Raw genomic sequence first — 57671 nt, forward strand, 5'->3', positions numbered from 1 at the left:
ACATGTTTTTGAGGTTGTAGATGAAACTGACGAAGTCAGTAACCATACATACGGGAAGACGACGTTGACGAAGTTTGAAGAGATTTTCGAAGAGTATAAAGAGTTTCGTCTGTTGACAAAAGTGATTCTCTTTAGTAGAATAGAAGATGCGATGAGTCGATAGGTAGTCTTCGGACTACTATTGAGCATAAGGAGGTCATAACGCAGGAGCGGACCTTGATGAGTTGTGTGAACCTGCTCATCACATGAAGATGCCTCTTAGTCCCTAGTCTAGCGACTGGGGATTTTTATTTTCCAAAAAATGATGAAAAAGCTTTGCAATTCATGGAAAAAGTAGTATAATACATCTATTATAGAAATTTTTAGAAAATTCCGAAAGAGGTTATTTATGGGATATACAGTTGCTGTAGTCGGCGCGACAGGTGCTGTCGGTGCTCAGATGATAAAAATGTTGGAAGAATCAACACTTCCAATCGATAAAATTCGTTTACTTGCTTCTGCACGTTCAGCAGGCAAGACTTTGAAATTTAAAGATCAAGATATTACAATTGAAGAAACGACTGAAACTGCTTTTGAGGGAGTTGATATTGCTCTCTTTTCAGCAGGTGGTTCTACATCAGCTAAGTATGCACCATACGCAGTGAAAGCTGGAGCGGTAGTAGTTGATAATACATCTTACTTCCGTCAAAATCCAGACGTTCCTTTGGTTGTTCCAGAGGTCAATGCTCACGCACTTGATGCCCACAACGGGATTATTGCTTGCCCTAACTGTTCAACAATCCAAATGATGGTGGCGCTTGAACCTGTCCGTCAAAAATGGGGCTTGGATCGTATCATCGTTTCAACTTACCAAGCAGTTTCAGGTGCTGGTATGGGAGCGATTCTTGAAACACAACGTGAACTTCGTGAAGTGTTGAATGATGGTGTGAAACCACGTGATTTGCATGCGGAAATCTTACCTTCAGGCGGTGACAAGAAACATTATCCTATCGCCTTTAACGCTCTTCCACAAATCGATGTCTTCACTGACAATGATTACACTTATGAAGAGATGAAGATGACTAAGGAAACTAAGAAAATTATGGAAGATGATAGCATTGCAGTATCTGCAACATGTGTGCGTATTCCAGTCTTGTCAGCTCACTCTGAGTCTGTTTACATCGAAACAAAAGAAGTGGCTCCAATCGAAGAAGTCAAAGCAGCTATCGCAGTTTTCCCAGGTGCTGTTCTTGAAGATGATGTAGCTCATCAAATCTATCCGCAAGCTATCAATGCAGTGGGTTCACGTGATACCTTTGTTGGTCGTATCCGTAAAGACTTGGATGCAGAAAAAGGAATTCACATGTGGGTTGTTTCAGATAACCTTCTCAAAGGTGCTGCTTGGAACTCCGTTCAGATTGCTGAAACTTTGCACGAACGTGGTTTGGTTCGTCCAACAGCTGAATTGAAATTTGAATTAAAATAGTCATATCGTTTAGGAGTTCAGATGAACTCCTTCTTTGAAATAGAGAGGTGTTTTCATGTCTTACCAAGATTTAAAAGAGTGTAAAATCATCACAGCCTTTATTACTCCCTTCCACGAGGATGGCTCCATCAACTTTGATGCCATTCCAGCCTTGATTGAGCATTTGTTGGCGCATCATACAGACGGAATTCTCCTTGCAGGGACGACTGCTGAGAGTCCAACCTTGACCCACGATGAGGAGTTGGAACTCTTTGCGGCTGTACAAAAGATTGTCAATGGACGCGTTCCTTTGATTGCGGGTGTAGGTACCAATGATACGCGTGACTCGATCGAGTTTGTCAAAGAAGTCGCGGAATTTGGCGGTTTTGCTGCTGGGCTTGCTATTGTACCTTACTACAACAAACCTTCTCAAGAAGGAATGTATCAGCACTTTAAGGCCATTGCAGATGCTTCTGATCTACCTATTATTATCTATAATATTCCAGGTCGTGTGGTTGTCGAATTAACTCCAGAAACCATGCTTCGTTTGGCTGACCATCCAAATATTATCGGTGTCAAAGAATGTACTAGCTTGGCTAATATGGCTTACTTGATTGAGCACAAACCAGAAGAGTTCTTGGTGTATACTGGTGAAGATGGAGATGCTTTCCATGCCATGAACTTGGGTGCGGATGGGGTTATTTCTGTTGCCTCCCATACAAATGGAGATGAAATGCATGAGATGTTTACTGCCATAGCTGAAAGCAATATGAAGAAAGCTGCAGCTATTCAACGTAAGTTCATTCCTAAAGTCAATGCCCTCTTCTCTTATCCAAGTCCTGCTCCTGTTAAGGCAGTTCTGAACTATATGGGATTTGAAGCTGGCCCAACACGCTTACCTCTAGTTCCAGCACCAGAAGAAGATGCCAAACGCATTATCAAAGTTGTCGTAGATGGCGACTACGAAGCAACTAAGGCAACTGTAACAGGTGTCTTAAGACCAGATTACTAATAAGACAATAAAATCCATGACCGCAAGAACGATCATGGATTTTTCTTATTTTCCTAAACAAAATTGGCTAAAAAGTTGGGTAATGAGTTCATCTGGTGCAGCATCCCCAGTGATTTCTCCGAGGATTTCCCAAGTACGAGTCAAGTCAACTTGAAGCAAGTCAACTGGCATACCTAGTTCCAGCCCTTCATTAACAGCCTGTAGGCTTCCAACAGCCTTCTCAATCAAGGAAATATGACGGGCATTTGACAAGTAGGTAGCATCGTGCTCAACCAAACCAGCATTTTCAAAGAAGAGGTTGTTGATTCTCTCTTCAATCTTGTCGATGTTTTGGTTTTTAAGGACTGAAATACGAATAACGTCTTCAGGAAGTTCTGAAGTTTCAATCATTTCTGGTAGGTCAGTTTTGTTAAGAAGAATAATTCGGTTGGTATCCTGACTGATTTCAAGAAGTTGACGATCTTGGACTGTCAGCGGTTCACTAGCATTTAGGACTAGTAGTACTAGGTCAGCTTCCTTGAGGGCTTTTTTCGAACGTTCAACACCGATTTGTTCCACGATGTCATCCGTTTCGCGGATACCAGCTGTGTCAATCAATTTTAGAGGAACACCGTTGATGTTGACGTATTCTTCAATGACATCACGGGTTGTACCAGCAATGTCTGTAACGATAGCTTTGTCCTCACGTAAGAGGTTGTTGAGAAGGCTTGATTTCCCAACGTTGGGACGTCCGATGATAGCTGTTGAAATTCCTTCACGAAGGATTTTACCACGACGGGCTGTTCTAAGGAGATTGGTTAGCAATTGCTCAAACTCCATAGTCTTCTCACGGATAACAGCAGTAGTCGCTTCCTCAACATCGTCATACTCAGGATAGTCGATATTGACCTCAACTTGGGCAAGTGTGTTAAGGATTTCTTGACGGGTATTATTGATAAGATCAGAAAGGGAACCATCTAATTGTTTGACTGCAATGTTCATGGCCTTGTCTGTCTTGGCACGGATGATATCCATCACCGCCTCGGCCTGTGTTAAATCCACACGTCCATTTAGGAAGGCACGTTTGGTAAATTCACCAGGTTCTGCCAACCGAGCTCCTTCACGGATAACTAGTTGGAGAATTTCATTGGTCACCGCAATCCCGCCGTGAGTGTTAATCTCGATAATATCCTCACGAGTGAAGGTCTTTGGAGACTTCATAGCTCCAACCATAACCTCGTCCATGACTTTTCCTGTCTGAGGGTCAACGATGTGACCGTAGTTGAGAGTGTGGCTAGCAACCTGACTCAAGTCTTTCCCTTTGAAAATTTTTTGCGCAATTGCAAAACTTTCTGTTCCGCTCAGGCGTACAATACCGATAGCTCCTTCACCTAGTGGAGTAGAGATAGCAGCGATGGTATCAAATTCACGTGTAATCATAATGTTTCCTTTAATTAATTGCTCTTTTCTTGGAATATTCCAAGTCTCTTTTCAAATTGTAACAAATTTAGACTATTTCTTCAATGGATGCTACTTGGAGATTGAAAAAGCCTAAGCATTTCTGCTTAAGCTAGCTTATTTGGTGCGCATTTCCCCTTGTGGGAAGTAAGTTCCTTCTGGCATGTCGTTGATGATGACATGGACAGCAGATTGAGGGGCTCCAGTGTTGCGAACAACAGCTTCTGTTACTTCCTTAGCAAGAGCCTTCTTTTGCTCGAGCGTGCGTCCTTCAAATAAATCGATGCGTACAAATGGCATAATAGCTTCCTCCACTAGTTTTTGATTTCTTCTATTTTACCACATTTTGCCGTTTAAAGCTTAAGAAAATTATGATATACTAGAATGTAGCAAAAATTTAGAAATGGACGTGAAGCAAGAAACATGGCACAGTTGTATTATCGTTATGGGACCATGAACTCTGGTAAGACGATTGAGATTCTCAAGGTGGCCTATAACTATGAGGAGCAAGGAAAAGGTGTTGTGATTATGACCTCGGCTCTAGATACGCGTGACGGTGTTGGCTATGTGTCGAGTCGAATCGGTATGAAACGCCCTGCTCTTGCGATTGAGGAGACGACGGATATCTTTGGCTATATCCGAGACCTACCAGAAAAGCCTTACTGTGTTTTGGTCGATGAAGCCCAGTTTCTCAAGCGTCACCATGTTTACGATCTAGCTCGTGTAGTTGATGAGTTAGACATACCTGTCATGGCTTTTGGCTTGAAAAATGACTTTCGCAATGAACTGTTCGAAGGTTCCAAGTATCTCTTGCTCTTAGCAGACAAGATTGACGAAATCAAGACCATCTGTCAGTATTGTAAGAAAAAGGCAACTATGGTGTTGCGTACACAGGACGGATTGCCCGTTTATGATGGTGAGCAGATCCAGATTGGTGGAAATGAAACCTATATCTCAGTTTGCCGTAAACATTATTTTGCCCCTGAAATCAATAAGGAGAATGAAGAAAAATGAACATCTATGATCAACTACAAGCTGTAGAAGACCGTTATGAAGAATTAGGAGAGTTGCTGAGTGACCCGGATGTGGTCTCTGACACCAAACGTTTTATGGAGCTTTCAAAAGAAGAAGCTTCAACTCGTGACACAGTAACAGCCTACCGTGAGTACAAACAAGTCCTTCAAAACATCGTTGATGCTGAAGAAATGATTAAGGAATCAGGAGGAGATGCGGACTTGGAAGAAATGGCCAAGCAAGAGCTCAAAGATGCCAAGGCTGAAAAAGAAGAATACGAAGAAAAACTGAAGATCTTGCTCCTTCCAAAGGATCCAAACGATGACAAGAACATCATCCTTGAAATTCGTGGAGCGGCTGGTGGTGACGAAGCGGCACTTTTCGCTGGAGACCTTCTAACCATGTACCAAAAGTATGCGGAAGTCCAAGGCTGGCGCTTTGAAGTTATGGAAGCTTCTATGAACGGTGTCGGTGGTTTTAAAGAAGTGGTTGCCATGGTTTCGGGTCAATCTGTATACTCTAAACTTAAGTACGAATCAGGTGCTCATCGTGTGCAGCGTGTCCCTGTGACAGAAAGCCAAGGTCGTGTCCATACATCAACTGCCACAGTTCTTGTCATGCCTGAAGTGGAAGAGGTTGAATACGATATTGATCCAAAAGACCTTCGTGTTGATATCTACCACGCATCAGGTGCTGGTGGACAGAACGTCAATAAGGTTGCGACTGCTGTTCGTATCGTTCACTTGCCAACCAATATCAAGGTTGAGATGCAGGAAGAACGTACTCAGCAGAAGAACCGTGAGAAAGCCATGAAAATCATCCGTGCGCGTGTTGCCGACCACTTTGCTCAGATTGCTCAGGATGAACAGGACGCTGAGCGTAAGTCAACGATTGGTACTGGTGACCGTTCAGAACGAATCCGTACTTATAATTTCCCACAAAACCGTGTCACAGACCACCGTATCGGCTTAACTCTCCAAAAACTAGATACCATCTTGTCTGGTAAATTGGATGAAGTTGTGGACGCCTTGGTACTTTATGACCAAACGCAAAAATTAGAAGAATTAAACAAATAATGAAATTAGCTCAATTATTTTCAGATTTTGAAGAAGAGTTGATAAGACAAGGAGAGGAAGCAGAAAGCCTCTCTTTTGTCTATCGTAGCCTGAAAAATCTATCTTTTACGGACTTTGTTTTTGCCCTTCAGCAGGAAGTGACGGAAGAGGAAGAAGTATTTGTAGAAGAGATTTACCAGCAGTTAGTGGCTCATAAACCAGCCCAGTATATTATAGGTGGGGCAGATTTTCATGGAATGCAGTTAAAAGTGGATGAGCGGGTTTTGATTCCTCGTCCAGAGACAGAGGAGTTAGTGGAGCTTATTCTAGCTGAAAATCCTGAGACGAATCTTTCAGTTCTGGATATTGGAACAGGTAGTGGAGCTATTGCTCTTGCTCTAGCAAAAAACAGACCAGATTGGTCAGTGACAGCAGCAGATATTTCCCAAGATGCTTTAGATGTAGCTAGCGAAAATGCTAAAAATCAAAATCTTCAAATATTTTTAAAAAAATCTGACTGTTTTACAGAAATTTCTGAAAAATATGATATAATTGTTTCCAATCCACCCTATATCTCTCGTGAAGATGAGTCAGAGGTCGGCTTGAATGTCTTGCATTCGGAGCCTCATCTAGCTCTCTTTGCAGACGAGGATGGCCTAGCTATTTACCGTAGAATTGCGGAAGATGCAAAAGACTATCTCAAAGATGGTGGTAAGATTTACCTTGAAATTGGATACAAGCAAGGGCAAAGTGTTCCTGAACTTTTTAGGAAACATCTTCCTGAAAAACGTGTAAGAACACTTAAGGACCAATTTGGTCAAGATAGGATGGTCGTGATTGATGATGGACAGGATTAGACAAGAGTTGGAAAATGGTGGAGCTGTTGTTCTACCTACAGAGACAGTTTACGGTCTTTTTGCCAAGGCTCTAGACGAAAAAGCAGTTGACCATGTTTACCAACTCAAACGTCGTCCCAGAGACAAGGCACTCAATCTCAATATTGCCTCTTTAGAGGATATCTTGCACTTTTCAAAGAATCAGCCAGCTTATCTACAAAAACTTGTAGAGACCTTTTTGCCAGGTCCCTTGACCATTATCCTTGAAGCCAATGACCAAGTTCCCTATTGGGTCAATTCTGGCCTCGCGACTGTTGGATTTCGGATACCAAGTCATCCCATCACGCTGGATTTGATTCGAGAGACGGGACCCTTGATTGGACCGTCTGCTAATATTTCAGGTCAGGCAAGTGGAGTAACCTTTGAACAAATTCTGAAGGATTTTGACCAAGAGGTTCTGGGGCTGGAAGACGATGCTTTTCTAACGGGACAGGATTCAACTATTTTGGATTTGTCGGGAGACAAGGTGAAAATCTTACGCCAAGGGGCCATTAAGCGAGAAGATATTCTTGCTCGGTTGCCAGAGATTTCTTTTGAGGAGGCTTAAAATGCTAAGAGATTTGCAAGAAACAGATGTGAAAGCTATATGTGACATCAACCAAGAGGCTTTGGGCTATTCTTTTAGTTCAGAGGAAACGTCTAGCCAACTAGCTAGATTATCTCAGGATTCACATCATTTTCTACTTGGCTATGAGGATGAAGCTAGTCATGCCTTGCTTGGATATGTCCACGCTGAGGTCTATGAATCACTTTATTCTAAAGCAGGATTTAATATTTTAGCCTTAGCAGTTTCACCTCAAGCGCAAGGTCAAGGTATTGGTAAAAGATTATTACAAGGGTTGGAAGAAGAAGCAAAAAGACGTGATTATGGGTTTATCCGCTTAAACTCTGCCGATCATCGTCTGGGTGCTCATGCATTTTATGAAAAAGTTGGTTATACTTGTGATAAAGTGCAGAAACGGTTTATTCGCATCTTTTAGTTTGATTTTCTAATAAGAAAATGAAACTAATGGACTAGTCACACAATAAAGGAGAAGACCTATGATTTTTGATAAAGATGATTTTAAAGCATATGATGCTGATCTATGGAATGCTATTGCCAAAGAAGAAGAACGCCAACAAAACAACATTGAGTTGATTGCTTCGGAAAACGTAGTTTCCAAGGCTGTTATGGCAGCTCAAGGGTCTATCTTGACGAATAAATACGCCGAAGGCTACCCAGGACGCCGTTATTATGGTGGAACAGATGTAGTAGACGTGGTGGAAAGTCTAGCTATTGAACGTGCAAAAGAAATTTTCGGTGCAAAATTTGCCAATGTCCAACCACACTCAGGAAGCCAAGCCAACTGTGCGTCTTACATGGCCTTAATTGAGCCAGGTGATACCGTTATGGGGATGGATTTGGCAGCTGGTGGACACTTGACTCACGGAGCTCCTGTCAGCTTCTCAGGTCAAACTTATAACTTTGTGTCTTATAGTGTGGACCCTGAAACAGAACTCTTGGACTTTGATGCTATCTTGAAACAAGCCCAAGAAGTAAAACCAAAATTGATTGTAGCAGGTGCTTCAGCCTATTCTCAAATTATCGATTTTTCAAAATTCCGTGAAATTGCGGATGCTGTTGGGGCGAAGCTCATGGTAGACATGGCCCATATCGCTGGTTTGGTTGCTGCTGGTCTTCACCCAAGTCCAGTGCCATATGCTCATATCACTACAACAACGACCCACAAAACCCTTCGTGGACCTCGTGGTGGTTTGATCTTGACAAATGATGAGGACCTAGCTAAGAAAATCAACTCAGCTATTTTCCCAGGTATTCAAGGTGGTCCTTTGGAGCATGTTGTTGCTGCGAAGGCTGTTGCCTTCAAAGAAGTCTTAGATCCAGCCTTCAAGGAATATGCTGCCAATGTTATCAAGAACAGCAAGGCTATGGCAGATGTCTTCTTGCAAGACCCTGATTTCCGTATTATTTCTGGTGGGACTGAAAACCATCTCTTCCTAGTGGATGTGACTAAAGTTGTAGAAAACGGCAAAGTTGCTCAAAACTTGCTGGATGAAGTCAATATTACCCTAAATAAAAACTCAATTCCTTACGAAACCTTGTCACCATTCAAGACAAGTGGGATTCGTATCGGAGCAGCAGCCATTACTGCACGTGGATTTGGTGAAGAAGAAAGTCGCAAAGTGGCTAAGCTCATCATTAAAACCCTTAAGAATGCAGAAAATGAAGCTGTCTTAGAAGAAGTGAGAAGTGCAGTTAAAGAATTAACAGATGCCTTCCCACTATACGAGGACTAAAACTTTTATGGACATTTATATTAAGAAAGCCATTATTCACCAGTTCAGTCCGGATGATACCGAGCTGTTTCTAGCGGATAAGTTTCTCAATATCACTCCAAAAATCGAAGAATACCTGCGTAAGAAAATTGAACGTGTGTATTCAGATGAAGCTAAGACTGGGATTTTCGAAGAAGAAAATCCCTTCTTCAATCACATCACAGACGATTTGTTGGAGACTTCAGTAACACTGGCTAATCTCTGGAAAGAAGAGTTCAGTATTTCTGAAAATCTAAAGACCAATGACTTGATTTTTGTGCAATTTTCTAAAGAAGGTGTGGAACATTTCGCTTTCTTGCGAATTGCCCTGCGGGAGACCTTGACCCACCTCGGAGGAGAAGTTGATAATCCAATCAAGCTGACTCAGAATAACTTGCCTGGATTTGGAACGGGTGCTGATGAGGCCTTGGTGGTCAATCTTCAGAGTCGCAAGTACCATCTGATTGAAAAACGAATCAAGTACAATGGGACTTTTTTGAACTATTTTTCAGAAAATCTCCTAGCTGTTGCCCCTAAAATTTCTCCTAAGAAATCCATCAAGGAACTGGAAAAAACAGCCCAGAGAATTGCTGAATCTTTTAATACAGATGATTTTCAATTTCAATCTAAGGTCAAATCAGCGATTTTCAATAACTTAGAAGAAAGCAATGAATTGTCACCAGAAAAATTGGCCAACGACCTTTTTGACAATAATCTGACGGCTCGTTTGAGCTTTATTGATCAAGTCAAGGAAGCTGTACCAGAGCCTGTTCAATTTGATGAAATTGATGCCAGTCGCCAGCTTAAAAAATTTGAAAACCAAAAACTCTCCTTGTCAAATGGAATTGAGCTCATCGTTCCCAATAACGTCTATCAAGACGCCGAATCTGTTGAGTTTATCCAAAACGACAATGGAACCTACTCTATCTTAATCAAAAATATCGAGGATATCCAAAGTAAATAATGTTTAAACGAATTCGAAGAGTGCTTGTACTAGCAGTCTTCCTTTTTGCTGGCTATAAAGCTTACCGCGTTCACCAAGATGTCAAGCAAGTCATGACCTATCAACCCATGGTGCGAGAAATCTTGAGTGAAAAAGACACCCCAGCAAACGAAGAGCTTGTGCTCGCTATGATTTATACCGAAACAAAAGGAAAAGAAGGCGACGTCATGCAGTCTAGTGAGTCTGCAAGTGGTTCCACCAATACCATCAATGATAATGCCTCTAGCATTCGGCAAGGTGTTCAAACTCTGACAGATAATCTCTATCTGGCCCAGAAGAAGGGTGTTGATGTCTGGACAGCTGTTCAAGCCTATAATTTTGGACCTGCCTATATCGATTTTATCGCCCAAAATGGCAAGGAAAATACCTTGGCTCTGGCCAAACAGTACTCTCGTGATACTGTTGCTCCCTTGCTTGGCAATACCACCGGAAAGACTTATAGTTATATTCACCCTATTTCCATTTTTCACGGTGCCGAACTCTATGTAAATGGAGGAAACTATTACTATTCTAGACAGGTGCAACTCAACCTTTACATCATCAAATGTTTCACTCTCTTTTCGACATCTGGCTAGCCCAGGTGTTTTTGTTATAAGTTTTCTTTAAGATAGATATATTACTCTAGAAAGGTAAAGGAGGAAATTCCCTATGAGAAAGAAACTCTTTCTGACTAGTGCTGCGGTCTTGTGGGCAGTAACAGCTATGAATAGCGTCCATGCAGCAACAGATGTTCAAAAAGTTATCGATGAAACCTATGTCCAACCTGAATATGTCCTAGGTTCATCATTGTCTGAAGATCAAAAAAATCAAACCCTTAAAAAACTAGGCTACAATGCCTCAACAGACACCAAAGAGCTCAAGACCATGACACCTGATATCTATTCTAAAATCATGAATGTGGCCAATGACTCTAGTTTACAATTGTATTCATCAGCCAAGATTCAAAAGCTGGGTGACAAGTCGCCACTTGAGGTCAAGATTGAAACACCAGAAAACATTACTAAGGTGACTCAGGATATGTACCGAAACGCAGCCGTAACCTTGGGAGTGGAACACGCCAAAATCACTGTAGCAGCCCCTATTCCAGTTACAGGTGAGAGTGCCTTAGCAGGGATTTACTATTCGCTAGAGGCTAATGGAGCCAAGGTACCACAAGCCAATAAAGATTTGGCTCAAGAAGAGTTGAAGGCTTTGTCAGATATCAATGCTGAAAACAAGGACAAGTCAGGCTATGATGCTAATAAATTAAATGTTGCCCTAGCCGATATCAAGTCAGGACTCGCCAAAGCTAAAGAAAGCAAGGGAAATCTGACGGAGGAAGATGTCCGTAAAATCATTGAAGATACCTTAAAAAATTACAAACTTGATCAGGTTATAACAGGAAACCAGATCAATATCATCATCAATTTTGCTTTGAATCTCTCAAAGAGTGATATCCTCAGCAATACGGACTTCACTAAAACCTTGAATGACCTTAAACAAAGCATCGTATCACAAGCTGGCGACAGTTTTAAAAATATTAACCTTAACTTTGATGCGGATAAGGCGCTAGAGGACGGCGGTAATTTCCTAAGCTCCCTCTGGCAAGCCATTGTCAACTTCTTCAAGAGTTTTGGTTCTTAAGAAATTTCATGGTATAATAGATGGTAACCGTAACGTTGCCGTCTTTTTTGTCGGTCAATAGAAAGAGAAGAGAATGTTAAAGAAAAATGATATTGTAGAAGTTGAAATTGTTGACTTGACCCATGAAGGAGCAGGAGTTGCCAAGGTGGATGGTTTGGTCTTTTTTGTAGAGAATGCTTTACCGAGTGAAAAAATTCTCATGCGAGTTCTCAAGGTCAATAAAAAGATTGGTTTTGGAAAAGTAGAAGAATACCTTGTCCAATCACCACACCGTAATCAAGATCTAGATTTGGCTTACCTGCGTTCAGGAATCGCGGATTTAGGTCATCTTGCCTATCCAGAACAGCTCAAATTTAAAACCAAGCAAGTTAAGGATAGTCTATATAAGATTGCTGGAATTGATGATATAGAGGTTGCTGAAACGCTTGGTATGGAAAATCCAATCAAGTACCGCAACAAGGCACAGGTGCCTGTTCGTCGAGTGAATGGTGTCTTAGAAACTGGATTTTTCCGTAAGAATTCCCACGATCTCATGCCACTGGAAGATTTCTTTATCCAAGATCCTGTGATTGATGAGGTAGTAGTAGGTCTACGTGACTTGCTCCGCCGTTATGATTTGAAACCTTATGATGAAAAGGAACAAGCTGGCTTGATTCGAAACCTTGTGGTACGTCGTGGGCATTACTCAGGACAAATCATGGTTATTTTGGTAACAACTCGACCTAAAGTTTTCCGTGTGGAGCAATTGATTGAACAACTAATCAAGCAATTCCCAGAGATTGTGTCTGTTATGCAAAATATCAATGACCAAAATACCAATACGATTTTTGGTAAGGAATGGCGCATCCTTTATGGACAAGACTTTATCACTGACCAGATGTTGGGAAATGACTACCAAATCGCTGGACCCGCTTTTTACCAAGTCAATACTGAAATGGCTGAAAAACTTTATCAAACAGCCATTGACTTTGCTGAATTAAAAGAAGATGATGTGGTCATTGATGCCTATTCTGGTATCGGGACGATTGGTCTTTCTGTTGCGAAACATGTCAAGGAAGTCTATGGTGTCGAAGTGATTCCAGAAGCGGTTGAGAATAGCAAAAAGAATGCTCAGCTGAACAATATTTCAAATGCCCACTATGTTTGTGACACAGCTGAAAATGCCATGAAAAATTGGCTCAAAGATGGGATTCAACCAAGTCTTATCCTAGTGGACCCACCAAGAAAAGGACTCACAGAAAGCTTTATCAAAGCAAGTAGCAAAACAGGAGCAGACCGCATCGCCTATATCTCCTGCAATGTCGCTACTATGGCGCGTGATATCAAACTCTACCAAGAATTGGGATACGAGTTGAAGAAAGTCCAGCCGGTAGATTTATTTCCGCAAACGCACCACGTGGAGTGTGTAGTGTTGCTACAACGAAAAAAAGGGTGAAAATCCTTGATTTTAAGCTATTTTACAAGCATTTTGTCTTTGTAGATAAAGGCAATTTTGACGTCAAAAAAGTCCTAAAAAGGCACATAGATGTATATGTATTTGTAGATGTCGTTTGCGCATCGGAAAAATGAATACAACAATAAATATTTATCTAAAGAGAGAACAATTGTATATTGTTCTCCTTTTTTTATTTTCAGGAGGAAAAATGACAAAAGAATTACAATCATCACGCTATATTGTCATTTCATTTTTAGTACGTGAAATGGGAATTGACATTGTTGAAGCCATCTCTCTTATGGCTGAATTAGAAAAAAGTGGCTTGGTTCGATTGGAATCAAGTGGGGATTTAATACTCAAAGAACTTGGAGGAGCGCTATGAAACGAATAACCGCTAATCAATACCAAACTTCAGAACGGTATTATAAATTACCTAAAATTCTTTTTGAGGATGAGAAATATATGGATATGAAACTAGAAGTAAAGGTGGCTTATTCTATTTTAAAAGATCGTTTAGAATTATCTCTCAGTCGTGGTTGGATAGATGAAGAAGGAGCAGTCTATTTAGTATTTTCTAATTCTAAACTGATGAGGCTGTTAGGTTGTTCGAAGTCAAAATTACTGTCCATCAAGAAAACTCTTAAAGAATATGACTTAATTGATGAAGTTCAACAGTCTTCAAGTGAGAAAGGAAGACTAGCTAATAAGATTTATTTAGGGGAGTTGTCTTCTACCCCAGTAGGTATTTCAAACAGGCCTAGTGTTAAAAAAAGACTAGGGCAGGTTGAAAATGAAACGGCCCCCGTCTCACATTCAGCCCCTAGTGAGACTGAAGTTAGTGAGACTAAATATAGTGAGACTGAATCTTTATTTATTGAGGATGAGGAAGAAAGGAATACTCAACCTATCTTGAGAAGAAAAGTAGAAAAGGTCACAAAATATGATCGAGATTATATTTGGGGATTGGTACAAGATCAATTTAGACGAGAGGGTTTTTCTGAAACAGCCAGTGAAATTGCTATGACTGATTTTGAGAGAATCTATCAGTATGCTCTAGATAATGTTCACTTTGTTAGACGTGCGGAAGTTTTAGCTGAATTTGTGTTTAATGGCCTATATTCCGTTTGGAATAACCGTGTTAGAAAAGGAGGTGGTTAAAATGTCGCCAATCGAGTGGATATTAGTTATGCTCATTGTCATTTCAAGTGGTGTGACACTTTGGACATTGATAGTCGATCAGAAAGGGGTGATAAAGAAATGAAATTTATTGATTTATTTTCAGGTATCGGTGGTTTTCGACTTGGAATGGAAAGTGTCGGACACGAGTGTATTGGATTTTGTGAGATTGATAAATTTGCTAGAGAATCTTATAAGTCCATTTTTCAAACGGAAGGAGAAATTGAATTTCATGACATACGAGATGTTTCAGATGACGAATTTAAAAAACTTAGAGGGAAGGTCGATGTCATCTGTGGGGGATTCCCTTGTCAAGCATTTTCAATCGCAGGAAGACGATTGGGATTTGAAGATACTAGAGGCACTTTATTCTTTGAAATTGCTCGAGCGGCCAAACAAATCCAACCACGTTTTCTTTTTCTTGAAAATGTTAAAGGCCTACTCAATCACGATAAGGGACGGACGTTCACCACAATCCTTACCACGCTTGATGAATTGGGGTTTGATGTTGAGTGGCAGGTGCTTAACAGTAAGGATTTTGGCGTTCCCCAAAACAGAGAGAGGGTGTTTATTATCGGACATTCTAGAAAGAGAGGTACCAGACTCCTATTTCCTTTCAGACGAGAAGGTCAAGCAACTAACTCTGAGACTTTAAAAATATTAGGGAATTTGAATCCATCAAAAAATGGAATGAGTGGTAAAGTCTATTATTCAGAAGGTCTTGCACCAACCTTAGTTCGTGGAAAAGGAGAAGGATTTAAAGTTGCGATTCCTTGTATGACACCAGACAGATTAGAAAAAAGACAAAATGGTAGACGTTTCAAGGATAATCAAGAGCCAATGTTTACTTTAAATACTCAGGATCGCCATGGTATTGTCGTTGTTGGAGATTTACCAACTAGCTTTAAGGAGACCGGTCGCGTCTATGGAAGTGAGGGCTTATCTCCAACACTGACTACGATGCAAGGTGGAGATAAAATCCCCAAAATACTGATTCCAGAACCAATCAAATTTCTAAAAGTCCGAGAGGCAACGAAAAAAGGATATGCTCAAGCAGAAATAGGAGATTCAATCAATTTAGAAAGACCAAGTTCTCAGTATCGTCGTGGTAGAGTTGGAAAAGGTATAGCGAATACGTTAACAACTAGTGGGCAAATGGGAGTAGTAGTGGCTAGCTATGAAGGAGAAGATAAACAAGTTTACCAAGTAGCTGGTGTCTTAATTGAAGGGGAATTTTACCGTTTGAGAATACGACGAATCACTCCTAAAGAGTGTTTTAGACTGCAGGGCTTTCCTGATTGGGCTTTTGAAGCTGCTAGAAAAGTCTCTAGTAATAGTCAGCTCTATAAACAAGCTGGTAATAGTGTAACCGTTCCTGTGATTGCCGCAATCGCAAAAAAATTAAAAGAAATAGAGGAAAAAGATGAAAGCATTAAATAAAGAATCAATACTAGATTGTGATGAATTAGAAACAGAATTACATGACGCAGAAATCAAACAGCTGGATGAACAAATATTTTTGATGCCCAATTATCCATGTGAGTTTGAGGTGACATTTTTAGATGATTACCATAAAAAACACAACTACCCCCTATTTTACGAATCCTATCTTCAAAACATTATGGAATTCCTTGAAAGTCAGGATATAAAGAACGGAGCTGATGCCTTTGTAGATGATCATCAGAATCTTGTTTTTGTTTTATATGGACAAGGCTATCGAGCCGAGGGAAAAGAGGGAATACTTACAACCCAAGTAACTGTAAAAGCTTATGATGAAGACAAGAAACCAATTAACTTCGCAAATTTATTAGATTCCTTAATAGTCTCAGAATATCAAATGGAACCGAATCTTTGGGAGGTCTCCCATGATTGATCTCTATCTAAGTAAAAATAGCCAAAGAAATCAACTTCTTTTAGACTTTTTCCAAAACTATGGCATCGAGGTATCTTGTCATTCAGTTTCTGAAATGACAAAGGATAAATTAATTGAGATGATGAGCTATTCTTCAGATTGTTTTGAGTTTTTATCTCCTAATTTATTACGATTTAAGAACCGTGACAATCTAAAATTAACAGATTTCATTGAAATGATATTAAAAAATCCTGAACTAACTATTAGACTTCCTCTTGCGGTTTCAAATAAGAGGGTTTATCCAAATCTGAATCTAGAGGAGGCTAGAGCTTTATTGCCAAGAGATACGAAACAATTGATTTACATGGCACAAACACATTATTTATCTAACTAAAGGAGAAGCAATATGGCTGAACGATTTTGGGAGAACTTGTCCATTATTTTGGCTGAAAGAAATATCAGCTGGATTGAGTTAACCAGAAAAATGTTTGCGGGAGAGTTTCACTATCCAAGTGAATTGAATCGTTTGTATCAAAAGATTCGCCACTATAAGATGGAACAACGAATGCCTCAAAGTCCATGGGTAGAAAGGATTGTGCAGGTATTAGATTTAGATTATGAAGATTTATTTCGGAGGTAACTATGAAAAGAATAATTCCAGTTTATATATTCCAACAAGTAAATGTCCTATTGGTATCTCTATACTTACTGAAATTTCTTTGTATCGGTGAGTTAACTATACTACAGATTCTCTATGGTGCATCACTCATTTCTTTTTTATGGATGTATGGTCAACGAAAACAAGTGGTCAAGGTCAATATGAAATCTAGGATAAAATGGCTTGGTATTGGATTCGTTAGCCTACTAATTATAAGTCTATGTTTTAGTCTGATTCATGCTCAAGGAACTACGAATCAAGCAAACTTAATTGGCCTTCAACATCAAATTCCTTGGTTTTCATTTTTATGGTTCTTAATCAATGCGAGTATGGTTGAAGAATTTCTGTATCGAGAAATTTTATGGAACTTGGTCAGAAAATTAGATATCAGAGTTGCTTTGACAAGTGTTTTATTTGCGTTAGCACATCATCCAGGAACCATTCTAGCTTGGTGTTTATATGTTTCACTTGGGATGTTTTTAGGGCTTGTACGCTACAAATCGGACTTATGGGGAAGTATGGGACTACATTTGGTGTGGAACCTACTAGTTTATAGTTTGCTGCTTTTTTAAAATAGGTGATCTGATTTATCTCATAAATCAGTAGTTTTTATAGGATTATTTTTAATTCGGAAACAAAAATGTATTAACAGTATAAAATAAAGAAACTAGGAACATTTTTTCTATTTTTTTAGAAATAAAATGTTGTATAGAAATTCCGAAAGAAATAATAAAATAAAAATATAAATTAATAAAACATGTATATATGAGCATATCGACGTCGATAAATGTTCTTGAAAGGCATAAAATACAAATATAAAGAATAAAAAAATGTTATATCTTTATATTTGTTGTTCTGTTATGAAATGAAAGAAATTGGAAACTAGTTTCTAAATCATGAAAAATATTGAAAAAAAAAAAAATAAGTGTTAGAATAAAGAATGTAAACGTTTACTTTAACAAAGGAGCTCATATGTTACTACAAAAAGAACTAATTCCAATGATAGAAGCTAACTTACCAAATATGGCATATGCTGAAAAAGACATTGCTAAATTCTTCTTAAAACAGCAACCTCTTAATAATTATTCATGTGAGGCATTGTGCGAAAGCCTTAATGTATCCAAAGCAACATTGACTCGATTTGCGAAAAAATGTGGTTTTAAAGGTTTTAGACAATTCATTTTCAAATACCAAGAGATGATTCGTGAGAAAGAAAAGTTAGCATTGTATACAGAGGCTACAGAAAAAGTTTTATCTGACTATGAAGAAATGTTGAGAAAAACTTACACGGTTCTTGATGAAGTTCAACTTGAGCGTATTGCTGAGATGATAGAAACTGCTGAGCGTGTATATCTTTATGGTGAAGGAAGTTCTGTTCTTGCTTTACAAGAAATGAAGATGAGATTTATGCGTCTCGGAGTCATTGGTGAAGTATTATCAGACGAGGATATGATTTTGTGGAATAGCTTATTACTTAATGAAAATTGCCTCGTCATTGGAGCATCTATTTCAGGTCAAACTGATATTGTACTAGAAGGTCTTCAAAAAGCTGCGGATAAAGGCGCTAAAACAGTTTTAATGACTACAAGAAATTTTGACGAAGAAGATTGTTTCTTTGATGAATTATTGTTATTAGCTTCGATCAATCATCTCTCGTATGGCAATCGCATATCACCTCAGTTTCCAATACTTTTAATTACAGACTGCTTATTCTCTCATTATCTGGAAAGTCCAGAGAGACAATATTATTACAATCAAACTATTATCCATAAGGAGGAATAATAAAATGAGCCAAATTTGGACTAAAGAAAAATTTATAAGTCAAGTCCATGGTGGAGTCATTGTTTCTTGTCAAGCTTTACCCGGTGAACCCCTTTATAATGAAGAATTTAGCTTGATGCCTTTTATGGCTAAAGCAGCTTTAGAGGCAGGAGCAGTGGGCATTCGCGCAAATTCTGTGCGTGATATTAAAGCAATTCAGAAAGTAGTAGATTTACCAATAATTGGAATTATCAAAAGAGATTATCCACCTCAAGAACCATATATTACTGCTACGATGAAAGAAGTAGATGAACTTGTAGAATGCGGAACAACAGTTATTGCATTTGATGCAACTTTAAGACCAAGATATGATGGCTTAGTTGTCAGTGAATTTATCAAAAAAATAAAAGAAAAATATCCTAATCAATTGTTGATGGCGGATGTAAGTAATTTTGATGAAGGTCTCTATGCATTTAAATCAGGCGTTGATTTTGTTGGTACAACATTATCAGGGTACACAAGTACAAGTGTACAATCAGATGAGCCTGATTTTGAACTAATGAAAAAATTGGCTGATTTTAATATTCCGGTAATTGCCGAAGGAAAAATTCATTATCCAGAACAATTAAAAAAAGCTTATAGTTTAGGTGTTACCAGTGTTGTCATTGGTGGAGCGATTACACGTCCAAAAGAAATTGCTCAGCGATTTATTAATGTCATCAAATAAAAAACAATATAAAGGAGAAATCTGATGAAAGATTTAACTAAATACAAAGGCGTTATTCCTGCATTTTATGCTTGCTATGATGAAAATGGTGAAATTAGCCAAGAACGTGTAAAATCTCTGGTGCAATATTTCATTGACAAAGGTGTAAAAGGTATCTATGTAAATGGTTCTTCAGGTGAATGTATTTACCAAAGTGTAGAAGATCGTAAACAAATTATTGAAGCTGTTATGGAAGTTGCTAAAGGTAAATTAACAGTTATCAACCATGTTGCATGTAATAACACGAAAGATAGTATTGAATTGGCAAAACATTCAGAAAGTGTTGGAGTCGATGCTATTGCTGCTATCCCACCTATTTACTTCAAATTGCCAGAATATTCAATCGCAGCATATTGGAATGCAATGAGTGAAGCTGCGCCAAATACAGATTTTATCATTTATAATATTCCACAATTGGCAGGGGTTGCGTTGACTGGTAGTTTGTATGCAACAATGCGTCAAAATCCTCGTGTGATTGGAGTTAAAAATTCTTCTATGCCTGTACAAGATATTCAAATGTTTGTAGCTGCAGGTGGAGAAGATTACATTGTATTTAATGGTCCAGATGAACAATATCTTGGTGGTCGCTTGATGGGAGCAGAAGCTGGTATTGGTGGTACTTATGGCGTTATGCCAGATTTGTTCTTGAAATTGGAAAGTTTGATTCAAGAACGAGATTTAGATACTGCTAAAAAACTTCAATATGCTATCAATGAAGTTATCTATAAGATGGTATCAGGTAAGGCAAATATGTATGCTGTAGCAAAAGAGGTTTTGCGTCTAAATGAAAAACTTGATTTAGGTTCTGTTCGTCAACCCTTAGAAGCATTGGCAGAAGGTGACTTGGAAGTTGCAAAACAAGCAGCAAAACTTATTCAACAAGCACGAAAAGAATTTTTATAATAAATAAAATCAATATGGAGATATGTTATGGGCACAACAGGATTTACAATAATTGACTTAATTATCTTGATTGTTTATTTACTTGCGGTGTTGGTTGCGGGTATCTATTTCTCTAAAAAAGAGATGAAAGGAAAAGAGTTCTTTAAAGGAGATGGTTCGGTTCCTTGGTATGTTACTTCGGTATCCATTTTTGCCACAATGCTCAGTCCGATTTCCTTCTTAGGACTCGCTGGTAACTCTTATGCAGGTAGCTGGATTTTATGGTTTGCTCAATTAGGGATGGTTGTAGCTATTCCACTGACAATTCGTTTTATCTTACCTATCTTTGCACGGATAGACATCGATACGGCATATGATTACTTGGATAAACGTTTTAATTCTAAAGCACTTCGTATTATTTCAGCACTCTTGTTTATTATTTATCAATTGGGACGTATGTCTATCATTATGTACCTCCCATCAGCTGGTTTATCAGTATTGACAGGAATTGACATCAATATTTTGATTATTTTGATGGGTGCAATTGCAATTGTTTATTCTTATACTGGTGGTCTAAAATCCGTATTATGGACAGACTTTATTCAAGGTGTGGTTCTGATTAGTGGTGTCGTTGTAGCTTTATTTGTACTGATGGCTAATATTAAAGGTGGCTTTGGTGCAGTAGCAGAAACATTAGCAAACGGGAAATTCCTTGCTGCAAATGAAAAACTTTTCGATCCTAACTTGCTTTCAAACTCCATCTTCTTAATTGTGATGGGTTCAGGCTTTACAATCTTGTCTTCCTATGCTTCATCTCAAGATTTGGTTCAACGTTTTACTACAACACAAAATATTAAGAAACTTAATAAAATGTTGTTCACAAATGGTGTCTTGTCACTTGCAACTGCAACAGTCTTTTACTTGATCGGTACAGGCTTGTACGTATTCTATCAAGTACAAAATGCAGGTAGTGCAGCTAGCAATATCCCTCAAGACCAAATCTTTATGTACTTTATTGCATACCAGTTACCAGTAGGTGTCACAGGTTTGATCTTGGCAGCGATTTATGCAGCAGCTCAATCAACTATTTCAACAGGTTTGAACTCTGTTGCAACTTCATGGACATTGGATATTCAAGATGTCATTTCTAAAAATATGTCAGACGATCGTCGTACGAAAATTGCACAATTCGTATCTCTAGCAGTAGGTTTATTCTCAATTGTTGTTTCCATTATCATGGCTCATTCAGATATTAAATCTGCATACGAATGGTTCAATAGTTTCATGGGACTTGTACTTGGTCTACTTGGTGGTGTATTCATTCTTGGTTTTGTTTCTAAAAAAGCAAATAAACAAGGTGCTTATGCAGCGCTGATTGTATCAACCATCGTTATGGTATTTATTAAATACTTCCTTCCTCCAACAGCTGTTAGCTACTGGGCATATTCATTGATTTCAATTTCTGTATCAGTAGTGTCAGGTTATATTGTATCTGTTCTTACTGAAAATAAAGTATCTGCACCTAAATATACAACGATTCATGATATTTCAGAAATTAAAGCGGATTCAAGTTGGGAAGTTCGTCACTAGTCACTAATAGAAAAGAGAAAATAATATGATTATTTCTGAACAATCTGATTTTAGACGATATGCTTCTGTCAATAAACATTTTTCAAAAGTCTGTGATTTTTTAGAAAATACAAATTTGACAGATTTAGTTGATGGAAAAATTGATATTGACGGGGAAAATGTTTTTGCAAATTGTATGACTTATCTAGCTGATGGAGTTCCTGGAGATATTTTTGAAACTCATAAGAAATATTTAGATATTCATATTGTTGTTGAAAATACAGAAAAAATGGCAGTAACTTCCCCAGTTCGTGCTCAGTCACGTGTACCTTTTAGCGAAGAGAAGGATATTGCTTTTTACGATAGCAAAGACTATCAAATTGTTGAATTGCTTCCAGGGAATATGTTGGTGACTTTTGAAGAAGATCTTCACCAACCAAAGATTCATTGCAATGATGAAACTGTTAAAAAACTTGTTATCAAAGTTTTAAATGAGGAAAAATAAAATGAAAAAAAATATTAAACAATATGTAACCTTAGGTACTGTAGTGGTATTATCAGCATTTGTTGCTAACTCAGTTGCAGCTCAGGAGACTGAAACTTCTGAAGTATCAACACCAGAGTTGGTGCAACCTGTTTCACCAACGACTTCGATTTCGGAAGTACAACATAAATCGGGTAACTCTTCGGAAGTTACTGTACAACCTCGAACAGTTGAAACTACTGTTAAGGATCAATCTTCCACAGCGGATGCGATTTCGGGAGTACAACCTAAATCGGATAATTCTTCGGAAGTTACTGTACAACCTCGAACAGTCGAAACTACTGTTAAGGATCCATCTTCTACAGCGGAAGAAACTCCTGTCTTAGAAAAAAATAATGTTACTTTAACAGGGGGCGGTGAAAATGTTACTAATGAGTTAAAGGATAAACTTACTAGCGGTGACTTTACTGTAGTGATTAAGTACAATCAGTCTAGTGAGAAAGGTTTACAAGCTTTGTTTGGAATATCTAATTCTAAACCCGGTCAACAAAATAGTTATGTAGATGTGTTCCTTAGAGACAATGGTGAATTGGGAATGGAAGCGCGTGATACTTCTTCCAATAAAAATCACCTAGTATCCAGACCTGCTTCAGTTTGGGGTAAGTACAAACAAGAGGCTGTGACTAACACTGTTGCAGTAGTAGCAGATTCAGTCAAAAAAACATATTCTTTATATGCTAATGGTACAAAAGTAGTAGAAAAGAAAGTGGATAACTTCCTAAGCCTCAAGGATATTAAAGGTATTGATTACTATATGCTTGGGGGAGTGAAACGTGCAGGAAAAACGGCGTTTGGTTTTAACGGAACACTAGAAAATATCAAATTCTTTAATAGTGCATTGGATGAAGAAACTGTTAAAAAGATGACAACAAACGCTGTTACTGGACATTTAATTTATACGGCTAATGATACAACAGGTTCTAACTATTTCCGTATTCCAGTTCTGTATACTTTTAGCAATGGTCGGGTTTTTTCAAGCATTGACGCTCGTTACGGTGGAACTCATGATTTCTTGAATAAAATTAATATTGCTACAAGTTATAGTGATGATAATGGTAAGACATGGACTAAACCAAAATTAACATTGGCATTCGATGATTTTGCGCCAGTACCATTAGAATGGCCTCGTGATGTTGGTGGACGTGACTTACAAATCAGCGGTGGTGCAACCTATATTGACTCTGTTATTGTTGAAAAAAATAATAAACAAGTACTCATGTTTGCTGATGTTATGCCTGCTGGAGTAAGTTTTAGAGAAGCTACTAGAAAAGATTCAGGTTATAAACAAATTGATGGTAATTATTACCTTAAATTAAAGAAACAAGGTGATACTGATTATAATTATACTATTCGTGAGAATGGTACTGTATACGACGATCGTACCAACAGACCAACTGAATTTTCAGTAGATAAAAATTTCGGTATTAAACAAAATGGTAATTATTTGACGGTAGAGCAATATTCGGTTTCATTTGAAAATAATAAAAAGACTGAATATCGTAATGGGACTAAAGTCCATATGAATATCTTCTACAAAGATGCATTATTCAAAGTAGTGCCAACGAACTATATTGCATATATTTCTAGCAATGATCATGGCGAATCTTGGTCTGCACCAACTTTATTACCTCCTATAATGGGACTTAATCGGAATGCGCCTTATTTGGGTCCTGGACGTGGAATCATTGAAAGCTCAACCGGACGTATTCTTATTCCGTCTTACACTGGTAAAGAGTCTGCATTCATTTATAGTGACGATAATGGAGCGTCTTGGAAAGTTAAAGTTGTGCCACTTCCTTCTAGTTGGTCAGCAGAAGCACAATTTGTAGAATTGAGTCCAGGAGTAATTCAAGCATACATGCGTACAAATAATGGTAAAATTGCATATTTAACAAGTAAAGACGCAGGTACTACTTGGAGTGCGCCGGAATATTTGAAATTTGTTTCAAATCCAAGTTATGGAACACAATTATCAATCATCAATTATAGTCAATTGATTGATGGTAAAAAGGCTGTCATTTTAAGTACTCCAAACTCCACAAATGGTCGTAAACACGGACAAATTTCGATTGGTCTAATTAATGATGATAATACAATTGATTGGCGTTATCATCACGATGTTGATTATAGTAACTATGGATACTCATATTCAACATTGACAGAGTTACCAAATCATGAAATTGGATTGATGTTTGAAAAATTTGATTCATGGTCTCGTAATGAACTTCATATGAAAAATGTTGTACCATATATAACATTTAAGATTGAAGATTTGAAAAAGAATTAAAGCTGAAATTTAAATATATTGAAAGAGGATAAAAATTATGGTAAATTACGGTATTGTTGGAGCTGGATATTTTGGAGCTGATTTGGCTCGCTCAATGAACAAAATTGAAGATGCAAAAGTGGTTGCGGTATTTGACCCAAATCATGGAGAAGAGGTTGCTCAAGAGTTGGGATCAGATGTTTGTGCAAGTTTAGATGAACTTGTAGCACGTGAAGATATTGATTGTGTGATTGTAGCTTCACCTAGCTATCTTCACCGTGAACCTGTTGTGAAAGCTGCTCAACATGGCAAACACGTATTTTGTGAAAAGCCAATTGCATTGTCTTATGAAGATTGTAAAGCCATGGTTGACGCATGTAAAGAAAATAATGTTATCTTTATGGCTGGTCACATCATGAACTTCTTTAATGGTGTACACCATGCTAAAGAATTGATTACTCAAGGTAAAATCGGTAAAGTTCTTTATTGCCATGCCGCTCGTACAGGTTGGGAAGAACAACAACCAACTGTATCATGGAAGAAACTTCGTTCTCAATCTGGAGGACATTTGTACCACCATATTCATGAATTAGATTGCATTCAGTTCATCATGGGAGGACTTCCTGAAAAAGCGACAATGGTAGGAGGTAATGTATATCATAAAGGTGAAAACTTTGGTGATGAAGATGATATGCTCATTGTAAACCTAGAATACTCTGATGATCGTTATGCTGTTTTGGAATATGGTAATGCTTTCCGTTGGGGTGAACACTACGTCTTGATTCAAGGAACTGAAGGAGCTATCAAACTTGACTTATTCAATACTGGAGGTACTCTTCGTGTTAAAGGTGAAGGAGAATCACACTTCTTAGTACATGAAACTCAAGAGGAAGATGATGACCGTACAGCTATCTATACCGGTCGTGGTATGGATGGAGCAATTGCGTACGGTAAACCAGGAGTACGTTGCCCATTATGGTTACAAACATGTATTGATAAAGAAATGGAATATCTACATGACATCATTAAAGGTGGAGAAATTACAGAAGAATATGAAAAACTTCTCAATGGTGTAGCTGCTTTAGAATCAATCGCTACCGCTGATGCATGTACTTTATCAGTTAAAGAAGATCGAAAAGTAAGTCTTTCAGAAATCACAAATGCTTAACTATTGTCAAACAGAATAGTAAATTCTTGTCATTATATAATTTCTAAAGTTCTGTGATACAACTCATTGAATAAAGAAATAGAGATGGGACTGGGATAATGCCCAGTCCCATTTTTTATCAAAAAGTAATGAGATCAAAAATGTGGGAGTGATGAAATGAAGATTATAGGGATCGATATTGGCGGAACAACAATTAAGGCAGATTTATACGACGATTTTGGAACGAGTTTAAATCAGTTCAAAGAGATAGAAACAATTATTGACTATGATTTGGGAATGAACCAGATATTAAATCAGGTCTGTGATTTAATTGGTGAGTATATTTTAAATTATTCTATTGATGGTGTTGGGATTTCCACTGCTGGAGTTGTTAATGCTAATACAGGAGAAATCATCTATGCAGGCTATACAATACCAGGGTATATCGGAGTAAACTTTACTTCCGAAATAGAAAAACGTTTTGGGTTGTCTACTTTTGTTGAAAATGATGTTAATTGTGCTGCATTAGGTGAATTGTGGAAGGGACAAGCCAAAGATAAGAAAAATGTAGTAATGGTTACTATTGGAACAGGTATAGGAGGCAGTATTATTGTCAATGGACAAATTGTTAACGGATTTAACTATACTGCTGGTGAAGTAGGCTATATTCCTATAGGTAATTCGGATTGGCAAAGCAAAGCCTCAACAACCGCATTGATTCATTTATATCAAAAGAAGAGCTTGAAAACTAATCAAACTGGACGTACTTTCTTTACTGATTTAAGTTCTGGAGATAAAATCGCTAAAGAAACTTTTGAAATTTTTGTAGAAAATCTAACAAAAGGTTTATTAGCTATTTCTTATCTACTTAATCCAGAAATTCTCATATTAGGAGGTGGGATTCTGGCTAAAAAGGATATTTTGTTACCTGAAATTCAAAGTTCTTTAGCTAAAAATGTAATGGATAATAGGTTTTTGCCTAAAAATGTTGTGGCAGCTACATTAGGAAATGAAGCTGGTCGTATAGGTGCTGTAAAAAATTTCTTAGATAGAATTTCTAATAAATAGTGTGAAAGATAAGGAGGTGTCACAATGACTAACTCTGTATTTTCGACAATGCAAGATATTGAGAATGTTGCAACCGATATTATAAAATCATATGATAATGAGATTTATACGTATAAAGCTGTCTCCCAAAAAGAATTGGAAAAACTAGAAAAAAGTTATGATGAAAAAAGTCACGAAGAATTAATTTCAATAGAAAGCAATTTAGAAATGAAACAACAGAACCTCATTGATGAGGTTAATAAAACAATCAAGGAAAATGATGCAAAGATTCAGTATATTTCATCAAGTAGGAGAGGAGAATTTGTAGAAAAAATTATTGGTAGGGTGGTAGAAAAATATGGCTATTAGTCAGATGAAAAGAATTTCTCTACTATTTACTAAGAGTAGTCTTGATGATGTTTTAAAAACTATTCAGGAACTAGAGTCAGTGCAGTTCCGTGATTTAAAGGTTCAGGATAACTGGTCAGAAGCTCTAGAAAAAGATGAGGTTGTATTTCCAACTATTCAAATTTCTCATACTTCTAATTCCAATCATGGGGTTATTGAAGGAAATGATGCCTTGACTTATTTGATGAATAAACAACAACATTTGGAAGCAACTGTAGAGAAATTACAAGAATACCTACCGAAAGAAAACACGTTTAAGTTATTACAGCAACCTCCGATAACAACCTCTTATGAAGAATTAGAAAAATTTGGTAAAGCTAATGTTGCTGAAGGTGTTCTTAAAAAAGTGAATGATCAAATAAACAGAGTTCATGAATTAGAAAGAAACATTCAAAGTAATAATGAGGAAATAGAGAGATTAATAAAGTGGGAAAAATTAGAAATTGTTCCTGCGCATTTAGAACAATTTTCTTTCTGTAGAGGAAAAGTCGGAACAATTCCAAGGACTGTAGATAATAGCTTATACAATAATTTTTTAGAAAACAATATTGAAGTTCAAGAAATATTTTCTAATGATAGAGAGTACGGTGTTGTTGTTTTCTATCAGTCCAGTTGCTCTATTGATTTTGATGAATACTTATTTGAACCATTTGATTATTCTAGAAAAGAATTACCGAAGCAGCGAGTAGTAGATTTGGATCAAGAAAACATGCAGTTAATAACTGAAAAAGAGAATATTATCGCATCGTTGCAAGATTCAAAGAAAAATTTGATAGATTTACAATGGCAAATTGACTATATTTTATCTTTCTATGCTCGTCAAATCTCTAAGAATAACCTTTTGAGCACTCCGCATCTAGTTGCATTAGAAGGATGGATAGAAGAAACTCGTATTTTATATTTTATAAAAGTTATGGATGAGCGTTTTGGACATTCTATTTATATTTATGAATCGGAAACATTGTCGGATAATCAAGATGAAATACCTATCAAATTAACGAATCACTCTTTAATTGAACCATTTGAATTATTGACAGAAATGTATGCTCTGCCCAAATATTATGAGAAAGATCCTACACCTGTATTAGCACCATTTTACTTTACATTTTTTGGAATGATGGTTGCTGATTTAGGCTATGGTTTACTATTGTTTTTAGGAACAATGTTAGCATTAAAAATTTTTCATCTACCTTCAGTAACTAAGAGATTTTTAAAATTCTTTAATATATTAGGGGTAGCCGTTGCAATTTGGGGTGGAATCTATGGCTCATTTTTTGGATATGAGTTGCCATTTCATCTGATATCTACAACCTCGGATGTCATGACTATATTAGTAGTGTCAGTTGTGTTTGGATTTATTACAGTATTTGTAGGTTTGTTAGCTTCAGGACTACAAAAAGTAAGAATGAAGAAATATGCAGAAGCATATAATTCAGGATTTGCGTGGTGTGTTATTCTGCTTGGCTTGTTATTTATTGCTGTCGGAATGTTGATGCCTGATATTAGACCGTTATTTGTATTAGGGAAATGGGTATCTATTTTTAATGCTGTGGGGATTTTGATTGTTTCTATTATTCAAGCCAAAAGCTTGTCAGGTATTGGATCAGGATTGTTTAATCTATATAATATTTCATCTTATATAGGTGATTTAGTTAGTTTCACTCGATTGATGGCATTAGGATTATCTGGAGCAAGTATAGCATCAGCTTTCAATTTAATTGTTGGTTTGTTTCCGGGGACATTGGCTAAACTGACAATTGGATTAGTATTATTCATTCTTTTACATGCGATCAATATTTTTCTATCGTTACTATCAGGATATGTTCATGGAGCACGTCTGATATTTGTTGAATTTTTTGGTAAGTTTTATGAGGGTGGAGGAAAACCATTTCAACCTTTGAAGGCTTCTGAGAAATATATTAAGGTTATTACAAAGAATTAATGGAGGATATATATAATGGAACATTTAGCAACTTATTTTTCAACCTATGGAGGAGCTTTCTTCGCTGCATTGGGAATTGTATTGGCGGTTGGATTAAGCGGTATGGGGTCTGCTTATGGAGTTGGTAAGGCTGGGCAATCTGCCGCAGCTTTACTGAAAGAACAGCCAGAAAAATTTGCCTCAGCTTTGATATTGCAACTACTGCCCGGAACACAAGGATTATATGGTTTTGTTATTGGAATTTTGATTTGGTTGCAATTAACTCCAGAACTTCCTTTGGAAAAAGGCGTTGCTTATTTCTTTGTAGCTCTTCCAATTGCTATTGTAGGATACTTTTCGGCTAAGCATCAAGGAAATGTAGCAGTAGCGGGAATGCAAATCTTGGCTAAAAGACCAAAAGAATTCATGAAGGGAGCAATTTTGGCTGCCATGGTAGAAACCTATGCAATTCTTGCCTTTGTCGTATCATTCATTTTGACCCTTCGTGTATAAGAAATTAATTTGCTATTCAAAGGAGGTGTCTAAATGAGCAATTTAGAAAACTTACGAGAATCTGTTATTGAACAAGCTCATGAAAAAGGGCGTATGAAATTATTGGATTCCAAAAAGAAGATTGATGATGAATTTGAAATGCAAAAGTCGGTCATTGTAAAGAAAAAAGAAGCTGAACATGAACGAAAGTTAAAAGATTTACAGCAGAAATATCAAATAATTTTTCAACAATTAAAAAATAAGGAACGCCAATCAACGTTAGTATCAAAACAGAAAATATTAAAAGAACTTTTTCAATCTGCTTTAATAGAAATGGAATCTTGGAATGCAGATAAAGAAATGGAGTTCATCTATCGAATTCTGGAACGATATTCACAACAAGAGGTCATAGTAACTTTTGGGGAGCGGACTTTAGCTAAATTCAATTTGGAACAATTAGAGAAATTGAAATTCTCTTTTCCAAATCATTTATTTAGTGAACAGCCTATCTCAAATGAATCAGGCTTACTTATTTCAATAGGTAAAATTGATGATAACTATTTGTATAAAACATTAATTGGTTCGATTTCTAAGGAAGAAAGTTCAAGTATCGCAAATCAAATTTTTATCAATTAAGGATGAAATTGGTTAATCCTTCTTAGAAATTTGGAGTATTCCAATAAAATTAGAAAGGTATTTTATGGATACTAATCTTTTTTCAAAAATAAATACGACGATTTCGGTAAAAGAAAACGATTTTATTACAGAAGAAAAATTTCAAAAAATTATACAATCCAAAGATACGGAGACATTGGCATTTATCTTAGAAGCAACTCCCTATCATTTATCGATTGACGTTTTAGAAAATCCTAGTCAGACAGAGATTTCGCTAATGACAAAATTAGTCAATGATTATAGATGGGCCTATGCTGAAAGTCCGTCTGATAAAATTGTGACTTTATTTGCTTTACGATATGTTTATCATAATATCAAAGTTTTATTAAAATCTAAGGCGGCAATTAAGAAAGATTTTTCTAAATTATTAATTCCAATAGGGATTTTTGATATAGAAAGTTTAAAACATTTAGTTTCTTCCTTACATTCAGATACACTTCCTGATTTTATGGTTCATGAAGTAGAATCAATTTGGAATGAGTATGAAACTTTTAATAATATTCGTGTACTTGATGTCGGAGCTGATCTAGCATATTTTAAACATCTGAAACTTTTATCTAATGAGTTAGGTGGGGTGCTGTCTCAGGTTATTGTTGCAATGATTGACTTTTATAATATTATTACTGTAAAACGTGGTTTATCTCAAAATAAGAGTCATGGGGATATTTTACAATTACTTTCAGATGAAGGAAGTATTTCTGCTAAAGAATTTATATACATTGTAGAAAATCAAGAAATATTTGTGTGGTTCAATAAAATAAATCTAAGCTTAGATTCAATCTTTTCAACTTACGAATTGAAGATGCAGGACGCAACAATTTCATCTTCTGAGTTAGAATTTTTATGTGATTTACTATTGTATAAAACTTTAGATCAAGGAAGGTATAATGTAGATGGGCCGTTAGTTCTTGCTAGATATTTATTGGGATGTGAGTTTGAAGTTAAGAATCTTAGAATGATCATATCAGCTCTTCAAAATACAATTCCTTTTGAATCAATAAAAGAAAGGATACGCCCGCATTATGGAAGCTAATAAGTATAAAATTGGCATAATTGGTAGCTATGATATTATTTTACCCTTTAGCATGATTGGATTTGATATATTTCCTGCCTATCAAGAACAAGAAGCTACAAATACTCTAAGAAAATTAGCTCAATCTGATTATGGTGTCATTTATATCACTGAAGACATTGCTTCAATGATATTAGATACAATTCGCCATTATGATTCTCAAGTTGTGCCTGCTATTATTTTATTACCGACTCATAAACAAGGTTTAAATTTAGGATTAAAACGTATAGAGGATAATGTAGAGAAAGCAGTAGGACACATTATTTTATAATAATGTACAAAATTGTCTGTAATATTATTCTATAATTTTTGGACTTAGTAAGGAGAATAACTTTGACTCAAGGGAAGATTATAAAAGTATCGGGACCTCTAGTTATTGCATCAGGTATGCAGGAGGCTAATATTCAAGATATTTGCCGTGTAGGTAAGCTAGGGTTAATCGGTGAAATTATTGAAATGAGAAGAGATCAGGCATCTATCCAAGTCTATGAAGAAACATCTGGTCTTGGTCCGGGAGAACCTGTTGTTACAACTGGAGAACCTCTCTCGGTTGAATTAGGGCCAGGATTGATTTCTCAAATGTTTGATGGCATACAACGCCCATTAGATCGATTTAAATTGGCTACTCATAATGATTTTCTAGTTCGTGGGGTAGAAGTTCCAAGTTTGGATAGAGATATTAAGTGGCATTTTGATTCCACTATAGCAATTGGTCAAAAAGTGAGTACGGGTGATATTCTTGGAACTGTCAAGGAAACCGAGGTAGTTAATCATAAAATTATGGTTCCTTATGGAGTATCTGGAGAAGTCGTTTCTATTTCATCTGGCGATTTTACAATTGATGAAGTTGTATATGAAATAAAAAAATTGGACGGTAGTTTCTATAAAGGAACGCTTATGCAAAAATGGCCTGTCCGCAAGGCGCGTCCTGTTTCTAAACGTTTAATTCCAGAAGAACCATTAATCACAGGTCAACGAGTTATTGATACATTCTTTCCAGTAACCAAAGGGGGAGCTGCAGCAGTTCCTGGACCGTTTGGAGCAGGAAAGACAGTTGTACAACACCAAGTAGCTAAATTTGCCAATGTTGATATTGTTATTTATGTTGGTTGTGGAGAACGTGGAAATGAAATGACGGATGTACTGAATGAGTTTCCTGAGTTGATTGACCCTAATACCGGACAATCAATTATGCAACGGACAGTTCTGATTGCTAATACTTCAAATATGCCTGTTGCTGCTCGTGAGGCTTCAATTTATACAGGAATTACCATGGCTGAGTATTTTCGTGATATGGGCTACTCTGTAGCCATTATGGCTGATTCAACTTCACGTTGGGCAGAAGCGCTACGTGAAATGTCAGGACGTCTAGAAGAAATGCCTGGTGATGAGGGTTATCCTGCTTATCTGGGAAGTCGTATCGCTGAATATTATGAAAGAGCAGGACGTTCTCAGGTTCTAGGGCTTCCAGAACGTGAAGGAACGATTACTGCTATTGGAGCTGTATCGCCACCTGGTGGAGATATTTCAGAACCAGTTACTCAAAACACTTTACGGATTGTGAAAGTTTTTTGGGGACTTGATGCTCCGTTGGCACAGCGACGTCATTTTCCTGCAATTAACTGGCTTACATCTTATTCACTATATAAAGACAGTGTGGGCACTTATATAGATGGTAAAGAGAAGACAGATTGGAATAGTAAAATAACTCGTGCGATGAACTACTTACAACGGGAATCTAGTTTAGAGGAAATTGTTCGTCTTGTTGGGATTGATTCTCTGTCTGATAATGAACGACTAACGATGGAAATTGCTAAACAAATTCGAGAAGATTATTTGCAACAGAACGCTTTTGATTCGGTAGATACATTTACTTCGTTTGCAAAACAAGAAGCAATGCTAAGTAATATCCTAACTTTTGCTGATCAGGCAAATCATGCTTTAGAGTTGGGTTCTTACTTTACAGAGATTATGGAAGGTACCGTGGCAGTTCGAGACCGTATGGCGAGAAGTAAATATGTTTCAGAAGATAGATTAGATGAAATCAAAATTATATCAAATGAGATTACACATCAAATTCATTTGATATTAGAAACAGGAGGTCTATAAATGAGTGTTATAAAAGAATACAGAACTGCTAGTGAAGTTGTTGGGCCTCTTATGATTGTTGAACAAGTAAATAATGTGTCTTACAATGAGTTAGTTGAAATTCAACTTCATAATGGAGAAATTCGTCGTGGACAAGTTTTAGAAATCCACGAAGATAAAGCAATGGTTCAGCTTTTTGAAGGATCTAGTGGAATAAATTTAGAAAAGTCTAAAATTCGTTTTGCTGGTCATGCATTAGAATTGGCTGTATCTGAGGATATGGTTGGTCGTATTTTTAATGGGATGGGAAAACCAATTGATGGTGGACCAGATTTAATTCCAGAGAAATATTTAGATATTGATGGTCAAGCTATTAATCCTGTATCTAGAGATTATCCAGATGAATTTATTCAGACAGGGATCTCCTCTATTGATCATTTGAATACTCTTGTACGTGGTCAAAAATTACCAGTATTTTCAGGTTCGGGCTTACCTCATAATGAATTAGCTGCTCAGATAGCAAGACAAGCGACTGTTTTAAATTCTGATGAAAATTTTGCGGTTGTATTTGCAGCAATGGGTATTACTTTTGAAGAAGCTGAGTTTTTTATGGAAGAACTCAGAAAAACAGGAGCAATCGATCGTTCGGTTTTATTTATGAACTTGGCAAATGATCCTGCAATTGAGCGTATTGCAACTCCCCGCATTGCTTTAACTGCGGCAGAGTATCTAGCTTTTGAAAAAGATATGCACGTTCTAGTTATCATGACGGATATGACTAACTATTGTGAAGCGTTACGTGAAGTCTCAGCAGCTCGCCGTGAAGTTCCAGGGAGACGAGGCTATCCGGGATATTTATATACAAATTTATCAACTCTATACGAAAGGGCTGGTCGCTTAGTTGGTAAAAAAGGTTCGGTGACACAGATTCCTATTTTAACAATGCCAGAAGATGACATAACACATCCAATTCCTGATTTAACTGGATACATTACTGAAGGGCAAATTATTTTGTCGCATGAGTTGTATAATCAAGGTTATCGTCCACCAATCAATGTTTTACCTTCTCTCTCTCGATTAAAAGATAAGGGATCTGGAGAAGGTAAAACTCGTGGAGATCATGCTCCAACTATGAATCAACTGTTTGCAGCCTATGCCCAAGGGAAAAAGGTTGAAGAGTTAGCAGTAGTATTAGGAGAATCGGCTTTATCTGATGTAGATAAATTGTATGTGAGGTTTACAAAGCGTTTTGAAGAAGAGTACATAAACCAAGGATTTTATAAAAATCGAAATATAGAAGATACGTTGAATCTTGGGTGGGAATTACTATCAATTCTTCCTCGAACAGAGTTAAAACGTATCAAAGATGATTTGCTTGATAAATACTTACCTTTGGTAGAAGTTTAATCCGGAACTGGAGTGATTATCTATGGTACGTTTGAATGTAAAACCAACTCGTATGGAATTGAATAACTTAAAGGAACGTTTGAAAACAGCTGAACGTGGACATAAGTTATTAAAGGATAAAAGAGATGAATTGATGAGGCGATTTATTTCTTTGATTCGTGAGAATAATCAACTTCGGAAAGAAGTAGAAAGTTATCTAATTGATAATCTAAAATCCTTTGCAGTTGCTAAATCATTAGAGAATTCTCAAATGGTGGAGGAATTATTTTCAATTCCATCGAAAGAAATTGAATTATTTGTTGAGAAAGAAAATATCATGAGTGTAACAGTTCCTAGAATGCATATGAATATTACTTCTCAAAATGAGAACAGTGAATACAGCTATTTATCTTCTAATAGTGAAATGGATGATGTATTTGCTACAATGAATAGTTTAATTGATAAATTACTAAGACTGGCAGAAGTTGAAAAAACGTGTCAGTTAATGGCTGATGAAATAGAAAAAACACGTAGACGTGTAAATGGTTTAGAATACTCGATTATTCCAAACTTGTCGGAAACTATTCATTATATAGAATTGAAACTAGAGGAGGCAGAAAGAGCCAATTTAGTTCGTATTATGAAAGTGAAGTAGATCCTTTATTTAGATTATTAATTAGATGAACAAATATCAGCTTGGATAAGGCTTTAAGCCTTTCTAAGCTTTTTTGTTGACAGTATCAGGATATCTTTTTCAAAATTTTGGTTTGTTAGATAATGAAAATGTTTCTACTAATCTAGATTTAGGATTAGTAAATCTTAAATGTAATTATATAGAAAAAGATAAGTTAAAAAAAAGATGTATTAGCAAGAGTTGGTCTAACTCATATTCATCTGGAACAAAAGATATATGAATTGTCTGGCGGTGAAGCACAACGTGTTGCTTTAGCGAAAATCATTCTTAAAAATCCACCATTAATACTTGCGGATGAGTTGACTGCATCGCTCGATCCTACGACTTCACAAGGAATTATGAAATTATTATTAGATATGAAAAATGAAAATCGTCTAATCATCATTGCAACTCATAATCCCGATATTTGGAATCAAGCAGATGAAGTTATAAATTTAAATCAATTATAGTTACAGTCAATAGATATCTTCTATATTTTAAAGTTATTTTATCTGAATCCGTAAAAGCAGTTCAATCTTGTACTGCTTTTTTCTTTTACGACTTACGCTGTTTGGTTTCATGAGCAAGCCCCTCAAAGTGAACTAATAACAAATCATGAGAAGTCATAGTGATGAAATTTCTGTAACGGAGGTAGAGCGAATTGCTGAACCATTAAATGAGTATCTCTCGAAGTAGATGCGTCTATTTTGACTTCTAGTCTGATAGAATGGTAGTTTGAAAATGTAAATGATAGCTACTGTTCATAAAACATAGAAGGTATGTAGGGTGTTGTGAGAGGAGCTAGAAATTAGTACTTACCTGATTATTCCAACAACTCCAAAGATGTGATAAAAATTTCAAGTACTCTTATCTATAATAAAGCTACCTGTTCTTTGAAAATTGAATCCACTCCGTCTTGATTAGCGTGCCTGTGTAAGTAGGGACTGAGAGTATTTCCCTGTGAAGGGCAACTGGCACAAGACGTGTGTGAGAATTTTCTAACAGACACGGAGTTTATCGTTACCAGACTTAAACGATGCGACAAACTAGATAAAGGAGTTAATCATGAAAGTAGTAAACTTGTATGATTTGAAACAAATGGGAAATAAAGGTGGTTGTACCATCCAATTGATTCATCACTTTCCCTTTGGTATGGGCTTAGGACATCTCAAAAAAGACTACATTGAATTTAAACGCGTTGGTATCGTTGATGGGAAAGCAGTAGAAGTTACTCTTCGAGAACCTTATTCGAGAGATCTACTGCAGGTTGTCAAGTCGATTAAGCAACGTCAGAAATTGATAGCTTATCGTTATAAAGAAGGAAAGCTGCTATTTGTTAAGAAGGAGGCATCAGATGTCCTCTGAACAACAGGAACGAATGGCAGTTCAATATGCTGAGCGTAGTCTTTTATTTACTGTAAGAAGTCTCTTAAAGATTCTAGAATGGTCTAGACGTCAGGCTTTAGCACAGGATTCTGCCTATAAGATAGGAGTACAGAAATTAGAAGAATTGCTACAATCTCCCTATGCGATTGATACGATTAATCTGAAAAAAGATTTTTTAGACAAACCAATTGATATAGAGAAATTTAAAGCTTTTTTAGAAAAAGAAGAGATTCCTTTAGCCATAGCTTGGCAAGGGGATTCTCTGCATTTCTACACGAAAGACCGTTCGATTCTAGACAATCATTTAGACCATCTGTTAGAAAAAATGGTTAATGATCCGGAGAAATTAGCTGATTTTACCATGGATAAGTCATTAGATGATGCTATTGATGAGGCTAAATCCCAAATAACCTTTAGACAAGAAGGGGCCGTCAAACAGAAAGAGATGGTGAGATGATGTACAGTGGAAAGAAATTCCTACTATTCTCACTGTTAGGTATCTTACTAGGCTATCTTTTTCATCGTTTGACGCTTTTGTATGATTCCTATACTGGAAATACCTTAGATAAATGGACTCATCTTCTAATGGAAGGTCAAGATGAAGTTCTTCAGTCGCCATGGAATGTTTCCTTTACTGGAAAATCAAGTGCTTTTTTTCTACTAGGCTTTGTGATGATGTTGCTGATTTATCTCTATCTAGAGACTGGTAAAAAACAATACCGAGAAGGGGTTGAATACGGGAGCGCCCGTTTTGGAACTCTAAAAGAAAAGAAGCTCTTTTACGGTAAGGAATTTTCTCATGATACGATCTTAGCTCAAGATGTTCGTTTGACATTATTAGATAAAAAATCACCCCAATATGATAGAAATAAGAATATTGCGGTGATCGGAGGTTCAGGAAGTGGGAAGACATTTCGCTTTGTGAAACCCAATCTGATTCAGATGAATAGTTCTAATATTGTAGTGGATCCTAAAGATCACTTAGCTGAGAAAACTGGAAAACTCTTTTTAGAACATGGCTACCAAGTAAAGGTGTTAGATTTAGTCAATATGAAGAACTCAGATGGCTTCAATCCTTTTCGCTATATAGAGACAGAAAATGATTTGAATCGCATGCTGACGGTTTATTTCAATAACACCAAAGGCTCTGGCTCTCGTAGTGATCCATTTTGGGATGAAGCTTCTATGACTTTGGTACGAGCTTTAGCCTCCTACTTGGTCGATTTCTATAACCCACCTAAAACAAGAGAACAGCTCATAGAAGAAAGTCGTTTGAGTCAAAAAGAATACCAGAACTTGTTGAAACGTCAAAAAAAAGAAGTGGAAGAGCGAAAAAAACGAGGGCGTTATCCAAGTTTTGCTGAAATCTCAAAACTCATTAAACACTTATCCAAGGGTGAAAACCAAGAAAAAAGTGTCTTAGAAATTCTATTTGAAAATTATGCTAAAAAGTATGGGACTGAAAATTTTACCATGCGAAATTGGGCAGATTTTCAAAATTATAAGGATAAGACTCTGGATTCTGTTATAGCTGTAACCACTGCTAAATTTGCCCTCTTCAATATTCAAAGTGTCATGGATTTGACCAAAAGAGATACCCTTGATATGAAGACATGGGGCAAGGAAAAATCAATGGTGTACTTAGTTATCCCAGATAACGATAGTACCTTTCGCTTTCTTTCAGCCCTCTTTTTTTCAACCGTATTTCAAACCCTAACAAGACAAGCAGATATTGATTTTAAGGGACAATTACCTCTTCATGTGAGAGTTTACTTAGATGAGTTCGCAAATATAGGAGAAATCCCAGATTTTGCTGAACAAACCTCAACAGTCCGTTCTCGGAATATGAGTCTCGTTCCTATTCTACAAAATATTGCCCAACTTCAAGGACTCTATAAAGAAAAAGAAGCTTGGAAAACCATTTTGGGGAACTGTGATAGCTTAGTCTATTTAGGTGGTAATGATGAAGATACCTTTAAATTTATGAGTGGCTTACTCGGTAAACAAACCATTGATGTTCGAAATACGAGTCGTTCCTTTGGCCAGACAGGTTCAGGATCCCTTTCTCATCAAAAGATTGCTCGTGATTTAATGACACCTGACGAAGTCGGAAATATGAAACGGCATGAATGCTTGGTTCGAATTGCTAATATGCCAGTCTTTAAAAGCAAAAAATACAATTCCATCAAGCATCCAAACTGGAAGTACCTAGCCAATCAAGAAACCGATGAACGGTGGTGGAACTATCAAATCAATCCTTTGAATCAAAGTCAAGAAAATCATCTTGAAGGCCTTAGAATTCGTGATTTAACTTTTGAATCTAGTTTAAAATAAAAATAGAAAAGAGGAAATAGATGATTACGCATTTTAAAGGTTTTGTTTATGGAGTAGACGCAAGTGCTATGTTTGCACAAGCTATGTCTTTGTTACAGAAGGGATTGATTGCGGTTGGTGCCTTTCTTGTTGTTGTGGGGATTGTTAACCTTGCAACCAACATTAAAGATGGTGGCCCAGGTGTTCGGAATGCCATTCTTGAAATTGTCGGTGGTGTTATGGTCGGGGCTGCTGGAGCCTTTGTAACTCAAATTTCAATTTAGGAGGATAAACAATGACATGAATCTTAGTTTAGTCTCACCCTTTGTTTACCTTGCATCTGAAAAAATATCAGCTGAAAATTTATTTGAAGGATTTAATGTGGATTTACAATCTACGGTAGATCTGATTAAATCTCTATCTAGCTACAATCCAACAGTATGGACTTATATGTCTAGTATTACTAAAAGTGTCATGCAGCCTCTTGGAGTTGCGATTTTATCAGTTGTTCTCATCTTAGAATTTTCAAAGATGGCAAAGAAGATTGCTAACTCAGGAGGAGCGATGACCTTTGAAGCATTAGCGCCGATGTTGATTAGTTATATTATGGTCGCAGTTGTAATTACCAACACTACCGTCATTGTAGAAGCCATCATCGGGATTGCGAGTCATGCCATTGAACAAGTGGCCTCGATTGTGGCTCACGGTGGGGCAAAGTATGATACCATTTCTGGATTAAAAGGGTCAGGATTTATTGGCCGGATGATTGTGGGCTTTTTCGCCCTCCTTATCTGGCTAGTTCGGATAGTAAGTGCAGCCATGGTTAATCTTTTGGTATCTATTCGATTTATTCAACTCTACCTTATGATCCCATTTGCCCCTCTTACGATTCCAACATTTTTAAGTGATGAATGGAAGTCTATTGGTATAGGCTATTTAAAAAATATTATGGTCTATGCGGTACAAGGGGTTCTTATTTTTCTGATTGTTTCTCTTGTTCCTTTATTTGAATCTGCTGGGAAAATAGCTGTTTCAAATGGTGCAGGAGTCCTGCAATCTCTTGCGATTATGTTTGGTAGTTTGGTACAAGCTATCTTACTGATTATTGCCCTCGTTGGTTCTCAACGTACGGCTCGCTCAATCTTAGGTATGTAATTAGATAAAGGCTAGGAAGTGAATGCTTCTTAGCCTTTTTAGAAAGGAAAGTCATGAATACACGTGTCTTTAAAGACATCTCAAAATACCAACACAGGGCTTGGTTAGGTTTTACCACAAGGCAAATCATATTTGTTTTACCAGCCTTTATTGTCACAATTATTGTTTTGGGCTTGAATCTCTTTTTCTGGCAATTTGGAGATTGGTTTGTTTACGGTTTTGTGTTTGCTTTTACCATCCCTCTCATGCTTTTTGGAGTCTATAAACCCAATGATTTATATTTTGAACATTATTTGAAATACCGTCTTCATTTTGAATTAACGGTTCCCCTACGCACAATTACAGGAAAGAAAGGACCTGAACATGAAAAGAAAATCAAATACATTAAAGAAACAAAAAACTTCAATGACTAATAAAAAGGAAGAAGTTAAAGGAAAAAAAGAGGAAGTGTTACCCTCTACAGCGAATAGCCTTGCCTATCAAGCCCTGTACCAAAATGGTCTAATGCAGGTAAAAGAAGATTATTTCTCACAAAGCTACTTACTTGGGGACGTCAATTACCAAACTGTTGGTTTAGAAGATAAGGGCGCAATCATTGAGAAGTATTCTGATTTGATTAACTCTTTAGACGACCAAACCAACTTCCAATTGACTATCTTTAACAAAAGATTGAATTTAGAAAAATTCAGACAAAGTGTTTTGTATGAGGAAAAAGAAGATGGGTATGATACCTATCGTAAAGAATTGAATCGGATGATGAATCAGAATTTAGACAGTGGCGAAAATAACTTTTCGGCTGTTAAACTGATTAGCTTTGGTAGAAAGGATTCTAATCCCAAACAAGCCTATCGTTCCCTGTCCCAAATAGGAGAATATTTCAAGAGTGGTTTCTCAGAAATTGATGCTCGCTTTGAATCCTTGGCTGGAGAAAACCGTGTGAACTTGTTGGCAGATATGCTTAGAGGAGAACACCATCTTCCTTTTTCTTACCGTGATTTAACGAGATCGGGTCAGACGACTCGCCACTTTATAGCGCCTAATCTCTTAGATTTCAAAAACAAGAATTACCTACAAATCAATGACCGCTTATTACAGATTGTCTATGTGAGAGACTACGGCATGGAATTAGGTGATCAGTTTATTCGAGACCTCATGCAAGGAGATTTGGAATTGATTGTGAGCCTCCATGCTCAAAGTTCGACCAAGGCAGATGCCATGAAGAAACTACGAACAAAGAAGACCTTGATGGAATCCCAAAAGATTGGGGAACAACAAAAACTAGCTCGTACAGGTATCTATTTGGAAAAAGTAGGTCATGTATTAGAAAGCAATATCGATGAAGCTGAAGAACTCTTAAAAACCATGACAGAGACAGGAGATAAACTATTTCAAACAGTCTTCTTGATTGGTGTTTTTGGTCAGGATGAAGAAGAACTTAAACAAGCACTAGATACGATTCAACAAGTGGCCGGCTCAAATGACCTAATGATTGATAAACTTCCATATATGCAAGAAGCAGCCTTTAATAGTTTGTTGCCATTTGGTTGTGATTTTTTAGAGGGAGTATCACGGAGTTTATTAACATCTAATGTAGCAGTGAACTCTCCATGGACTTCAGTAGACTTACAAGACCGTAGTGGGAAATATTACGGTATCAATCAAATATCAAGTAATATTATTACCATTGATCGCAGCCTATTAAATACACCGTCTGGTCTGATTTTAGGAACTTCTGGAGCTGGGAAAGGGATGGCAACCAAGCATGAAATTATCACGACCAAAATCAAGGAATCTGGTGAAAATACTGAAATTATCATCGTGGATCCAGAAGCAGAGTACAGTGTTATTGGACGGGCTTTTGGTGGAGAAATGATTGATATTGCGCCAGATTCCCAAACCTATCTCAATGTCCTTGACTTGTCTGAGGAAAATATGGATGAAGATCCTGTAAAGGTAAAATCAGAATTTCTTTTATCCTTTATCGGCAAGTTATTGGATAGAAAAATGGATGGAAGAGAAAAATCGATTATCGACCGAGTCACCAGACTCACCTATCAGTCATTTAAAGAGCCTTCTTTGGAAGAATGGGTTTTTGTCTTGAGTCAACAGCCAGAAGAAGAAGCGCAGAATTTGGCACTTGATATGGAACTGTATGTCGAAGGTTCTCTTGATATTTTTTCTCATAAGACCAATATTCAGACCGGATCCAATTTCTTGATTTATAACGTTAAGAAGTTAGGAGATGAGCTGAAACAAATCGCCCTTATGGTTGTTTTTGATCAGATATGGAATCGTGTCGTTCGGAATCAAAAATTAGGGAAGAAGACCTGGATTTATTTTGATGAGATGCAGCTTCTCTTATTAGATAAATATGCCAGTGATTTCTTCTTTAAATTGTGGAGTCGTGTCAGAAAATATGGAGCTAGTCCGACTGGGATAACTCAAAATGTCGAAACCTTATTGTTAGATCCAAATGGTAGACGGATTATTGCAAATAGTGAATTTATGATTCTCCTCAAGCAAGCAAAAAATGACCGAGAAGAACTGGTTCAACTCTTAGGCTTGTCAAAAGAACTTGAAAAATACCTAGTCAATCCAGAAAAAGGTGCAGGACTGATAAAAGCTGGTTCCGTTGTCGTTCCCTTCAAAAATAAGATTCCTCAAGGTACTCAATTGTTTGATATCATGAGTACGGATCCTGATAAAATGGCTTCTAATTAAGGGGAAGGTAAATGAAGGATAAAAGAGAAATCATACGTGCCCGAAAGGCATTTAGAAGAAGTCTAAAAGATGAGAAGAAATTCTTGAAAAAAGGAAAGAAGGAGGTGAAGAAACAGAAAAAAAATTCTGCTGTACTGGATGAAAAAGCATGGAAAAAAGAGATAAAAGAAAAGCTAGAGGAGATGAGAGAAGCTTCAAAGGAGAGAGTAAAACAAGCAAATGAAGACTACAATCATATTCTTCAAAATAGTCCTCCATCTTTTTTGAATCGTAAAGAATTAAGAGACAGACGATTACCTCATGCTAGGAAACGATTGAAAATAGCCAAGAAGAAATTTAGAGAAGCCAAGGTAGAAGCAAAAGAAGAAAGAAAAGAGAGTCGTAAAGAAAGAAAAACCAATCAAAAATTTCTTTATGGTCAGGAATCGAAAGCAAAATCTAATTTTTTCTTTCAAGGGAAGAGTTTAGAAGAATTAAAAGCTAAGAAAGAAGTCAAGGCCGCAAAAGAGAATCTAAAATCTACTAAACAAGCCTATAAGTCTAAAAAAGTCAGTAGGAAAGCTAAAACTTTTCTTTATGTCCTTGGACGTGAAGGAGGAGAGTTAGCTTCAGAAAATGAAGATTTAGAAGGCTATCGCACACTTCAAGAGACCATTAGAAAAGGGAAACGCTACAGTCGGCTTTCTTATAATCTTGGGAAAGCTAGTGTCAAAACAGGACAAGCAACAGGTCGTTTTACCAAAAAAAGACTGACCAACACAAAAGAGCGATACCATCATTTTAAGGATGGAAAAGGATGGAAACTAGCGAAAGAGAATCCAAGTTCCTTTAAAAATCGGTATCGAAAATTAAAGAAACAAGGTCTTACTAGTGTCCGAAATATCTATCAAAAACTAAAAGCAGCCTTTTCCTTCTTTACATTTGCGGCTGGAAATCCTGTAACCTGGATAGTTGGAGGAATAGTCTTTCTTCTCTTACTTATGATGAGCTTCTTTTTAGGATTTTCATCTGCTAGTTTGATTCAACAAGATGAATTTGAATTAACAAAAGCTTATACCCACCTAACTTGGGAAGACGTAGAACATACTCGTACAAATGACAAAGGCATTACCTATTACACAAAAGTTGATGATGTGATGGGATATATGAACTTTAAATTCCATGACTATGAGTTACACAAACCAGTTCACTTATTTAGTTCAGAAACTTACAAGGATTATCTGTCTACTTTGTGGCATGATTTAAACGATGGGGAAGATTTGAAATCCATGCAAGACCTTTATGAAACTCCTAAGTATAAAATCTCGAAAGACGATCAAGAGGAAATGAAGGAACTAAAAGAAGAGGGTGTGTATGCTTCCATGCAGGAATTGGACAATCCATTTGAGGGGAAAAGCAATGAAGATAGTCTAACCATGACTTATCGTTATGGATACTATGATTTAGATGGGAAACCTACTCTTCAGGAGTACATTCTACTAGAAGCGAAGGCTCACCAAACGATTGTCGCACCAATGGATGGAGTTGTATCTCTAGATGGCGACAATATTATTCTCACTAACGGAAAAGGAGAGAATGAGAGTCGATTGACCTTGTATTCTATTCATAATGGCCGTGCGATTGAGGGGACTAGAGTCCTAACGGGTGATATTATTGGTGAAACACCAGACGATACAGGTTTGAAAGTTTCCTATCAAAAGTATAAAAACAAGAAAGAAAAATTGGTGTACGTCAATCCGCAATTTTATTTTCCCAAAGTCATTCAACTTCAGACCACTATCTTACCTGCCATTGGTCAGTTTGGTGGGGATGAGTTTGAACGAGCAAAACATATTTATGAGTTTTTGAAATCTCAAGGAGCAAGTCCCCAAGCTATTGCAGCTATTTTAGGAAATTGGTCGGTAGAATCTTCTATCAATCCAAAACGAGCTGAAGGGGATTATTTATCTCCTCCAGTTGGCGCTACCGATTCCTCATGGGATGATGAAAGCTGGTTAGCGATTGGAGGGCCAGCCATTTATAGTGGTGCTTATCCTAATATCCTTCATAGAGGTTTGGGGTTAGGTCAATGGACGGATACTGCAGATGGTTCAACACGTCATACAGCTTTGTTAAATTATGCACGCACCAAAAATAAGAAATGGTATGATTTAGACCTCCAACTTGATTTTATGCTTCATGGGGATAGTCCTTACTATCAAAGTTGGCTAAAGGATTTCTTTAAAAATACGGGTAGTGCAGCCAATCTCGCCCAACTCTTCCTCACCTATTGGGAGGGAAATTCTGGTGACAAACTACTGGAAAGACAAACTAGAGCAACGGAATGGTATTATCAAATTGAAAAAGGCTTTAGTCAAACAAATGGAGGACAGGCAAAAAGTGACCCACAATCCCTTGAAGGGGTTCGTGGGGACTTGTATGATCATTCTGTTCCTGGTGGTGGAGATGGTATGGCCTATGCCTATGGACAATGTACATGGGGTGTTGCGGCTCGTATGAACCAGTTAGGATTAAAGCTAAAAGGTAGAAATGGAGAGAAGATTTCAATCATTAATACCATGGGAAATGGTCAGGACTGGGTTGCGACAGCTTCAAGTCTTGGTGGGGAAACTGGCTCTACACCAAGAGCAGGTGCCATTGTTTCTTTTGTGGGAGGTACACATGGCACACCAGCCATCTACGGTCATGTGGCTTTTGTCGAGAAAGTATATGATGACGGTTCTTTCCTTGTGTCTGAAACCAACTATGGTGGCAACCCTAACTATACCTTTAGAAAAATCTCTCAAGCAGATAGCGCCATCAGTTTTGCTTATACTACGAAATAGAAGAGTTTACACTTGAAATTTTAACCATTTTCAGGTAGAATAAATAGTGTAGATGAGTAGTCGGCTCATGGTCAATCTGATAGTAATCTTGGACATAAGGGCCAAGCGGTGGCGGACACCAGAACGAAATCCGATAGCAATCTTGGACGTAAGGGCCAAGCGGTGGCAGACACCAGAATAAACCGACTGACTAGGTGGCTTACAGACTCTGTAAACCACCTTTTTTGTGAGGAAAATATGGAAAATATGGAAATTATGGAAAATTTTGAAGTTTATCGTAATCCTAATTACAACGAAAAAATAAAACTTCAGCGTTTTTTTACACAGTTACAAATTGCGGCTTCTTTTTTTAAAAAACACTTTGTTGGCAAAATCATGTATTATGAAACGGAAATTGAAAGTGTTGAGCTTCATTTTTCACCTACTAATTTCATGCACCTATGTGGTGTTGATTACCAAAAAGGTGCAGGCAGTTTCTTTGACGATTGTTTAAATAGACATGTCATAATTGATGAGTTGAAAATAAAAAAAGATGGAACCACGATGCAAAAGTTACAAGTTTTAGGATCCATTGAGGAGTTATTGGGAAAGCATGTTCATCTAACTGGTTCAGGACGTTATTTGTATTTGGATTTTGATTATGCTCTACGTACAAGAAAACAGATACTAGCATTAACATTGAAAGAGACCTCTAGGAAAATTGTTCCTCAATCTTTATTAGATTTGAAGAGAAAGACAGTATTTCCAAAAGGTGAAAAAGTAATTTCCATTTACTCAAAACATTTACAAACATCTGAACTTATTTATTATTTAAAAGATTAGTTTACATATCTTTTGTGGCATAAAATATATTTTTATCATTTTAAGGAGAACGTAGTTTTGGCTCGTTCTCTTTTTTTGTTGTGATACTTCTTTCAAGGAATATTTGGTAGGATTGGAGTGAAAAAAGATTAACTAGGAAAGAAGGAAGTATATGGAAGCCATTTATCAACGTGATTCGGATCAAGATGGATTAACTGATGCTCAAGAATTGGCGCTAGGAACCAATCCTCTTAGCGCAGATTCTGATGGTGATGGACGTTCAGATTTAGTGGAAATAGAAGAAGGAACCAATCCCTTAGAAAAGGATTTTCAAGACATAGACCAAACAAGTATCACTGAATCGTCATCAGTATTTATGGAAATGAAACAAAAGATTTCAGATATGATGGAGAGTCACTACAAGGAATTTATACAGGCTCTGATTAGTATTGAAACAGGGATTGAAAACGAACAAGACCTAGAAGACTTATATACTTACTACATGAGAACAGATGCCGTTTCTATTTTGTCTAGTGATTTAGAAACCAGTCCTCAAAAGGTTGAAATGGAGATAGAGTTGTAGGGGAATCATGTGATTCTCCTATTTTCGTATAGATGAAAGGAGCGAGTATGGAAGTAATACAATTATTGGCTATGTTTCGTGGAACAATTCCAAAAGATAGGGATAAAATGGCCCTATTTCTTCGTTATCAAGCGCAACATTTTGATGAGAAATGGCAGGATTTGGTAGAGAGTTTTTTGACTGAAGAGGGGAAGATAGAAGAGATACCTCATGTCTATTCGTTTGATCAAGATATTGTTTCTTTTCTAGAGGCCAGTTCTGAAAATAATGACCAAGATTTAGAAAGTTACACAAGAAATTTTGGACAAGCGGGTCTAAGTAAATTATCTCAATTAAGTAATTTTGAGAAAAACTTGGTGCTAGAAGTCGCAACCTATAATCTTTCCACTCGATTTTACATCCAATCTGAAAAAGAGAAGCTAACACCATTAAGTGAGCTTGTATTTCATCAGAATCAGGATGTCAATTTAGTCAATGTCTATCGGGTTGCGAATAATCTATCTGACCGTATTAGTAGAGATATAGAGGAATTTCTTCTAATGGTTGACTCAAAAGAGCTTAAAAAAGAAGTTCTTGAGATTCATTTTGAAGAAAAAGAGGGAGATGTTCTAGCTTATTTGGGTGCAGAATTGATGGCTACTTTAGATACCGTGACGGATCTTGTCCATCATGAAGAAAACTACACACAACTCCCACTGACACAAAAGCTAAAGATTATTACTCATTTTGATGAAGTAAAGGCTATAAGAGAAAAGTCTAAGCAAGTAGAGGAAGCAGTCTTACCTTTAGATAATATTGACCAGGTAGAAGAAAATGTGGAAGTTCATTCCCTATCTAAAGTAGATAAAATTGTAGAAGAAGTTTTGAAGAAATATCCAATCGGTTCACAAGTAAGTTATAAAGGACAAGTATTTCAATTGGTTTCTATTGAAAATGCCCAGTTAAATGACTTAGTTCGCCTAGAGCTATTCAATGATTCCAACCTGTTATTTGAAGAAAATCCTATCTTATACTTGAACAGTTTGGAAGAGATTGAACAAGTATTGTCTCTCGTAGAACTTGAAAAAGAAGATTCAGATATTGAGATTGATTCATCAAGTGAAAGTCAGGAAATAGATTTGTTTTCCTATCTGGAAGAAGAAAATGAAAAGGAAAAAGATAAGGAAACAGAAACGCTTATTGTAGGTATAGAAGAGACGGAAGTCCCCGTTCAAGATTTTGTTTTTCCAGATGATTTAGAGGGCTTTTACCCTAAGACAAATCGAGAAAAAATTGAAACAAATATCGCCGCAATTGAACTTGTTAAAAGATTAGAAAAAGAGGGACGACAAGCGAATCCAGAAGAACAAGAGCTACTAGCCAAGTATGTCGGCTGGGGTGGACTTGCCAATGAATTTTTCGATGAACTCAATCCAAAGTATGAAGCAGAACGTTTAACTCTCAAGAGCTTAGTAAGTAAATCAGAATACTCGACCATGAAACAAAGTTCTCTCACAGCCTATTATACAGACCCAATGATTATTCGCCAGATTTGGCAAAAATTACTGGCTGATGGTTTTGAAGGAGGAAGGATTTTAGATCCTTCTATGGGGACTGGGAACTTCTTTGCGGCGATGCCTAGAAGTATACGAGAGAGGTCAGAACTCTATGGAGTTGAATTAGACAGCGTGACAGGCGCAATCGCAAAACAACTCCACCCCAATACCCATATTGAAGTGCGAGGATTTGAAGAAGTTCCCTATCAAAATAATAGTTTTGATTTAGTCTTAACGAATGTTCCATTTGGAAATTTTCGCATTGCCGATAAAAACTATGATAAACCTTATATGATTCATGATTACTTTGTCAAACACTCACTTGATTTAGTAAGAGATGGAGGACAAGTTTCGATTATCTCTTCTATTGGCACAATGGATAAACGGACAGATAATGTCTTACAAGAGATTAAATCCAACACTCATTTTTTAGGGGGAGTTCGGTTGCCGGATACGGCTTTTAAAAAGATTGCAGGTACTCGAGTGACTACAGATCTCCTCTTCTTTCAAAAGGATCAAGCAAAGAATCTTAATGAAGAGGAACTTGTCTTTAGTGGCTCTATTCCCTTTGAGGAGGATAAGCGTGTCTGGATCAATCCTTATTTTGATGGGAAATACAATACACAAGTTTTGGGTCAATATGAGGTACGTAATTTTAATGGAGGAACCCTCAATGTTAAGGGGGTATCAGAAACATTAGCTACTGACATAATGAAAGCATTAGAGAATGTGGAAGCACCTAAACAAATTGACAATTCTTTGAAAGCACCTGTTTTTATCCAAGAAGAAGTGGATAATTCTATCCCAAGTCGTATACTTGAGGACTTAACGCTCTATTCTTTTGGATATGAGGGAAATCAAATTTATTACCGAGATACGCATGGCATTCGGAAAAGTTCAAAAGTAGACGAAATTAGTTATTATGTAGATGAGAAGGGAGAGTTTAAAGCTTGGGACAGTTCTTTGTCTGAACATAAAATAGACCGATTCGTGCAACTTCATTTGACAGATGAGGAAGCACTAGATGTTTATAAGTCAGAAGAAGCGAGTAAAAGAGGGAAATATAAGGGACTGTTCAAAAAAACTGTCTTTTATGAAAGTCCCTTATCGGATAAGGATATTAGTCGCATTAAGGGCATGGTTGATTTGAGAGAGACCTATCAATCCTTAATTGAAATTCAACGTCATCCAGATTATAGTCGGGCTGATTTTCAGGTGTTACTTAGTAAACTCAATCATGACTATGACCACTTTGTAAGTCAATTTGGATACTTGAATGCCTCAGTCAATCGGAACTTATTTGATAGTGACGATAAGTATTCTTTACTAGCAAGTTTAGAAGATGAATACATTGATTCTAAAGACCAGAAAGTAAAATATAAAAAATCTTTAGCTTTTGAGAAAGCATTGGTTAGGCCAGAGAGAGTGATTACAAGAGTATCAACGGCTTTAGATGCCTTAAATTCTAGTTTATCGGATGGTAGAGGGGTTGATTTAGACTATATGGTATCAATTTATCCCGAACATAGCCAAGCTGCTATTTTAGATGAGTTAGGAGACCAGGTTTTAATGGATCCAGAAAGCTATTTAAGAGGAGAAAGAAAATATCTTTCTAAGAACCAGTTTTTATCAGGAGATATTCTCAACAAGATAGAAGTAGTTCAACTGTTAGTGGAGGAAAACAATCAAGAATGTGACTGGTCCCATGCTTTAGATTTGTTAGAATCTGTTCGCCCTCCAAGGATTCATCTGGCAGATATTGAGTTTAAAATAGGGTCACGTTGGATTCCTCAATCCGTTTATGGTAAATTTGCCTTTGAATGTTTTACTAATCGTGAATTTGAATTGTCTTCGCCTGATGTTGAACAGGTCATTGAAGTGAATCCTGTCGATGGCCAGGTTCATTTAAGGACATCATTTGCTTATCGCTATCCAAGCGCCAAAGATAGTAGTCTTGGAGTTAGTGGGTCACGTTATGATACAGGAAGAAAGATTTTTGAGAATTTACTTAATTCGAACCAACCGACTATTACTATGACTGTTACGGAAGGAGAAAAGAAAAAGACCATCACAGATTTGGAAAAAACCTCTGTTCTAAGAGCAAAAGAGCAGCATTTACAAGAGCTCTTTCAAGAATTTGTCTCACGGTATCCCGAAGTCCAACAAGTCATTGAGGAAAGCTATAATCGTCTTTATAATCGGACGGTTAGTCGAGAGTATGACGGTAGCCATTTAGTCATTGATGGCTTGGCACAAAACATCAGTCTTCGTCCTCACCAAGAGAATGCCATTCAAAGAATCGTAGAAGAAAAAAGAGCCTTATTAGCTCATGAGGTAGGTTCAGGAAAGACCTTGACCATGCTTGGTGCTGGGTTTAAATTAAAGGAGTTGGGGATGGTTCATAAGCCCTTGTATGTGGTGCCCTCTAGTTTGTCTGCTCAATTTGGCCAAGAAATCATGAAATTTTTCCCTACTAAAAAGGTCTTTGTGACCACTAAGAAAGATTTTGTGAAGGCGAGAAGAAAACAATTTGTTTCTCGTATTATTACAGGAGATTACGATGCCATTGTCATTGGGGATTCTCAATTTGAAAAAATCCCTGTCAGTAAGGAAAGACAGATGAATTATATCGAGGATAAACTCAATGAACTACGAGAGATTAAAACACATTCTGAAAATAAGTATACCGTTAAAGAAGCAGAGCAATCAATAAGTGGTCTAGAGAAACAATTGGAAGAACTGCAACGCTTTAATCGTGATAGTTTTATTGATTTTGAGAACTTAGGAATTGATTTTCTCTTTGTGGATGAAGCACATCACTTTAAAAATATTCGTCCGATTACGGGACTTGGAAATGTAGCAGGGATTACCAATACAACTTCTAAGAAGAACGTGGATATGGAAATGAAGGTTCGACAGATTCAAGAAGAACATGATTTTAAAAATATTGTCTTTGCGACAGGAACACCCGTTTCCAATTCTATTAGTGAGTTGTATACTATGATGAACTATATTCAACCAGATATCTTAAAACGCTATCAGGTTGATTATTTTGACTCTTGGGTAGGTGCTTTTGGAGAAATTCAAAACTCTATGGAATTAGCTCCTACAGGGGATAAGTATCAGCCTAAGAAACGATTTAAAAAGTTTGTCAATCTACCTGAGTTGATGAAAATCTATAAAGAAACAGCTGACATTCAAACACAAGATATGTTGGATTTACCTGTTCCAGAAGCTCATATTATCCCTATTGAGAGTGAGTTAACTGAAAACCAGAAACTCTATCTAGAAGAATTAGTTATGAGGTCAGATATGGTCAAATGTGGAACAGTTGATCCGAGCCAAGATAACATGTTAAAGATAACAGGTGAGGCACGAAAATTAGCGATTGATATGCGTTTATTGGACTCTAGTTATAGTCTAGCAGACAATCATAAACTGCTTCAGGTAGTGGATAATGTTGAGAGAATTTATCGTGAAGGAATGAAAAATAAGGCTACTCAGATGATTTTTTCAGATATTGGAACACCTAAGAAAAAGGATAATGGCTTTGATGTTTATTCTGAAATAAAGGCTTTATTAGTTGATAGAGGAGTCCCTAGTAAGGAAATTGCCTTTGTACATGATGCCAATAGTGATGAAAAAAAGAATAGTTTGTCTCGAAAGGTCAATGCAGGAGAGGTGCGGATTCTCCTTGCGTCAACTGAAAAAGGGGGAACAGGTTTAAATGTTCAGAGCAAGATGAAAGCAGTTCACCATCTGGATGTACCGTGGAGACCAAGTGACATTCAGCAACGCAATGGACGTATTATCCGACAGGGAAATGAAAACAAGGAAGTGGATATTTACCACTACATTACCAAAGGTTCATTTGATAATTATCTATGGGCAACTCAGGAGAACAAACTTCGTTATATTAAGCAGATTATGACTTCTAAGGAGCCGATTCGTGCTGCAGAAGATATTGATGAGCAGACCATGACAGCTTCTGATTTTAAGGCACTAGCAACAGGTAATCCTTATCTCAAATATAAGATGGAACTAGAGAATGATCTAACTCTATTAGAAAATCAAAGACGCGCCTTTCAACGCAGCAAGGATCACTATCGTCATACACTCTCTTACTGTGAAGAAAATATGCCCATTCTTGAGAAACGATTAAGCAAATATGAAGGAGACATTCAACAGTCTGAAATGTCGAAAGACCAGGCATTTTCTATGACGGTAGGCAAGCAAGTTTTTGAGCAACGAGCTGAAGCAGGGGAATCCTTACACCGTCTTATCCGTCATAATCAAGGTGACAGCAAAGAATTCCGAACCCTAGCAAGTTATCGAGGATTTGACATTAAAATGCTTAGTCTTGCAACAAATCAACCTCTTCCTGAAACCTTCTCTGTTAAGATTGTAGGAGAAAACCAATATTCTGTCAGTTTAGATTTGTATTCTCCTTTGGGGACAATTCAAAGGCTTCAGCATACGATTGATCATATTAAAGAGGACCAAGTGAAAACTCAGAACTTATTGGATGAATTAAAGGATAAATGGACTACTGCTAAAGTTGAAATTGAGAAAAATTTTCCAAAGGAAGAGGATTATCAAACTAAAAAGGCCGAATACGATGTACTCGCGCCATTGATTGAAACAGAAACGGATTTAGATATTATTGATCAGGCCTTAAGACAATTCCACGAAAAAGGAAAAGAAAAGCAAGAACAACTTTCTTTTGAATTGGATTAAAAAATAGATATAAATAGCGGACAAGAAAAGAAAAGCGCGGTAAAATAAAGATAGAAAGAAACGAGGTAACGATTATGATGGAAGATACCTATTATCAATTAGAAGAGGCCTTGGTACAGGGGTTTCAAACACCTGAAGAATACCAAGTTTACAAGGAACTAAAGGAACATTATGAGGAAGTGACAGGGGACTACAGTTTTTCTATACGAGAACTCACTAGCCAATTGGAAATCGCTCTTCAGAATCATCGAGGTGTGGACTTTGAAGAACATGAAAAAGAGGAGTATTTGGACTTAGTTCAAAAATTAGAAGAGTTTGATTCCTCTCTTGCCACCCATTATCGTCAATTGATTGACTAGAAAGGAGAAATTCATGAATGGTTTACTCCTTGTCCCAGTAATTTTTTTAGCAGTAGGAGGAATTCTCATTCTTTTATGGAGACTCTTTCTTATTGCCAGTGGACTTTTCCTGATTGGTTTTGTCAGTTTTCTTATTTTCGTGGAGGTCTATGGAATTTATCTTCTCTTTACAGAAACTGAACTTTACACGGCAGATTTAGCTCAAAATGGATTATTTGGTTTTACGACTTTCTTTATCATCTTTAATTTAGTTTTACTTGCTTTAGCATGCTGGGCAGGATACAAGTGGAAGAGGGGATATTAACAAAAGTGGAGAAAACGACATTAGTTTCTCTCCACTTTTATGTTTCTAATTAATTGGTAATTATAACTTATTACGATCGAAGTCACCTATCCTTATCTTTCAAAAAATGGTCAATTTTAGCCATCAAGAGCTTGTGCTCGTATATTTTACAAATATCACGAGCCTGTAAATAATAGTCAAGAATTTCATCGTGCTTTAAAAAATCTTTTCCGGCATTTGCAACGATAGTTAAAAGAGGTGCTAGCTGATAGCTGGTCTCTTTTTGTTTACAAAAATCAATGGTTTCTAAGGCTTCTTGGACAGCTTCTAACTCCTTACCTTTAGAGTGTAAATAATAGGCAAAATTATGTTTAACTCGAATATAACCAAATAAATACTCTTGGTGATTTAAATCTTTTTCCTGATACAAACTGATAAGAAGTGAGTTATTTTCTTCATATTCTGCATCACGTCCTACAGAAAAATAAAAATTAGATAAAGTATTGAGAAGTTTAAGATACACAGATGAGCTGACCGAAAGCTTTGGCAAAGCGTTTTCTAGATTGGCGATAGCTTCATCTTTGGAACTATGTAAGTAGAAAAGGATAATCGCTTGAATCCATAGAAGATAAAATTCATCCTCAGTAGATAGATACTGAGACTTTTCTTTTTCTAAGTTTAAGAGGTATTCTAAAGCCTCGTAATTACGATCTTCAAGTAATTTTTCTGCTAATTTCTTAAACGGTGTTATATTGGAAGTCATTTCAATCTGTTCATCGAAAAAATAATCTAAGGGGACTTGAAGCCGATTTGCAAGTTTATAGAGTAAATCAGCAGCAGGCATATAGTTGCCACGTTCTATTTTGCTGATTTGACTTTGCTCACAAATTCCTTCAGAAAGTGTTTTTTGTGAGAAACCTTTTTCTTTTCTCTTGGATTTTAGTTTATCAGATAATATGGTCATCTCTAACCCTCTTTAAATAAATTTAAGATTAATTATATACTTTTAATCTCTATTTTTCAACTTTCTAATGCAAAAATAGTCATAAAAAAATAAAACAAAAAAAAAATGATAAAAAGAATTGTTTTTTATTGACAAATAATATTTAAAGTAGTACACTTACAAGTGTAAAGATAAGAAAAAGGTGGTTAATATGAGTATTTTAGCAAAGTTTCGTAAAATCATTTTTATGTTGTCCTTTTTAGGATTGTTTGGAAGCGGTTTCTTTTACAAAGAACCTGTAAATCAATCACAATATATCTGGGAATCGAGAATTATACAACAAGCTGCAACAACTAAAGAAGTTGATCTGGGACTGGCGGATTGATTTGTTAAACTTTTTGTGAAGTAACATTTATACAATGGATCATGCCACAGATTGAAGGGGTTAAAGGGAGCTTGTAAGTTTGATATACCCTATTACCCTCTCATATAACTAACTAGTTATACAGGAACTACTTTATTATATCTCTTAATGTGGGTGTACGAATGTTCGGAGGAGAAAAATGAGAAATCCAGTAATACAGACATTTAATTTATCAAAATCCTATGATGGGAAAATTGTCTTAGATAGGATAGATTTTACATTAAGACAGGGAGAAATCTATGGCTTACTAGGAAGAAATGGTACTGGTAAGACAACCTTTATCAAGGCTATTTTAGGCTTGACAGCTATGGATAGTGGTGAAGTGAATATTCTATCTGAAAAACTGTTAGGTGAATTTTCTAAGGATTTGCTATCTCAAATCGGTGTGGTATTGGACAGTGCTTCTTTTTATCCTAATTTAACGGGACCTGAAAATCTCTCTATTTTTGCAAGATTGAGAGGAATTTCGCTAAAACAGGTAGAGCAAGCTTTACAAGTAGTAGGATTAGATGGGGAAAATAAAAAACTATTCAAGCAGTATTCTCTGGGAATGAAGCAAAGGTTAGCAATTGCTAACGCTATTATGCACCAGCCGAAAATTCTGATATTAGATGAACCAACAAATGGTTTGGATCCTATTGGTATCCTTGAAATGCGCCGTTATCTAAAGGAACTCAGTACCAATCATGGCATTTCGATTTTAATATCCAGTCACATTATTTCAGAACTTGAAAAGCTTGTAGATAGAGTTGGGATACTGCATGATGCCCACCTTATGGCTGAAAAGACTATGCAGGAATTAATAGATGGTGCAGATAAAAGGAAAATCCACCTAATTGTTTCGGATGCTCCTCAAGCTAAGGAAGTGCTTTGCAGGATAAATCTGCAAGAACAGATTAGTATTCTTTCGGATATAGAACTTGAACTTCAGGGAGAATCACCTACTTTTGACATTGCAGTCGTATCTAACTCCTTAAAAGATAACGGAATAGTTCTAAAAGAATATTCTTATAAAAACAATGAAAGTTTAGAGGATTACTTTAAGCGGATAACAGGAGGTGAGGGAATTGCTTGATTTAGTGAAGATTGAATTTCTCAAACAAAGGCATCAAAAACTGAATTTTGTCGTATATGGTGTTGTTTCCCTCTACCTAGCTCTCATCTGTTATTACGTAAATGATGCGAGAGGATTGTTTGACTCCTTTCCCTTTGTCTATAAATTTTCTTTGTCTTATTTAAACTTTTTGATTCTCCCTTTGTATTGTGTTTCCTATACAATACAGGCATTTGGTGTAGAATATCGCTATCGCATCATGAACAACTTGAAACTCGCTTCAGCAAATCTAATGAAGACATTCTGGGCTAAGATTTTGTATATAGAAATCAACGCTCTGTGTATCATGTTATTCACCTATATTTCGGTTTCCTTATTCGCACTACTATCCCGCTTTTCTTCGACAGTCAGTTTGTCTTTATTATTAAGATTCTTCTATCTTTGTATGAGTAGTGGTATCTTAATTCCCATGGGAGTATTTCCTTTAGTTGCTTTGGTCATGATAAAAGTCAGAGGCAAGGAGATAGTTGGGAATTTGGTCGGTGTCATGTATGTTTTAGTGTCATTTTTTTTAGCAAGGACGAGTCCAAATATCAGTCCAGTAACAAGTGCTAACAGTTTAATCTGGGAAGGAAACAGAGAAGGAGTGGTACTTCAACAGCCAGCTATCTTATCGATTATTGTACTAGGTTTATCTTTACTTGTTTTGTCTTTCTTGTCCATTAAATCTTGGTTAAGAAAGGTGGATGAATAAATGTTGATGCTAGAATTTACTAAACTAAGAAGACGAAAGATACTGTATATGATTCCCTTTGTAGCCATCCTGCTCTTTTTGTTAGAGTTTATGATTGGTCATCAGATTTATCAAGGGCATTCGTACGGTAGTGTGAATGGCTGGTATGTAGAAAATGGTTTCTTCTTTTTGAACTACTAT

Annotated in this window: 57 protein-coding genes and 1 pseudogene (1 of these 58 running past the window's edge); 54 read left to right on the top strand and 4 right to left on the bottom strand. The window is 36.8% G+C overall.

Annotated elements, in window-relative coordinates; translation table 11 throughout:
• Positions 1-388 precede the first annotated feature (388 nt).
• Together ADI58_RS07750 and dapA are read left to right on the top strand one after the other, a co-directional pair.
• Entirely contained in the window at positions 389-1465 is a 1077-nt protein-coding gene (locus tag ADI58_RS07750; RefSeq protein ID WP_049522094.1) for an aspartate-semialdehyde dehydrogenase, read from the top strand.
• Between the two features lie 55 nt (positions 1466-1520).
• Positions 1521-2456: a 4-hydroxy-tetrahydrodipicolinate synthase gene (gene dapA / locus ADI58_RS07755; protein WP_049522095.1), complete on the top strand. Its 936-nt coding sequence runs from the start codon at positions 1521-1523 to the stop codon at positions 2454-2456.
• A gap of 45 nt (positions 2457-2501) precedes the next feature.
• Here the strand turns inward: dapA and mnmE are convergent, their stop codons facing one another.
• Complete coding sequence (gene mnmE, locus ADI58_RS07760; protein ID WP_049522096.1) at positions 2502-3875, bottom strand: tRNA uridine-5-carboxymethylaminomethyl(34) synthesis GTPase MnmE; 1374 nt, start codon at positions 3873-3875, stop codon at positions 2502-2504.
• A gap of 135 nt (positions 3876-4010) precedes the next feature.
• Entirely contained in the window at positions 4011-4193 is a 183-nt protein-coding gene (locus ADI58_RS07765) for a 4-oxalocrotonate tautomerase (RefSeq protein ID WP_001117401.1), read from the bottom strand.
• 123 nt (positions 4194-4316) lie between these two features.
• On the opposite strand from ADI58_RS07765, the gene ADI58_RS07770 reads away from it, so the two are divergent.
• The 43 genes and pseudogenes from ADI58_RS07770 (at position 4317) to ADI58_RS07975 (ending at position 46018) form a co-directional block, all read left to right on the top strand.
• Positions 4317-4907 (top strand): thymidine kinase, encoded by a 591-nt coding sequence (locus ADI58_RS07770; protein WP_000068143.1) that lies wholly within the window; start codon positions 4317-4319, stop codon positions 4905-4907.
• Complete coding sequence (gene prfA, locus ADI58_RS07775; RefSeq protein ID WP_049522097.1) at positions 4904-5983, top strand: peptide chain release factor 1; 1080 nt, start codon at positions 4904-4906, stop codon at positions 5981-5983. The genes ADI58_RS07770 and prfA overlap by 4 nt, the downstream gene beginning before the upstream one ends.
• Complete coding sequence (prmC, locus tag ADI58_RS07780; protein WP_049522098.1) at positions 5983-6819, top strand: peptide chain release factor N(5)-glutamine methyltransferase; 837 nt, start codon at positions 5983-5985, stop codon at positions 6817-6819. Before prfA ends, prmC begins: the two co-directional genes overlap by 1 nt.
• A complete protein-coding gene (locus tag ADI58_RS07785; protein WP_049522099.1) occupies positions 6803-7405 on the top strand; it encodes an L-threonylcarbamoyladenylate synthase in 603 nt (200 codons plus the stop codon). Before prmC ends, ADI58_RS07785 begins: the two co-directional genes overlap by 17 nt.
• A 1-nt stretch (position 7406) precedes the next feature.
• On the top strand, positions 7407-7838 hold the full coding sequence (locus ADI58_RS07790; protein ID WP_049522100.1) for a GNAT family N-acetyltransferase: 432 nt from the start codon (positions 7407-7409) through the stop codon (positions 7836-7838).
• A 61-nt stretch (positions 7839-7899) separates the two neighbouring features.
• A complete protein-coding gene (glyA, locus tag ADI58_RS07795) occupies positions 7900-9156 on the top strand; it encodes a serine hydroxymethyltransferase (protein WP_049522101.1) in 1257 nt (418 codons plus the stop codon).
• Between the two features lie 7 nt (positions 9157-9163).
• Positions 9164-10138 (top strand): nucleoid-associated protein, encoded by a 975-nt coding sequence (locus tag ADI58_RS07800; protein ID WP_049522102.1) that lies wholly within the window; start codon positions 9164-9166, stop codon positions 10136-10138.
• Entirely contained in the window at positions 10138-10752 is a 615-nt protein-coding gene (gene pmp23, locus ADI58_RS07805; protein ID WP_023940692.1) for a cell wall hydrolase Pmp23, read from the top strand. Before ADI58_RS07800 ends, pmp23 begins: the two co-directional genes overlap by 1 nt.
• Positions 10753-10825: 73 nt before the next feature.
• Positions 10826-11800: a DUF1002 domain-containing protein gene (locus ADI58_RS07810; protein ID WP_049522103.1), complete on the top strand. Its 975-nt coding sequence runs from the start codon at positions 10826-10828 to the stop codon at positions 11798-11800.
• 73 nt (positions 11801-11873) lie between these two features.
• On the top strand, positions 11874-13235 hold the full coding sequence (rlmD, locus tag ADI58_RS07815) for a 23S rRNA (uracil(1939)-C(5))-methyltransferase RlmD (RefSeq protein ID WP_049522104.1): 1362 nt from the start codon (positions 11874-11876) through the stop codon (positions 13233-13235).
• A gap of 208 nt (positions 13236-13443) precedes the next feature.
• Positions 13444-13617, top strand: a complete 174-nt coding sequence (locus tag ADI58_RS11395) for a hypothetical protein (protein WP_000159607.1) — start codon at positions 13444-13446, stop codon at positions 13615-13617.
• Entirely contained in the window at positions 13614-14393 is a 780-nt protein-coding gene (locus tag ADI58_RS07820; protein WP_049522105.1) for a replication initiator protein A, read from the top strand. The genes ADI58_RS11395 and ADI58_RS07820 overlap by 4 nt, the downstream gene beginning before the upstream one ends.
• A 99-nt stretch (positions 14394-14492) precedes the next feature.
• Positions 14493-15851 carry a DNA (cytosine-5-)-methyltransferase gene (gene dcm / locus ADI58_RS07825; protein ID WP_049522107.1) on the top strand — a complete coding sequence of 453 codons (1359 nt, stop codon included), beginning with the start codon at positions 14493-14495 and terminating at the stop codon, positions 15849-15851.
• Positions 15835-16284 (top strand): hypothetical protein, encoded by a 450-nt coding sequence (locus ADI58_RS07830; protein ID WP_000645882.1) that lies wholly within the window; start codon positions 15835-15837, stop codon positions 16282-16284. The genes dcm and ADI58_RS07830 overlap by 17 nt, the downstream gene beginning before the upstream one ends.
• Complete coding sequence (locus ADI58_RS07835) at positions 16277-16657, top strand: thioredoxin domain-containing protein (protein ID WP_000566543.1); 381 nt, start codon at positions 16277-16279, stop codon at positions 16655-16657. The genes ADI58_RS07830 and ADI58_RS07835 overlap by 8 nt, the downstream gene beginning before the upstream one ends.
• Positions 16658-16669: 12 nt before the next feature.
• Positions 16670-16903, top strand: coding sequence for a hypothetical protein (locus ADI58_RS07840; RefSeq protein WP_000840776.1), 234 nt, complete (start codon positions 16670-16672; stop codon positions 16901-16903).
• Between the two features lie 2 nt (positions 16904-16905).
• A complete protein-coding gene (locus ADI58_RS07845; RefSeq protein WP_049522109.1) occupies positions 16906-17493 on the top strand; it encodes a CPBP family intramembrane glutamic endopeptidase in 588 nt (195 codons plus the stop codon).
• Positions 17494-17893: 400 nt separating this feature from the next.
• A complete protein-coding gene (locus ADI58_RS07850; protein ID WP_024058031.1) occupies positions 17894-18703 on the top strand; it encodes a MurR/RpiR family transcriptional regulator in 810 nt (269 codons plus the stop codon).
• A 4-nt stretch (positions 18704-18707) separates the two neighbouring features.
• The gene (locus ADI58_RS07855) at positions 18708-19409 is read left to right on the top strand and encodes an N-acetylmannosamine-6-phosphate 2-epimerase (protein ID WP_024058030.1); all 702 of its coding nucleotides are present in this window, start codon (positions 18708-18710) and stop codon (positions 19407-19409) included.
• 24 nt (positions 19410-19433) lie between these two features.
• A complete protein-coding gene (locus ADI58_RS07860; protein ID WP_049522110.1) occupies positions 19434-20351 on the top strand; it encodes an N-acetylneuraminate lyase in 918 nt (305 codons plus the stop codon).
• Between the two features lie 27 nt (positions 20352-20378).
• On the top strand, positions 20379-21920 hold the full coding sequence (locus tag ADI58_RS07865) for a sodium:solute symporter family protein (RefSeq protein ID WP_045611610.1): 1542 nt from the start codon (positions 20379-20381) through the stop codon (positions 21918-21920).
• 25 nt (positions 21921-21945) lie between these two features.
• Complete coding sequence (locus tag ADI58_RS07870; protein ID WP_000587140.1) at positions 21946-22404, top strand: NanQ anomerase/TabA/YiaL family protein; 459 nt, start codon at positions 21946-21948, stop codon at positions 22402-22404.
• A gap of 1 nt (position 22405) precedes the next feature.
• Entirely contained in the window at positions 22406-24730 is a 2325-nt protein-coding gene (locus ADI58_RS07875) for a sialidase domain-containing protein (RefSeq protein ID WP_049522113.1), read from the top strand.
• Positions 24731-24767: 37 nt separating this feature from the next.
• Positions 24768-25877, top strand: a complete 1110-nt coding sequence (locus tag ADI58_RS07880; RefSeq protein WP_000248712.1) for a Gfo/Idh/MocA family protein — start codon at positions 24768-24770, stop codon at positions 25875-25877.
• Between the two features lie 156 nt (positions 25878-26033).
• A complete protein-coding gene (locus ADI58_RS07885) occupies positions 26034-26924 on the top strand; it encodes an ROK family protein (protein ID WP_049522115.1) in 891 nt (296 codons plus the stop codon).
• Positions 26925-26948: 24 nt separating this feature from the next.
• Positions 26949-27272: a hypothetical protein gene (locus ADI58_RS07890; RefSeq protein WP_000185368.1), complete on the top strand. Its 324-nt coding sequence runs from the start codon at positions 26949-26951 to the stop codon at positions 27270-27272.
• Positions 27262-29253, top strand: coding sequence for a V-type ATP synthase subunit I (locus ADI58_RS07895; RefSeq protein WP_049522117.1), 1992 nt, complete (start codon positions 27262-27264; stop codon positions 29251-29253). The genes ADI58_RS07890 and ADI58_RS07895 overlap by 11 nt, the downstream gene beginning before the upstream one ends.
• 15 nt (positions 29254-29268) lie before the next feature.
• Entirely contained in the window at positions 29269-29745 is a 477-nt protein-coding gene (locus ADI58_RS07900; protein ID WP_000400484.1) for a V-type ATP synthase subunit K, read from the top strand.
• Positions 29746-29778: 33 nt separating this feature from the next.
• Positions 29779-30360, top strand: a complete 582-nt coding sequence (locus ADI58_RS07905; protein WP_049522118.1) for a hypothetical protein — start codon at positions 29779-29781, stop codon at positions 30358-30360.
• A gap of 64 nt (positions 30361-30424) precedes the next feature.
• Positions 30425-31432, top strand: a complete 1008-nt coding sequence (locus ADI58_RS07910; RefSeq protein ID WP_045611600.1) for a V-type ATPase subunit — start codon at positions 30425-30427, stop codon at positions 31430-31432.
• On the top strand, positions 31422-31742 hold the full coding sequence (locus ADI58_RS07915) for a V-type ATP synthase subunit F (RefSeq protein WP_049522119.1): 321 nt from the start codon (positions 31422-31424) through the stop codon (positions 31740-31742). Before ADI58_RS07910 ends, ADI58_RS07915 begins: the two co-directional genes overlap by 11 nt.
• Positions 31743-31804: 62 nt before the next feature.
• On the top strand, positions 31805-33580 hold the full coding sequence (locus tag ADI58_RS07920; protein ID WP_024058020.1) for a V-type ATP synthase subunit A: 1776 nt from the start codon (positions 31805-31807) through the stop codon (positions 33578-33580).
• Complete coding sequence (locus ADI58_RS07925; RefSeq protein WP_000111248.1) at positions 33581-34966, top strand: V-type ATP synthase subunit B; 1386 nt, start codon at positions 33581-33583, stop codon at positions 34964-34966.
• Positions 34967-34988: 22 nt separating this feature from the next.
• Complete coding sequence (locus ADI58_RS07930; protein WP_049522121.1) at positions 34989-35600, top strand: V-type ATP synthase subunit D; 612 nt, start codon at positions 34989-34991, stop codon at positions 35598-35600.
• Between the two features lie 88 nt (positions 35601-35688).
• A pseudogene (locus tag ADI58_RS11205) lies at positions 35689-36088 on the top strand (ATP-binding cassette domain-containing protein); the annotation flags it as partial.
• Between the two features lie 595 nt (positions 36089-36683).
• Positions 36684-36983 carry a hypothetical protein gene (locus ADI58_RS07940; RefSeq protein WP_000869763.1) on the top strand — a complete coding sequence of 100 codons (300 nt, stop codon included), beginning with the start codon at positions 36684-36686 and terminating at the stop codon, positions 36981-36983.
• Positions 36973-37461: a hypothetical protein gene (locus ADI58_RS07945; RefSeq protein WP_049522123.1), complete on the top strand. Its 489-nt coding sequence runs from the start codon at positions 36973-36975 to the stop codon at positions 37459-37461. The genes ADI58_RS07940 and ADI58_RS07945 overlap by 11 nt, the downstream gene beginning before the upstream one ends.
• The gene (locus tag ADI58_RS07950; protein ID WP_049522137.1) at positions 37461-39338 is read left to right on the top strand and encodes a VirD4-like conjugal transfer protein, CD1115 family; all 1878 of its coding nucleotides are present in this window, start codon (positions 37461-37463) and stop codon (positions 39336-39338) included. The genes ADI58_RS07945 and ADI58_RS07950 overlap by 1 nt, the downstream gene beginning before the upstream one ends.
• 20 nt (positions 39339-39358) lie before the next feature.
• A complete protein-coding gene (locus ADI58_RS07955) occupies positions 39359-39601 on the top strand; it encodes a hypothetical protein (RefSeq protein WP_000627865.1) in 243 nt (80 codons plus the stop codon).
• A 16-nt stretch (positions 39602-39617) separates the two neighbouring features.
• Complete coding sequence (locus ADI58_RS07960) at positions 39618-40472, top strand: VirB6/TrbL-like conjugal transfer protein, CD1112 family (protein ID WP_001054257.1); 855 nt, start codon at positions 39618-39620, stop codon at positions 40470-40472.
• A gap of 53 nt (positions 40473-40525) precedes the next feature.
• Entirely contained in the window at positions 40526-40885 is a 360-nt protein-coding gene (locus ADI58_RS07965) for a PrgI family protein (protein ID WP_001097589.1), read from the top strand.
• On the top strand, positions 40836-43193 hold the full coding sequence (locus ADI58_RS07970; RefSeq protein ID WP_193390590.1) for a VirB4-like conjugal transfer ATPase, CD1110 family: 2358 nt from the start codon (positions 40836-40838) through the stop codon (positions 43191-43193). The genes ADI58_RS07965 and ADI58_RS07970 overlap by 50 nt, the downstream gene beginning before the upstream one ends.
• A gap of 11 nt (positions 43194-43204) precedes the next feature.
• Positions 43205-46018: a phage tail tip lysozyme gene (locus ADI58_RS07975; protein WP_049522124.1), complete on the top strand. Its 2814-nt coding sequence runs from the start codon at positions 43205-43207 to the stop codon at positions 46016-46018.
• Between the two features lie 30 nt (positions 46019-46048).
• Here the strand turns inward: ADI58_RS07975 and ADI58_RS11400 are convergent, their stop codons facing one another.
• Positions 46049-46237 carry a hypothetical protein gene (locus ADI58_RS11400; protein WP_001860875.1) on the bottom strand — a complete coding sequence of 63 codons (189 nt, stop codon included), beginning with the start codon at positions 46235-46237 and terminating at the stop codon, positions 46049-46051.
• 18 nt (positions 46238-46255) lie between these two features.
• Between ADI58_RS11400 and ADI58_RS07980 the strand changes: the two genes are divergently transcribed.
• The 5 genes from ADI58_RS07980 to ADI58_RS08000 all read left to right on the top strand — a co-directional run bounded on the left by ADI58_RS07980 (position 46256) and on the right by ADI58_RS08000 (position 54337).
• Positions 46256-46840 carry a PBECR4 domain-containing protein gene (locus ADI58_RS07980; protein WP_065428659.1) on the top strand — a complete coding sequence of 195 codons (585 nt, stop codon included), beginning with the start codon at positions 46256-46258 and terminating at the stop codon, positions 46838-46840.
• A 151-nt stretch (positions 46841-46991) separates the two neighbouring features.
• Positions 46992-47402 (top strand): thrombospondin type 3 repeat-containing protein, encoded by a 411-nt coding sequence (locus ADI58_RS07985; protein WP_049522126.1) that lies wholly within the window; start codon positions 46992-46994, stop codon positions 47400-47402.
• 47 nt (positions 47403-47449) lie between these two features.
• Complete coding sequence (locus ADI58_RS07990; protein WP_193390591.1) at positions 47450-53674, top strand: DEAD/DEAH box helicase family protein; 6225 nt, start codon at positions 47450-47452, stop codon at positions 53672-53674.
• A gap of 74 nt (positions 53675-53748) precedes the next feature.
• The gene (locus tag ADI58_RS07995) at positions 53749-54033 is read left to right on the top strand and encodes a DUF5962 family protein (RefSeq protein WP_049522128.1); all 285 of its coding nucleotides are present in this window, start codon (positions 53749-53751) and stop codon (positions 54031-54033) included.
• Between the two features lie 13 nt (positions 54034-54046).
• A complete protein-coding gene (locus ADI58_RS08000; RefSeq protein ID WP_049522130.1) occupies positions 54047-54337 on the top strand; it encodes a DUF5966 family protein in 291 nt (96 codons plus the stop codon).
• Between the two features lie 82 nt (positions 54338-54419).
• Here ADI58_RS08000 and ADI58_RS08005 read toward each other — a convergent pair whose 3' ends face one another.
• A complete protein-coding gene (locus ADI58_RS08005) occupies positions 54420-55280 on the bottom strand; it encodes a helix-turn-helix domain-containing protein (protein WP_049474982.1) in 861 nt (286 codons plus the stop codon).
• A 190-nt stretch (positions 55281-55470) separates the two neighbouring features.
• Between ADI58_RS08005 and ADI58_RS11405 the strand changes: the two genes are divergently transcribed.
• From ADI58_RS11405 to ADI58_RS08025, 4 genes are all read left to right on the top strand, one after another.
• Positions 55471-55644 carry a hypothetical protein gene (locus ADI58_RS11405; protein WP_049474981.1) on the top strand — a complete coding sequence of 58 codons (174 nt, stop codon included), beginning with the start codon at positions 55471-55473 and terminating at the stop codon, positions 55642-55644.
• Positions 55645-55822: 178 nt separating this feature from the next.
• Positions 55823-56758 carry an ABC transporter ATP-binding protein gene (locus ADI58_RS08015; RefSeq protein ID WP_049474980.1) on the top strand — a complete coding sequence of 312 codons (936 nt, stop codon included), beginning with the start codon at positions 55823-55825 and terminating at the stop codon, positions 56756-56758.
• Positions 56742-57491 carry an ABC transporter permease gene (locus tag ADI58_RS08020; protein WP_239683532.1) on the top strand — a complete coding sequence of 250 codons (750 nt, stop codon included), beginning with the start codon at positions 56742-56744 and terminating at the stop codon, positions 57489-57491. Before ADI58_RS08015 ends, ADI58_RS08020 begins: the two co-directional genes overlap by 17 nt.
• 6 nt (positions 57492-57497) lie before the next feature.
• Positions 57498-57671: the 5' portion of an ABC transporter permease gene (locus ADI58_RS08025; RefSeq protein ID WP_239683533.1), read on the top strand. It continues 549 nt past the right edge of the window; only the first 174 of its 723 coding nucleotides appear in the window; its start codon is at positions 57498-57500; its stop codon lies beyond the right edge, outside the window.

The organism is Streptococcus mitis, from assembly GCF_001074635.1.
GTDB lineage: Bacteria > Bacillota > Bacilli > Lactobacillales > Streptococcaceae > Streptococcus > Streptococcus mitis_E.

What these genes read in the sequence shown, in the direction of transcription:
- ADI58_RS07750 (WP_049522094.1), top strand. Translation starts at nt 389, where the DNA reads ATGGGATATACAGTTGCTGTAGTCGGCGCGACAGGTGCTGTCGGTGCT.
- dapA (WP_049522095.1), top strand. Translation starts at nt 1,521, where the DNA reads ATGTCTTACCAAGATTTAAAAGAGTGTAAAATCATCACAGCCTTTATT.
- mnmE (WP_049522096.1), bottom strand. Translation starts at nt 3,875, where the DNA reads ATGATTACACGTGAATTTGATACCATCGCTGCTATCTCTACTCCACTA.
- ADI58_RS07765 (WP_001117401.1), bottom strand. Translation starts at nt 4,193, where the DNA reads ATGCCATTTGTACGCATCGATTTATTTGAAGGACGCACGCTCGAGCAA.
- ADI58_RS07770 (WP_000068143.1), top strand. Translation starts at nt 4,317, where the DNA reads ATGGCACAGTTGTATTATCGTTATGGGACCATGAACTCTGGTAAGACG.
- prfA (WP_049522097.1), top strand. Translation starts at nt 4,904, where the DNA reads ATGAACATCTATGATCAACTACAAGCTGTAGAAGACCGTTATGAAGAA.
- prmC (WP_049522098.1), top strand. Translation starts at nt 5,983, where the DNA reads ATGAAATTAGCTCAATTATTTTCAGATTTTGAAGAAGAGTTGATAAGA.
- ADI58_RS07785 (WP_049522099.1), top strand. Translation starts at nt 6,803, where the DNA reads ATGATGGACAGGATTAGACAAGAGTTGGAAAATGGTGGAGCTGTTGTT.
- ADI58_RS07790 (WP_049522100.1), top strand. Translation starts at nt 7,407, where the DNA reads ATGCTAAGAGATTTGCAAGAAACAGATGTGAAAGCTATATGTGACATC.
- glyA (WP_049522101.1), top strand. Translation starts at nt 7,900, where the DNA reads ATGATTTTTGATAAAGATGATTTTAAAGCATATGATGCTGATCTATGG.
- ADI58_RS07800 (WP_049522102.1), top strand. Translation starts at nt 9,164, where the DNA reads ATGGACATTTATATTAAGAAAGCCATTATTCACCAGTTCAGTCCGGAT.
- pmp23 (WP_023940692.1), top strand. Translation starts at nt 10,138, where the DNA reads ATGTTTAAACGAATTCGAAGAGTGCTTGTACTAGCAGTCTTCCTTTTT.
- ADI58_RS07810 (WP_049522103.1), top strand. Translation starts at nt 10,826, where the DNA reads ATGAGAAAGAAACTCTTTCTGACTAGTGCTGCGGTCTTGTGGGCAGTA.
- rlmD (WP_049522104.1), top strand. Translation starts at nt 11,874, where the DNA reads ATGTTAAAGAAAAATGATATTGTAGAAGTTGAAATTGTTGACTTGACC.
- ADI58_RS11395 (WP_000159607.1), top strand. Translation starts at nt 13,444, where the DNA reads ATGACAAAAGAATTACAATCATCACGCTATATTGTCATTTCATTTTTA.
- ADI58_RS07820 (WP_049522105.1), top strand. Translation starts at nt 13,614, where the DNA reads ATGAAACGAATAACCGCTAATCAATACCAAACTTCAGAACGGTATTAT.
- dcm (WP_049522107.1), top strand. Translation starts at nt 14,493, where the DNA reads ATGAAATTTATTGATTTATTTTCAGGTATCGGTGGTTTTCGACTTGGA.
- ADI58_RS07830 (WP_000645882.1), top strand. Translation starts at nt 15,835, where the DNA reads ATGAAAGCATTAAATAAAGAATCAATACTAGATTGTGATGAATTAGAA.
- ADI58_RS07835 (WP_000566543.1), top strand. Translation starts at nt 16,277, where the DNA reads ATGATTGATCTCTATCTAAGTAAAAATAGCCAAAGAAATCAACTTCTT.
- ADI58_RS07840 (WP_000840776.1), top strand. Translation starts at nt 16,670, where the DNA reads ATGGCTGAACGATTTTGGGAGAACTTGTCCATTATTTTGGCTGAAAGA.
- ADI58_RS07845 (WP_049522109.1), top strand. Translation starts at nt 16,906, where the DNA reads ATGAAAAGAATAATTCCAGTTTATATATTCCAACAAGTAAATGTCCTA.
- ADI58_RS07850 (WP_024058031.1), top strand. Translation starts at nt 17,894, where the DNA reads ATGTTACTACAAAAAGAACTAATTCCAATGATAGAAGCTAACTTACCA.
- ADI58_RS07855 (WP_024058030.1), top strand. Translation starts at nt 18,708, where the DNA reads ATGAGCCAAATTTGGACTAAAGAAAAATTTATAAGTCAAGTCCATGGT.
- ADI58_RS07860 (WP_049522110.1), top strand. Translation starts at nt 19,434, where the DNA reads ATGAAAGATTTAACTAAATACAAAGGCGTTATTCCTGCATTTTATGCT.
- ADI58_RS07865 (WP_045611610.1), top strand. Translation starts at nt 20,379, where the DNA reads ATGGGCACAACAGGATTTACAATAATTGACTTAATTATCTTGATTGTT.
- ADI58_RS07870 (WP_000587140.1), top strand. Translation starts at nt 21,946, where the DNA reads ATGATTATTTCTGAACAATCTGATTTTAGACGATATGCTTCTGTCAAT.
- ADI58_RS07875 (WP_049522113.1), top strand. Translation starts at nt 22,406, where the DNA reads ATGAAAAAAAATATTAAACAATATGTAACCTTAGGTACTGTAGTGGTA.
- ADI58_RS07880 (WP_000248712.1), top strand. Translation starts at nt 24,768, where the DNA reads ATGGTAAATTACGGTATTGTTGGAGCTGGATATTTTGGAGCTGATTTG.
- ADI58_RS07885 (WP_049522115.1), top strand. Translation starts at nt 26,034, where the DNA reads ATGAAGATTATAGGGATCGATATTGGCGGAACAACAATTAAGGCAGAT.
- ADI58_RS07890 (WP_000185368.1), top strand. Translation starts at nt 26,949, where the DNA reads ATGACTAACTCTGTATTTTCGACAATGCAAGATATTGAGAATGTTGCA.
- ADI58_RS07895 (WP_049522117.1), top strand. Translation starts at nt 27,262, where the DNA reads ATGGCTATTAGTCAGATGAAAAGAATTTCTCTACTATTTACTAAGAGT.
- ADI58_RS07900 (WP_000400484.1), top strand. Translation starts at nt 29,269, where the DNA reads ATGGAACATTTAGCAACTTATTTTTCAACCTATGGAGGAGCTTTCTTC.
- ADI58_RS07905 (WP_049522118.1), top strand. Translation starts at nt 29,779, where the DNA reads ATGAGCAATTTAGAAAACTTACGAGAATCTGTTATTGAACAAGCTCAT.
- ADI58_RS07910 (WP_045611600.1), top strand. Translation starts at nt 30,425, where the DNA reads ATGGATACTAATCTTTTTTCAAAAATAAATACGACGATTTCGGTAAAA.
- ADI58_RS07915 (WP_049522119.1), top strand. Translation starts at nt 31,422, where the DNA reads ATGGAAGCTAATAAGTATAAAATTGGCATAATTGGTAGCTATGATATT.
- ADI58_RS07925 (WP_000111248.1), top strand. Translation starts at nt 33,581, where the DNA reads ATGAGTGTTATAAAAGAATACAGAACTGCTAGTGAAGTTGTTGGGCCT.
- ADI58_RS07930 (WP_049522121.1), top strand. Translation starts at nt 34,989, where the DNA reads ATGGTACGTTTGAATGTAAAACCAACTCGTATGGAATTGAATAACTTA.
- ADI58_RS07940 (WP_000869763.1), top strand. Translation starts at nt 36,684, where the DNA reads ATGAAAGTAGTAAACTTGTATGATTTGAAACAAATGGGAAATAAAGGT.
- ADI58_RS07945 (WP_049522123.1), top strand. Translation starts at nt 36,973, where the DNA reads ATGTCCTCTGAACAACAGGAACGAATGGCAGTTCAATATGCTGAGCGT.
- ADI58_RS07950 (WP_049522137.1), top strand. Translation starts at nt 37,461, where the DNA reads ATGTACAGTGGAAAGAAATTCCTACTATTCTCACTGTTAGGTATCTTA.
- ADI58_RS07955 (WP_000627865.1), top strand. Translation starts at nt 39,359, where the DNA reads ATGATTACGCATTTTAAAGGTTTTGTTTATGGAGTAGACGCAAGTGCT.
- ADI58_RS07960 (WP_001054257.1), top strand. Translation starts at nt 39,618, where the DNA reads ATGAATCTTAGTTTAGTCTCACCCTTTGTTTACCTTGCATCTGAAAAA.
- ADI58_RS07965 (WP_001097589.1), top strand. Translation starts at nt 40,526, where the DNA reads ATGAATACACGTGTCTTTAAAGACATCTCAAAATACCAACACAGGGCT.
- ADI58_RS07970 (WP_193390590.1), top strand. Translation starts at nt 40,836, where the DNA reads ATGAAAAGAAAATCAAATACATTAAAGAAACAAAAAACTTCAATGACT.
- ADI58_RS07975 (WP_049522124.1), top strand. Translation starts at nt 43,205, where the DNA reads ATGAAGGATAAAAGAGAAATCATACGTGCCCGAAAGGCATTTAGAAGA.
- ADI58_RS07980 (WP_065428659.1), top strand. Translation starts at nt 46,256, where the DNA reads ATGGAAAATATGGAAATTATGGAAAATTTTGAAGTTTATCGTAATCCT.
- ADI58_RS07985 (WP_049522126.1), top strand. Translation starts at nt 46,992, where the DNA reads ATGGAAGCCATTTATCAACGTGATTCGGATCAAGATGGATTAACTGAT.
- ADI58_RS07990 (WP_193390591.1), top strand. Translation starts at nt 47,450, where the DNA reads ATGGAAGTAATACAATTATTGGCTATGTTTCGTGGAACAATTCCAAAA.
- ADI58_RS07995 (WP_049522128.1), top strand. Translation starts at nt 53,749, where the DNA reads ATGATGGAAGATACCTATTATCAATTAGAAGAGGCCTTGGTACAGGGG.
- ADI58_RS08000 (WP_049522130.1), top strand. Translation starts at nt 54,047, where the DNA reads ATGAATGGTTTACTCCTTGTCCCAGTAATTTTTTTAGCAGTAGGAGGA.
- ADI58_RS08005 (WP_049474982.1), bottom strand. Translation starts at nt 55,280, where the DNA reads ATGACCATATTATCTGATAAACTAAAATCCAAGAGAAAAGAAAAAGGT.
- ADI58_RS11405 (WP_049474981.1), top strand. Translation starts at nt 55,471, where the DNA reads ATGAGTATTTTAGCAAAGTTTCGTAAAATCATTTTTATGTTGTCCTTT.
- ADI58_RS08015 (WP_049474980.1), top strand. Translation starts at nt 55,823, where the DNA reads ATGAGAAATCCAGTAATACAGACATTTAATTTATCAAAATCCTATGAT.